This window comes from Duganella sp. GW821-FHT01E12 (assembly GCF_059422325.1).
In genome coordinates this window covers 56761-111127 of record NZ_JBWKWR010000014.1, presented here as the reverse complement: position 1 = coordinate 111127, position 54367 = coordinate 56761, and the positions used below count along the sequence as shown (strand labels likewise).

58 protein-coding genes (2 of these 58 running past the window's edge) are annotated in these 54367 nt (G+C 65.6%); 32 read left to right on the top strand and 26 right to left on the bottom strand.

Annotation, left to right across the window (positions count from 1 at the left end; genetic code table 11):
* On the bottom strand, nucleotides 1-1190 hold the 5' portion of the coding sequence (locus tag AC07WS_RS27530) for a M14 family zinc carboxypeptidase (RefSeq protein WP_494732134.1). Its footprint begins 499 nt before the window's first position; the window shows 1190 of its 1689 coding nt (coding positions 1-1190); its start codon is at nucleotides 1188-1190; its stop codon lies beyond the left edge, outside the window.
* Nucleotides 1191-1396: 206 nt separating this feature from the next.
* Between AC07WS_RS27530 and AC07WS_RS27525 the strand changes: the two genes are divergently transcribed.
* Nucleotides 1397-2152 carry an MBL fold metallo-hydrolase gene (locus AC07WS_RS27525; RefSeq protein WP_494732133.1) on the top strand — a complete coding sequence of 252 codons (756 nt, stop codon included), beginning with the start codon at nucleotides 1397-1399 and terminating at the stop codon, nucleotides 2150-2152.
* Here AC07WS_RS27525 and AC07WS_RS27520 read toward each other — a convergent pair whose 3' ends face one another.
* The 7 genes from AC07WS_RS27520 to AC07WS_RS27490 form a co-directional block, all read right to left on the bottom strand.
* A complete protein-coding gene (locus AC07WS_RS27520; protein WP_494732132.1) occupies nucleotides 2153-2719 on the bottom strand; it encodes an NADPH-dependent FMN reductase in 567 nt (188 codons plus the stop codon).
* 59 nt (nucleotides 2720-2778) lie between these two features.
* On the bottom strand, nucleotides 2779-3102 hold the full coding sequence (locus tag AC07WS_RS27515; RefSeq protein WP_494732131.1) for a HigA family addiction module antitoxin: 324 nt from the start codon (nucleotides 3100-3102) through the stop codon (nucleotides 2779-2781).
* Nucleotides 3102-3380, bottom strand: a complete 279-nt coding sequence (locus AC07WS_RS27510; RefSeq protein WP_494732130.1) for a type II toxin-antitoxin system RelE/ParE family toxin — start codon at nucleotides 3378-3380, stop codon at nucleotides 3102-3104. The genes AC07WS_RS27515 and AC07WS_RS27510 overlap by 1 nt, the downstream gene beginning before the upstream one ends.
* Before the next feature lie 119 nt (nucleotides 3381-3499).
* On the bottom strand, nucleotides 3500-5653 hold the full coding sequence (locus tag AC07WS_RS27505; RefSeq protein WP_494732129.1) for a S46 family peptidase: 2154 nt from the start codon (nucleotides 5651-5653) through the stop codon (nucleotides 3500-3502).
* Between the two features lie 160 nt (nucleotides 5654-5813).
* Nucleotides 5814-6380: a YceI family protein gene (locus AC07WS_RS27500; protein WP_161099409.1), complete on the bottom strand. Its 567-nt coding sequence runs from the start codon at nucleotides 6378-6380 to the stop codon at nucleotides 5814-5816.
* A 16-nt stretch (nucleotides 6381-6396) separates the two neighbouring features.
* Complete coding sequence (locus tag AC07WS_RS27495; RefSeq protein ID WP_494732128.1) at nucleotides 6397-6948, bottom strand: YceI family protein; 552 nt, start codon at nucleotides 6946-6948, stop codon at nucleotides 6397-6399.
* 24 nt (nucleotides 6949-6972) lie between these two features.
* Nucleotides 6973-7497, bottom strand: coding sequence for a cytochrome b (locus tag AC07WS_RS27490; RefSeq protein WP_117014158.1), 525 nt, complete (start codon nucleotides 7495-7497; stop codon nucleotides 6973-6975).
* Nucleotides 7498-7834: 337 nt separating this feature from the next.
* On the opposite strand from AC07WS_RS27490, the gene AC07WS_RS27485 reads away from it, so the two are divergent.
* Together AC07WS_RS27485 and AC07WS_RS27480 are read left to right on the top strand one after the other, a co-directional pair.
* On the top strand, nucleotides 7835-8050 hold the full coding sequence (locus AC07WS_RS27485) for a hypothetical protein (RefSeq protein ID WP_494732127.1): 216 nt from the start codon (nucleotides 7835-7837) through the stop codon (nucleotides 8048-8050).
* A gap of 17 nt (nucleotides 8051-8067) precedes the next feature.
* Nucleotides 8068-8748: a hypothetical protein gene (locus AC07WS_RS27480; RefSeq protein ID WP_494732126.1), complete on the top strand. Its 681-nt coding sequence runs from the start codon at nucleotides 8068-8070 to the stop codon at nucleotides 8746-8748.
* A gap of 175 nt (nucleotides 8749-8923) precedes the next feature.
* On the opposite strand, the gene purB is transcribed toward AC07WS_RS27480, so the two are convergent.
* The gene (purB, locus tag AC07WS_RS27475) at nucleotides 8924-10300 is read right to left on the bottom strand and encodes an adenylosuccinate lyase (RefSeq protein WP_494732125.1); all 1377 of its coding nucleotides are present in this window, start codon (nucleotides 10298-10300) and stop codon (nucleotides 8924-8926) included.
* A 107-nt stretch (nucleotides 10301-10407) separates the two neighbouring features.
* On the opposite strand from purB, the gene AC07WS_RS27470 reads away from it, so the two are divergent.
* The 6 genes from AC07WS_RS27470 (at nucleotide 10408) to AC07WS_RS27445 (ending at nucleotide 18710) form a co-directional block, all read left to right on the top strand.
* Nucleotides 10408-11016 carry a glutathione S-transferase N-terminal domain-containing protein gene (locus AC07WS_RS27470; protein ID WP_494732124.1) on the top strand — a complete coding sequence of 203 codons (609 nt, stop codon included), beginning with the start codon at nucleotides 10408-10410 and terminating at the stop codon, nucleotides 11014-11016.
* A 3-nt stretch (nucleotides 11017-11019) separates the two neighbouring features.
* Nucleotides 11020-12066, top strand: a complete 1047-nt coding sequence (locus AC07WS_RS27465; RefSeq protein WP_494732123.1) for a LacI family DNA-binding transcriptional regulator — start codon at nucleotides 11020-11022, stop codon at nucleotides 12064-12066.
* 153 nt (nucleotides 12067-12219) lie between these two features.
* Nucleotides 12220-14508, top strand: a complete 2289-nt coding sequence (locus AC07WS_RS27460; RefSeq protein ID WP_494732122.1) for a TonB-dependent receptor — start codon at nucleotides 12220-12222, stop codon at nucleotides 14506-14508.
* Between the two features lie 2 nt (nucleotides 14509-14510).
* Nucleotides 14511-16376: an alpha-amylase family protein gene (locus AC07WS_RS27455; protein WP_494732121.1), complete on the top strand. Its 1866-nt coding sequence runs from the start codon at nucleotides 14511-14513 to the stop codon at nucleotides 16374-16376.
* 34 nt (nucleotides 16377-16410) lie between these two features.
* Nucleotides 16411-17376, top strand: a complete 966-nt coding sequence (locus AC07WS_RS27450) for a PfkB family carbohydrate kinase (RefSeq protein ID WP_494732120.1) — start codon at nucleotides 16411-16413, stop codon at nucleotides 17374-17376.
* A complete protein-coding gene (locus AC07WS_RS27445; RefSeq protein ID WP_494732119.1) occupies nucleotides 17373-18710 on the top strand; it encodes an MFS transporter in 1338 nt (445 codons plus the stop codon). Before AC07WS_RS27450 ends, AC07WS_RS27445 begins: the two co-directional genes overlap by 4 nt.
* Here the strand turns inward: AC07WS_RS27445 and bfr are convergent.
* A complete protein-coding gene (gene bfr, locus AC07WS_RS27440) occupies nucleotides 18707-19180 on the bottom strand; it encodes a bacterioferritin (RefSeq protein WP_494732118.1) in 474 nt (157 codons plus the stop codon). The two genes, AC07WS_RS27445 and bfr, sit on opposite strands and share 4 nt — an antisense overlap.
* Before the next feature lie 163 nt (nucleotides 19181-19343).
* Here bfr and AC07WS_RS27435 point away from each other — a divergent pair, with 163 nt between their 5' ends.
* On the top strand, nucleotides 19344-20024 hold the full coding sequence (locus AC07WS_RS27435) for a Fe2+-dependent dioxygenase (protein ID WP_494732117.1): 681 nt from the start codon (nucleotides 19344-19346) through the stop codon (nucleotides 20022-20024).
* A gap of 69 nt (nucleotides 20025-20093) precedes the next feature.
* Nucleotides 20094-20618: a pyridoxamine 5'-phosphate oxidase family protein gene (locus AC07WS_RS27430; protein ID WP_494732116.1), complete on the top strand. Its 525-nt coding sequence runs from the start codon at nucleotides 20094-20096 to the stop codon at nucleotides 20616-20618.
* A 4-nt stretch (nucleotides 20619-20622) separates the two neighbouring features.
* Here AC07WS_RS27430 and AC07WS_RS27425 read toward each other — a convergent pair whose 3' ends face one another.
* Complete coding sequence (locus AC07WS_RS27425) at nucleotides 20623-21339, bottom strand: energy transducer TonB (RefSeq protein ID WP_494732115.1); 717 nt, start codon at nucleotides 21337-21339, stop codon at nucleotides 20623-20625.
* Between the two features lie 23 nt (nucleotides 21340-21362).
* Nucleotides 21363-21578, bottom strand: a complete 216-nt coding sequence (locus AC07WS_RS27420) for a (2Fe-2S)-binding protein (RefSeq protein WP_494732114.1) — start codon at nucleotides 21576-21578, stop codon at nucleotides 21363-21365.
* Between the two features lie 242 nt (nucleotides 21579-21820).
* On the opposite strand from AC07WS_RS27420, the gene AC07WS_RS27415 reads away from it, so the two are divergent.
* Genes AC07WS_RS27415 through AC07WS_RS27405 form a run of 3 tightly spaced genes read left to right on the top strand, consistent with a single transcriptional unit; the run spans nucleotide 21821 to nucleotide 24282 of the window.
* A complete protein-coding gene (locus AC07WS_RS27415) occupies nucleotides 21821-22099 on the top strand; it encodes a FeoA family protein (protein WP_494732113.1) in 279 nt (92 codons plus the stop codon).
* Nucleotides 22100-22102: 3 nt separating this feature from the next.
* Nucleotides 22103-24004, top strand: a complete 1902-nt coding sequence (gene feoB / locus AC07WS_RS27410) for a ferrous iron transporter B (protein ID WP_494732112.1) — start codon at nucleotides 22103-22105, stop codon at nucleotides 24002-24004.
* Nucleotides 24005-24006: 2 nt separating this feature from the next.
* Nucleotides 24007-24282, top strand: a complete 276-nt coding sequence (locus AC07WS_RS27405) for a DUF6587 family protein (protein WP_494732111.1) — start codon at nucleotides 24007-24009, stop codon at nucleotides 24280-24282.
* 11 nt (nucleotides 24283-24293) lie between these two features.
* Here AC07WS_RS27405 and AC07WS_RS27400 read toward each other — a convergent pair whose 3' ends face one another.
* Nucleotides 24294-25904 carry an FMN-binding glutamate synthase family protein gene (locus tag AC07WS_RS27400; RefSeq protein ID WP_494732110.1) on the bottom strand — a complete coding sequence of 537 codons (1611 nt, stop codon included), beginning with the start codon at nucleotides 25902-25904 and terminating at the stop codon, nucleotides 24294-24296.
* 144 nt (nucleotides 25905-26048) lie between these two features.
* Here AC07WS_RS27400 and AC07WS_RS27395 point away from each other — a divergent pair, with 144 nt between their 5' ends.
* The 3 genes from AC07WS_RS27395 to AC07WS_RS27385 all read left to right on the top strand — a co-directional run bounded on the left by AC07WS_RS27395 (nucleotide 26049) and on the right by AC07WS_RS27385 (nucleotide 28029).
* Nucleotides 26049-26720 (top strand): glutathione S-transferase, encoded by a 672-nt coding sequence (locus tag AC07WS_RS27395; protein WP_494732109.1) that lies wholly within the window; start codon nucleotides 26049-26051, stop codon nucleotides 26718-26720.
* 61 nt (nucleotides 26721-26781) lie between these two features.
* Nucleotides 26782-27558: a 5'-3' exonuclease gene (locus AC07WS_RS27390; RefSeq protein WP_494732108.1), complete on the top strand. Its 777-nt coding sequence runs from the start codon at nucleotides 26782-26784 to the stop codon at nucleotides 27556-27558.
* Between the two features lie 30 nt (nucleotides 27559-27588).
* Complete coding sequence (locus AC07WS_RS27385; RefSeq protein WP_494732107.1) at nucleotides 27589-28029, top strand: ANTAR domain-containing response regulator; 441 nt, start codon at nucleotides 27589-27591, stop codon at nucleotides 28027-28029.
* Here the strand turns inward: AC07WS_RS27385 and mnmA are convergent, their stop codons facing one another.
* Both mnmA and AC07WS_RS27375 read right to left on the bottom strand, forming a co-directional pair.
* The gene (gene mnmA / locus AC07WS_RS27380) at nucleotides 28030-29136 is read right to left on the bottom strand and encodes a tRNA 2-thiouridine(34) synthase MnmA (RefSeq protein ID WP_494732106.1); all 1107 of its coding nucleotides are present in this window, start codon (nucleotides 29134-29136) and stop codon (nucleotides 28030-28032) included.
* A gap of 7 nt (nucleotides 29137-29143) precedes the next feature.
* Complete coding sequence (locus tag AC07WS_RS27375) at nucleotides 29144-29641, bottom strand: NUDIX hydrolase (protein WP_117014137.1); 498 nt, start codon at nucleotides 29639-29641, stop codon at nucleotides 29144-29146.
* Between the two features lie 305 nt (nucleotides 29642-29946).
* Here AC07WS_RS27375 and AC07WS_RS27370 point away from each other — a divergent pair, with 305 nt between their 5' ends.
* From AC07WS_RS27370 to AC07WS_RS27355, 4 genes are all read left to right on the top strand, one after another.
* A complete protein-coding gene (locus tag AC07WS_RS27370) occupies nucleotides 29947-31059 on the top strand; it encodes a Re/Si-specific NAD(P)(+) transhydrogenase subunit alpha (protein ID WP_494732105.1) in 1113 nt (370 codons plus the stop codon).
* Between the two features lie 13 nt (nucleotides 31060-31072).
* Nucleotides 31073-31387, top strand: coding sequence for a proton-translocating transhydrogenase family protein (locus AC07WS_RS27365; RefSeq protein WP_117014135.1), 315 nt, complete (start codon nucleotides 31073-31075; stop codon nucleotides 31385-31387).
* A complete protein-coding gene (locus AC07WS_RS27360) occupies nucleotides 31384-32862 on the top strand; it encodes an NAD(P)(+) transhydrogenase (Re/Si-specific) subunit beta (protein WP_117014134.1) in 1479 nt (492 codons plus the stop codon). The genes AC07WS_RS27365 and AC07WS_RS27360 overlap by 4 nt, the downstream gene beginning before the upstream one ends.
* A 104-nt stretch (nucleotides 32863-32966) precedes the next feature.
* Nucleotides 32967-33731, top strand: coding sequence for an SDR family oxidoreductase (locus tag AC07WS_RS27355; protein WP_494732104.1), 765 nt, complete (start codon nucleotides 32967-32969; stop codon nucleotides 33729-33731).
* Between the two features lie 225 nt (nucleotides 33732-33956).
* Here AC07WS_RS27355 and AC07WS_RS27350 read toward each other — a convergent pair whose 3' ends face one another.
* From AC07WS_RS27350 to AC07WS_RS27335, 4 genes are read right to left on the bottom strand one after another with little or no spacing between them, the layout of a single operon-like run.
* Nucleotides 33957-35216: a UbiH/UbiF/VisC/COQ6 family ubiquinone biosynthesis hydroxylase gene (locus AC07WS_RS27350; RefSeq protein WP_494732103.1), complete on the bottom strand. Its 1260-nt coding sequence runs from the start codon at nucleotides 35214-35216 to the stop codon at nucleotides 33957-33959.
* Complete coding sequence (locus AC07WS_RS27345) at nucleotides 35213-36550, bottom strand: aminopeptidase P N-terminal domain-containing protein (protein ID WP_494732102.1); 1338 nt, start codon at nucleotides 36548-36550, stop codon at nucleotides 35213-35215. Before AC07WS_RS27345 ends, AC07WS_RS27350 begins: the two co-directional genes overlap by 4 nt.
* Nucleotides 36550-37284 (bottom strand): N-acetylmuramate alpha-1-phosphate uridylyltransferase MurU, encoded by a 735-nt coding sequence (murU, locus tag AC07WS_RS27340; protein WP_494732101.1) that lies wholly within the window; start codon nucleotides 37282-37284, stop codon nucleotides 36550-36552. Before murU ends, AC07WS_RS27345 begins: the two co-directional genes overlap by 1 nt.
* A 10-nt stretch (nucleotides 37285-37294) precedes the next feature.
* Nucleotides 37295-38350 carry an aminoglycoside phosphotransferase family protein gene (locus tag AC07WS_RS27335; protein WP_494732100.1) on the bottom strand — a complete coding sequence of 352 codons (1056 nt, stop codon included), beginning with the start codon at nucleotides 38348-38350 and terminating at the stop codon, nucleotides 37295-37297.
* Between the two features lie 107 nt (nucleotides 38351-38457).
* Here AC07WS_RS27335 and AC07WS_RS27330 point away from each other — a divergent pair, with 107 nt between their 5' ends.
* The 4 genes from AC07WS_RS27330 (at nucleotide 38458) to rsmA (ending at nucleotide 44174) form a co-directional block, all read left to right on the top strand.
* Complete coding sequence (locus AC07WS_RS27330) at nucleotides 38458-40722, top strand: LPS-assembly protein LptD (RefSeq protein ID WP_494732099.1); 2265 nt, start codon at nucleotides 38458-38460, stop codon at nucleotides 40720-40722.
* Between the two features lie 82 nt (nucleotides 40723-40804).
* Nucleotides 40805-42265 carry a peptidylprolyl isomerase gene (locus tag AC07WS_RS27325; protein WP_494732098.1) on the top strand — a complete coding sequence of 487 codons (1461 nt, stop codon included), beginning with the start codon at nucleotides 40805-40807 and terminating at the stop codon, nucleotides 42263-42265.
* Nucleotides 42266-42318: 53 nt separating this feature from the next.
* On the top strand, nucleotides 42319-43404 hold the full coding sequence (gene pdxA, locus AC07WS_RS27320) for a 4-hydroxythreonine-4-phosphate dehydrogenase PdxA (protein WP_494732170.1): 1086 nt from the start codon (nucleotides 42319-42321) through the stop codon (nucleotides 43402-43404).
* 2 nt (nucleotides 43405-43406) lie between these two features.
* Nucleotides 43407-44174, top strand: coding sequence for a 16S rRNA (adenine(1518)-N(6)/adenine(1519)-N(6))-dimethyltransferase RsmA (rsmA, locus tag AC07WS_RS27315; protein WP_494732097.1), 768 nt, complete (start codon nucleotides 43407-43409; stop codon nucleotides 44172-44174).
* Between the two features lie 280 nt (nucleotides 44175-44454).
* Here the strand turns inward: rsmA and AC07WS_RS27310 are convergent, their stop codons facing one another.
* From AC07WS_RS27310 to AC07WS_RS27300, 3 genes are all read right to left on the bottom strand, one after another.
* Nucleotides 44455-45090 (bottom strand): hypothetical protein, encoded by a 636-nt coding sequence (locus tag AC07WS_RS27310; protein WP_494732096.1) that lies wholly within the window; start codon nucleotides 45088-45090, stop codon nucleotides 44455-44457.
* Between the two features lie 58 nt (nucleotides 45091-45148).
* Nucleotides 45149-45757 (bottom strand): hypothetical protein, encoded by a 609-nt coding sequence (locus tag AC07WS_RS27305; protein WP_494732095.1) that lies wholly within the window; start codon nucleotides 45755-45757, stop codon nucleotides 45149-45151.
* A 143-nt stretch (nucleotides 45758-45900) separates the two neighbouring features.
* On the bottom strand, nucleotides 45901-47343 hold the full coding sequence (locus AC07WS_RS27300; protein ID WP_494732094.1) for a metallophosphoesterase family protein: 1443 nt from the start codon (nucleotides 47341-47343) through the stop codon (nucleotides 45901-45903).
* A gap of 106 nt (nucleotides 47344-47449) precedes the next feature.
* On the opposite strand from AC07WS_RS27300, the gene AC07WS_RS27295 reads away from it, so the two are divergent.
* Entirely contained in the window at nucleotides 47450-48151 is a 702-nt protein-coding gene (locus AC07WS_RS27295) for an HAD family hydrolase (RefSeq protein ID WP_494732093.1), read from the top strand.
* Between the two features lie 68 nt (nucleotides 48152-48219).
* The gene (gene hrcA / locus AC07WS_RS27290) at nucleotides 48220-49236 is read left to right on the top strand and encodes a heat-inducible transcriptional repressor HrcA (protein WP_494732092.1); all 1017 of its coding nucleotides are present in this window, start codon (nucleotides 48220-48222) and stop codon (nucleotides 49234-49236) included.
* A gap of 3 nt (nucleotides 49237-49239) precedes the next feature.
* Here hrcA and fur read toward each other — a convergent pair whose 3' ends face one another.
* A complete protein-coding gene (gene fur, locus AC07WS_RS27285; RefSeq protein ID WP_494732091.1) occupies nucleotides 49240-49668 on the bottom strand; it encodes a ferric iron uptake transcriptional regulator in 429 nt (142 codons plus the stop codon).
* Between the two features lie 267 nt (nucleotides 49669-49935).
* Here fur and AC07WS_RS27280 point away from each other — a divergent pair, with 267 nt between their 5' ends.
* The 5 genes from AC07WS_RS27280 (at nucleotide 49936) to AC07WS_RS27260 (ending at nucleotide 52923) form a co-directional block, all read left to right on the top strand.
* Nucleotides 49936-50586 (top strand): outer membrane protein assembly factor BamE, encoded by a 651-nt coding sequence (locus AC07WS_RS27280; RefSeq protein ID WP_494732090.1) that lies wholly within the window; start codon nucleotides 49936-49938, stop codon nucleotides 50584-50586.
* Nucleotides 50587-50602: 16 nt separating this feature from the next.
* Complete coding sequence (gene dapB, locus AC07WS_RS27275) at nucleotides 50603-51409, top strand: 4-hydroxy-tetrahydrodipicolinate reductase (protein ID WP_494732089.1); 807 nt, start codon at nucleotides 50603-50605, stop codon at nucleotides 51407-51409.
* Complete coding sequence (locus AC07WS_RS27270; RefSeq protein ID WP_494732088.1) at nucleotides 51409-52083, top strand: MotA/TolQ/ExbB proton channel family protein; 675 nt, start codon at nucleotides 51409-51411, stop codon at nucleotides 52081-52083. The genes dapB and AC07WS_RS27270 overlap by 1 nt, the downstream gene beginning before the upstream one ends.
* An 88-nt stretch (nucleotides 52084-52171) precedes the next feature.
* Nucleotides 52172-52597: an ExbD/TolR family protein gene (locus tag AC07WS_RS27265; protein WP_494732087.1), complete on the top strand. Its 426-nt coding sequence runs from the start codon at nucleotides 52172-52174 to the stop codon at nucleotides 52595-52597.
* Complete coding sequence (locus tag AC07WS_RS27260) at nucleotides 52597-52923, top strand: barstar family protein (protein ID WP_494732086.1); 327 nt, start codon at nucleotides 52597-52599, stop codon at nucleotides 52921-52923. The genes AC07WS_RS27265 and AC07WS_RS27260 overlap by 1 nt, the downstream gene beginning before the upstream one ends.
* Here the strand turns inward: AC07WS_RS27260 and map are convergent.
* The 3 genes from map to AC07WS_RS27245 all read right to left on the bottom strand — a co-directional run.
* A complete protein-coding gene (map, locus tag AC07WS_RS27255) occupies nucleotides 52910-53743 on the bottom strand; it encodes a type I methionyl aminopeptidase (RefSeq protein WP_494732085.1) in 834 nt (277 codons plus the stop codon). The genes AC07WS_RS27260 and map overlap by 14 nt on opposite strands.
* 46 nt (nucleotides 53744-53789) lie before the next feature.
* Entirely contained in the window at nucleotides 53790-54155 is a 366-nt protein-coding gene (locus AC07WS_RS27250) for a VOC family protein (protein WP_494732084.1), read from the bottom strand.
* A gap of 72 nt (nucleotides 54156-54227) precedes the next feature.
* Nucleotides 54228-54367, bottom strand: partial view of an AraC family transcriptional regulator gene (locus AC07WS_RS27245; protein ID WP_494732083.1) — the 3' portion only. The gene runs 655 nt beyond the window's last position; only the last 140 of its 795 coding nucleotides appear in the window; its start codon lies beyond the right edge, outside the window — the gene reads right to left on this strand; the stop codon is at nucleotides 54228-54230.

The window sequence follows — 54367 nt, the reverse complement described above, 5'->3', positions numbered from 1 at the left end:
TCGATGACTTCGCGCCAGGCTTGCGGCACCACGTAGCCTTTCGGCGCACGCACGGTGGCCGACGGCACGAAGCTGTTGTAGTAGGCGATGTCCTTTTCCCATGGCTGGCTGCGGTCGTAGGACAGGCGGATGTAGTCGCCCAGCAGGCTAGGGCTGCGCTTGGCCGCGTAACCCTTGAAGCGGAAGGTCGACGGATGCGCTTCGTCCATCTTCCAGCTCACGGTCCATTCCTTGGCGTTGGCGGCCTGCTCGCGGGCGTCGGCGCGCAGCTCCTGGATCTGCTCACCGTGGGTGACGGTGAAGGCCATCGTCACGTCCAGCAGCGCGCGCATCGATTCGTAGCGGTCCTTGAAGGGCTTGAGCATGTGCGTCTCGGGCATGAAGCCGATCACGTGGTGCAGGGCCGCGAAGCCGGTCGAGAAGCGCGGCACTTCCAGGAACTCGGCGATGCCGTCGTCCGGCGTGTCCTGCACCGGATTGACGTAGGGGCAGGTCGGCCAGCCTTTCGCCTCCATCTGCGCGTAGATGTGCGGCAGCATGGTCTCGCGCAGGAAGGGACCGAGGCCGTAGCCCAGCTTGTCCGCCTGCGTGTGGATCAGCGTCATCGTGTACGGATAGTCGGCGCCGTTGGAGGTGTGGGTGTCCACCATCACGTCCGGGTCCCAGCTGGTGACGAGCTGGTTGAACAGCTGCGCGTTGAGCGTGTCGCACTTGATGAAGTCGCGGTTGAGGTCCAGGTGGCGGCTGTTGCCACGGAAGCCGAACTGCTCCGGCCCGTCCTGGTTGACGCGCGAAGTGTTGGCGCGGTTGAGCGCGCCATCGACGTTGTACAGCGGGACGAACAGCAGCACGGTCTTGCCCAGCGCGGCCAGGCGGGCCGGATCGAAGCACAGGTCGCGCACGATGGCCATGCAGGCGTCCACGCCTTCGGGTTCGCCGGGGTGGATGCCGTTGTTGTTGAAGAAGACGGTGCGGCCTTCGGCCTTGATTTGCGCGCGGTCGAACACGCCGTCCGCGCTGACTACGCCCGCATGCACCGGGATGCCGCCGTCGGACGTGCCGATCTGCTCGAAACGCAGTACCTGCGGGAAGCGTTGCGCCAGCTCCTGGTAGAAGGCGATGCACTCGCTCCACAGGGTGGTCTGGTTTTGATTGCCTTGTTCGTAAGGCGTGGGCATGTCTGGGTGCATGGCAGTCTGGATCTCAGAGGGAGTTGGGGGAGGGCACGCCGCGCTTGGTAAGCATTGCAACGCGCTGCCGAGGCCGGAATTGTATCATTCGTGCCCGATTTTTGAGCGGCGCCAGCCCGGTCTGGCGCGCGTATTGAGTTGCTTCAAGAAAACCTTGTGCGGCCGGTGGTCTACTGGAGAACTGGAATATTGGCCGGGAGGGAGCGATGGGCAAACGTTACGGATGGCGCGCGGCGATCGTGATGGCGCTGCTGGCGCTGGGGTGCAAGGTGGGGCTGGCGCAGATCGGGCCGCGCTATGTGATCGAGCTGGAGGGCGCGGCGCAGGCGGCGCCCACCGCGCCGGGACGGGTGCGGCTGGCGGGCAAGGGCCTGGCGCTGATCCACTTCCAGGGGCTGACCATCCTGACGGTGGGCGCCGATGCCGACGCCTACAGCGCCGAGGCGGCGCGCCAGTGGCCGGCGGCCGACCTGCTGCTGGTGACGCCGGCCAGCGCCGGCCACTACGGCGGGGTGGCGCCGCTGGCCTCGCTGGGCAAGCTGCCGGTGATCGTGGTGGAGCCGGTGGCCGCCGGGCTGGCGTCGGCCAAGTCGGTGTTGCAGCCGCCGCGCTTCTATCCGATGCAGACCTGGGACACGCTGCATCTGCGCAAGGGCAAGACGCGGCTGCGCGTGACGGCGCTGCCCGGCCCGCCGGGCTCGGTGAACGTGGCGGGCTTCATGCTGGAGGTGGGCAACAGCTGGGCCTCGTACCGGCTGTACGTCAGTTGCGAGCCGGTGGGGCCGGACGCGGCTGGCGTGCTGGCCCAGCGGCTGCCGGGCGCCGACCTGGCGCTGCTGCCCGACCGCAATGCGCCGCTGCTGCTGGCGCTGCAACGCGCTGCGCCAGCGGCGGCCACGGCCGCTGCCAGGCCGGCCGCGCTGACCGAGGCCGGCCACGTCTTCAAGGCGATCAGGCGCTGATCAGGCCTTGGCGTTGGTGTCCACCCAGGCGGCGAAGGCGTGCATGAATTTTTGCAGGAACTCCCGGGTGCTGTCGTTGTTCAACTTGCCGTCGTCGCCGAGCAGCTTGGCGGCGCCGCCGATGTAGGCTTCCGGCTGCTGCAGCAGCGGCATGTCGAGGAACACCATGGACTGGCGCAGGTGGTGGTTGGAGCCGAAGCCGCCCGTCGCGCCCGGCGACACGCTGACGATGGCGGCCGGCTTGCCGCTCCAGATGCTGCTGCCGTAGGGGCGCGAGCCGACGTCGATGGCGTTCTTCAGCGGCGCCGGCACCGAGCGGTTGTATTCCGGCGTGACGAACAGCACGGCCTGCGCGGCCTGCATGCGCTGGCGGAACTGGGTCCACGTCTGCGGCGCGGTGGCGCCGTTTTCTTCCAGATCCTGGTTGTACAGCGGCAGTTCGCCGATCTCGACGATCTCCAGCTGCAACGACGGCGGCGCCAGCGCGATCAGCTCGTGGGCGAACTTGCGGTTGAGCGAATCCTTGCGCAGGCTGCCGATCACTACGGCGACTTTTTTAGCGGCCATGACTTCTCCTGAAGACGGTTGTGGGGAGTTCCGTATTCAGTGTACTACTCCTTACGGCTTCACGTCGCCAGGTCCAGTCGAGACTTATTCAATGGCCTGATCGCTGCCAGTTTTTTTGAATCTTGCCGCACCAGCCACAGATCGAGAGCCTCCTGCATGCGTAGCCAACTTTCCGGAGAGGTATTGAGCAGCGTCGCTATCCGCACGGCCATTTCGGGCGACATTGCGCGCTTCTCATGAACGAGTTCGGAAATGCTTAAACGGCTGACACCAATTAGTTCGGCTAATTCCGTTTGCGTCATTTTTAGTGACGGCAGTATATCTTCTCGCAGCACAGCGCCGGGATGCGTTGGGCGCCGGTTAGGGTTACGCAGCGACTTCATTAATGATAATCCTCCAAATCCACGTCCACCGCATTTTCACCATCGAACTTGAATGTGATGCGCCAGTTGCCGGAAACTGAGACGGCATAGGTATCCTTGCGTTCACCCTTGAGTTGATGAAATTTTGACCCAGGAATATTCATATCTTCTGGTTTGATACAGCTATCCAAGCGGTCAAGCAAGCGCTCGATTCTGGGGGCGAATCCCGCAGGGATACCTCGATGGTCGCCATCGGAGAAAAATTTCCGCAGCCCTTTATGACGTATTGAAATGATCAATTGGTGCCATCCTTGGAATTGCAGTGTAATCCTCCGCATAGCAAAGTCAAGCGCCGCAATCCATGAAAAAAACCACGCCGCGTTGCCGGGGCGTGGTTTTCTTGACGACGCGGGAAGGCTTATTCCGCGTGCATTTCCTTGAGCAGGTTGTCGGCATGGTCGACGTGCTTCATGTTCCACAGGATGTAGCGCAGGTCGACCTGGATGTCGCGGGTGTTGGCCTTGTTGAAGTCCCAGTCCGAGATGATGGAGTCGAGCGTGCCGTCGAAGGCCAGGCCGATCCACTCGCCTTTTGCGTTCAGCGCGGCCGAGCCGGAGTTGCCGCCGGTGATGTCCAGCGTGGCCAGGTAGGCGACCGGCACCGATTTCAGTTTCGGATCGACGTACTTGCCGAAGTCCTTGGCCTTGATCGCGGCCAGCTGGGCCTTCGGTGCGTTGAACTCGCCCACGCCGGTGGCCTTGGCTGCCACGCCTTCGACCGTGGTGAAGGCCTTCCAGGTGGTGCCGTCGGCGCCGTGGTCGCGGCCGGCGATCTGGCCGAAGGTCACGCGCAGGGTGCTGTTGGCGTCAGGGTAGACCGCCTGGCCCTTGCTCTGCATGAAGGCGATCTTGGCCTTCATGTAGTTGGCGTAGGCTTGCTGCAGCTTGCCGCCCAGTTCTTCCTCGTCGGCTTCGTCTTTCATGTCCATGTCGTACATGGCGACGGCGGTCTTGATGAAGGCGTCGTTGCTGGCCTTGAACTCTGCCGGCGTCTTGCCGATCCAGCTGGTGCGCTCGGCGGCGTCGCCCAGCTTGCTGCCGGCGTACATCGTGTCCAGCACCGCTTGCAGGTCGGCCTTGCCCATGCCGTCCTTGATGCCGAAGATGGCGTCGAAGCTGGCGTTGCGCTGGGCCGCCGGCTGGGCCGCGTATTTCGACAGGCTGTTGATCACCAGCGCCTTATCGACCTTTTCATCGTAGTTGCGCACCAGCGCAGCGACCGACGATTTGATGCGCGGCACGTCGCGGACCTGGAAGCCGGACTTGCGTTCGGCGTCGGGCTTGGTGTTCTCGTTGGCCAGGCGGTACAGCATGCGCGCGGTGTTGAGCAGGCGCGGCTTGGACGAGGACAGGAAGTAGTCGCGCTTGGTTTCGGCGTCGCGCTGGGCGATCAGTTTTTCCACCAGCTCGATGTCGCCGGCGTACTCGGCCTTGCGGGCCGGGTTGGCGTTGATCCAGGTCTTCAGCGCCTCGTGCTCGGCGGTTTTACGCTGCAGCATATCGCTGCCGGCGTAGGAGTCCAGCATGCCCTGGCGGTTCTTGTAGTAGTTGTTGATGCCGGCGACCTGCGACGCGTATTTGAGCGCGGTGTCCTTGTTGTCCTTGGTGGCGTCGGCGATGATGGCCAGGTTTTCCGCCGAGGTCTTGACGAAGGCCGGGTAGCTCCAGTCGAAGGTGTAGGCCACTTCCGACGGCAGGCGGTGGCGGTTGGTGCGGCCGGGGTAGCCCAGCACCATGACGAAGTCGCCTTCCTTCACGCCTTCCTTGGCCAGCTTCAGGTAGTGTTGCGGAAGGTAGGGGACGTTGTCCTTGCTGAAGTCGGCGGCCTTGCCGTCCTTGCTGACGTAGGCGCGGTAGAAGCCGTAGTCGCCGGTGTGGCGCGGCCACATCCAGTTGTCGGTGTCGCCGCCGAACTTGCCGACGCCGGCCGGCGGTGCATGCACCAGGCGCACGTCGCGGATCTCCAGTTGCTTGATCAGGTAGTACTCCAGGCCGCCGTAGTAGGACGACACGGTGCAGCGGTGGCCCTCGTCCTTTTCGCACTCGGCCTGGATGGCCTTCTGGTTCTTCTCGATCGCGTCGCTGCGCTTCTTGCCGCTCAGTTTGGCGACATCGGCGGTGACCACCTGCTTGCTAACGTTGGTGACGGCCTTGGTCACGAAGATGCGGCTGCCCGGGGCGGCCGGCAGTTCCTCGGCGAAGCTGTGGGCCAGGAAGCCATTGGCCAGCAGGTCGCGTTCCGGCGTGGAGTTGTGCGCCACGCTGCCGTAGACGCAGTGGTGGTTGGTGGCGACCAGGCCCTGCGGCGACACGAAGGAGGCCGAGCAGCCGCCCAGGCTGACGATGGCGCCCATTGGGAACTCGGTCAGTTTGGTCAGGTTGGCGGGGTCGAGTTTCAGGCCGGCGGCCTTCAATTGCTTGGCTACTTGTGGCAGCTGCTGCGGCATCCACATGCCTTCGTCGGCGTGGGCTGCGGTGCTCAGGATGGCGAGCGCGATCAGTGATTTATGCATTTTTGTCGTTGTTGAAGTGGTGGTAAAGGGAACAACGACGGGAGTATAGCAACAAAAAATGGGGTCAAGTCTGACATTCGGACACGAGCTCTTCCGTAGCGCGGGCGCTACGGAAGAGCTCGTGTCCGAATGTCAGACTTGACCCCAAAATTTACGAAAGTTAATCGGCCTTGATGGCTTCGATCTGGATCGCCAGCTTGACTTCCGGGGCGAAGGCCGGGGTGCCGTAGTTCAGGCCGAAATCGGTGCGCTTGAACTCGGCCACGGCGTTGGCGCCGCACACCTCGCGCTTGTAGCGCGGGTGCATGATGCAGTTGAACTTGTCCACCTTCAGCGACACCGGCTTGGTCACGCCCAGCAAGGTCAGCTCGCCATCCACGCCGACCAGCTTGTCACCGTCGAACTTGAACGACTTGCTCTTGTAGGTGATGGTCGGGAATTTCTCGACGTTGAACATGTCGGCCGTCTTGGCGTGGCTGTTCATCTTGTCCATGCCGAAGTCGATCGAGTCGGCGGCGATGGCGATGTCCAGCGCGCCCGTCTTGGCGGCGCGGTCCATCGTCACCGTGCCGCTGGTCTTGTCGAACTTGCCGCGCCAGACCGACAGGCCCATGTGGTCGGCCTCGAAGCTCGGGTAGGTGTGCGTCGGGTCGATGTTGTAGGTGGCGGCGATGGCGGACGTGGCCGAGGCGGCCAGCAGGGTGGCGATCAGGATTTGCAGTTTCATTTAACGGTCTCCGAATTTATTGGGCTACGACGTGGAACTTGATGGTCACTTCATCGGCCACCATGCCGGTGTCCTTCCATTCGCCTTCGCCGATGTTGTAGGCCAGGCGCTTGATCGGCAGCGCGCCTTCAAACACTTGCTTGCCGCCGTCGGCCTTGACCGTCAGCGGGAAGCTGATGTCGGCGGTTTTGCCCTTGATGGTCAGCTTGCCGGTGACGTTGAGCTTGCCCGCGCCGACGCTCTTGATCGCGGTCGAGACGAAGGTCGCTTTCGGGAACTGGGCCGAGTTGAACCATTCCTTCTTCGCCACTTCCTTGTTCATGTCGGCGTCGCCCACGTCCAGGCTGGCGGTCTCGACTTCGACGGTGGCCTTGGAGGCGTCCGGCTTGGCCGCGTCGTAGTCGATGGCGACGGTGTATTTCTTGAACTTGGATTCGACCGGCACGTTCATCTGCTTGAACACGGCCGAGACGGTGGACTTGGCTGGATCGGTCTTGAGCGCGGCGGCGCTGGCGGCCAGGGCGATACCCATCAGCGTGACGAGGGCGAGTTTTTTCATGGTTTTCATAGGGGCTCCGGTGATGTGGGGGGATTACGGCAGCATGCGTTTGAGCGTGGCGTCGCGGTCGATGAAGTGATGCTTGAGTGCGGCAAGCGCGTGCGCCACGACGGCGGCGGCCATCGTCATGGTCAGAACGTAATGGACGGTTTTTAAGATCGGCTTAAGCTCGGCGTTCGGCTCGATGACGGCCGGCAGCTGGAACAGGCCCAGGTACACCACCGGCACGCCGGCCGCATACGAGTACAGGTAGCCGGAAATGGGCACGGCGAAGATGAAGAAGTACAGCAGGTAGTGCATGCCGTCGGCGACCTTGTGCTGCCACGCCGGGATGCTGGCCAGCGGCGGCGGCGGGGTATTGGCCTTGCGCCACAGCAGGCGGATGGCGGCCACGCCCAGCACCGTCACGCCCAGCCATTTGTGCCAGGAATAGTACTTGAGCTTGGTGGGCGTGATGCCGTGGATGTCCACCATGGTCAGGCCGAGGAAGAAGGCGGCGATGATCAGCAGGGCGGTCAGCCAGTGCAGCAACATGGCCGTTTTGGTATAGCGTTGCATTCGTTGCTCCCGGATAATTGGTACGTGTTAGGACTAAATATACCAAAGAATTCTAAAGCCTGCTTGAAACATGAAAATTCCATGATCACTTGATCACTCTCCTTTTTGCAAGCGGATATTGACAATTCCACCTGTCTCGTCGGCAGGAGTCCGGAGTGATCAACATGGCTTTACTCGGCATTATTCGACGCTGGCACCTTCGTGATCAGATCCCAATTCGAGAAATCACTAGGCGACTGGATATCTCTCGCGATACCCTCCGACGCATCTGCGATCGGAAACCATTGAGCCCTCCTATGCGGAGCGGCGATCGACGAGCGGATTAGACAAATACTCGGTGCAGTTATCGGGCTGGCTCAAGGCCGAAACGACTAAGCCCCGTAAGCAGCGACGCAATTTGAAGCAGATCCATGAGGACCTGAAGGAGCTGGGCTATGAAGGGTCATACGACCGCGTGGCAGCATTTGCCAGGCAGTGGAAGGCGGGTCAATCAGACTGGGGCAATTCTTCGAGCAAACGAACAGTAGAAGTTCCCAGTGGAGTAACTTACTGAACGCAGCGGAGGATGGCATGAAGAAATTTAGCTATGAAATATTAATTATCGTAGCTTGGTGTTGGGGGAATGGCGCCTACGGCGAAGAGGTATGGTATCCCGGCGGCCAGAAAATAGTCCTGACGACTGCAGAAAAGCTTCACCGCAGCATGAGCAATGCTGTAGTTGTTGCGGAAGGGAGCTTTTTTGATACGCAACCGGATCGCCCTTTGGAAGTTTTGGATGAAACAACGGGGATGTGTGACCTGGAATTTCATATTGCGCGTAGGCTCGACTCAAAGGGCGTTACGGTCGCCCCCAGAGTTCGGATGAAACTCGTTGTATATCGCCCTCTGCCGGGATCGTCTTCAACTGTGGACGATGCAACGCTTGCCCAAAGCCGCAATGCAGAGCGCGCCATTAACGGCAATGTTGTCGTATTTGATGATTATCTGAAGACGCTGGCTAGCATACGTAGCTCACTGCTTAAGAGCGCGAATTACCGAAAAGAATTCTTCCTCGTGCCGATCACTGTCGGCGGGTTGGATAGTTCTTATCGTGTAGCAGACGTTGTCGTGCAACTTCGAAAAAAATACCTTGTTTTCTTCATGCGCAATATTTTGAAAACTGACGGAGCACCATTGTTTTCGACCGACTTGGATATTTACGACGCTGATGAGCCTGAAGTCACCGCAGTGCTGAAATCCCTTAAGAACTGATCATGTTACTAAGACCACCTTGGTAGCGCCATTGCACAGCTGACTGTGACGGGAACCATGATTGATGGTAATCCATCCGGCGTTTCATGGGGCATGAGTTCCGAGTGCCACAATGGGAGCGGTGTGACGATCTCGTTAGCCCCCGGAACTTGCGTCGCGGGGGCTCGGTGTCAGCTTAGATCGCCTTGGCCAGCTGGGTGGCGATGCCGATGTAGTTGGCCGGGGTCATGGCCAGCAGCAGGTCCTTGGCGTCCTGCGGAATCGCCAGGCCGGTGATGAAGTCGCGCAGCGCGTCCTTCGAGATGCCTTTGCCGCGCGTCAGCTCTTTCAGCTGCTCGTACGGATTCTCGATGCCGTAGCGGCGCATCACGGTCTGCACCGGCTCGGCCAGCACTTCCCAGTTGGCGTCCAGGTCGGCGGCCAGGCGGGCGTGGTTCACTTCCAGCTTGTTCAGGCCGCGCAGGCAGCTGTCGTAGGCCAGCAAGGTGTAGCCCAGGCCGACGCCGATGTTGCGCAGCACGGTCGAATCGGTCAGGTCGCGCTGCATGCGCGAGACCGGCAGCTTCTCCGACAGGTGCTTGAGCACGGCGTTGGCCAGGCCCAGGTTGCCTTCGGAGTTTTCGAAGTCGATCGGGTTGACCTTGTGCGGCATCGTCGACGAACCGATTTCGCCGGCCTTGGTCTTCTGCTTGAAGTAGCCCAGCGAGACGTAGCTCCAGATGTCGCGGTTCAGGTCCAGCAGGATGGTGTTGACGCGGGCGAAGGCGTCGAACAGCTCGGCCATGTAGTCGTGCGGCTCGATCTGGATGGTGTACGGATTGAACACCAGGCCCAGGCGCTGCTCGATGACGTTCTTGGAGAACGAAGCCCAGTCGAACGATGGATAAGCCGACAGGTGGGCGTTGTAGTTGCCGACCGCGCCGTTCATCTTGCCCAGGATCTCGACCTGCTCGATGCGCTTGATGGCGCGCTGCAGACGGGCCACGACGTTGGCCATTTCCTTGCCCAGGGTGGTCGGGCTGGCGGTCTGGCCGTGGGTGCGCGAGAGCATCGGCACGTCGGCGTTGTCGATCGCGATTTCCTTCAGGCGCGCGATGACCTTGTTCAGCGACGGTAGCATGACGCTGTCGCGGGCCGCCTTGAGCATCATGCCGTGCGAGGTGTTGTTGATGTCTTCCGAGGTGCAGGCGAAGTGGATGAACTCCGACGCGGCCACCAGTTCCGGCACGTCCTTGACCTGCTCCTTCAGCCAGTACTCCACGGCCTTGACGTCGTGGTTGGTGACGGCTTCGATTTCCTTGATGCGGGCCGCGTCTTTCTCGGTGAACTCGTTGGCGATCTTGTCCAGCAGGGCTGTGCCCGCGGCCGAGAACGGCTTGATTTCAGCGAAACCGGCCAGCGACAGCGCTTGCAGCCAGGAGATTTCTACTTTGACGCGGTGGTGCATGAAGCCCGATTCGGACAGGATGGGACGCAGCAGGTCGGTTTTACCGGCGTAGCGGCCGTCCAGCGGCGACAGCGCCGACAGCGTGGAGTAAGGAGTAGTGGTCATGATGGGAAGGAGGCAGGGTTAAAATTGCGCAAAGGTAGATTTTACCATTGGCCGGCCCTCAGGCCTCCGATGTTATACTGTTGTCTGATCTTCCACTCTAAGCCTCTATGAAACTCATCGGTTCCCTCGCCAGTCCTTATGTCCGCAAAGTTCGTGTCGTCCTGGCGGAAAAGAAGCTGGATTACCAGTTCGAATTGGAAAATGTGTGGGCCCCGGACACCACCATCGACAAGCTGAACCCGCTCGGCAAGGTGCCCAGCCTGATCATGGAAGACGGCACCGTCATGATCGATTCGCGCGTCATGGTCGAGTACCTTGATACGCTGACGCCGGTCTGCAAGCTGCTGCCGCCCAACGGCCGCGACCGCGCTGACATCAAGTGCTGGGAAGCGCTGGCCGACGGCATGCTGGACGCGGCCATCATCGTGCGCCTGGAGCGCACCCAGCGGCCGCCGGAACTGCAGAGCGAGGCATGGATGGCGCGCCAGATGCGCAAGGTGCAGCTGGGCCTGGCGTCGCTGTCGGAAAAGCTGGGCGAGTCGCCTTACTGCGCCGGCATCCATTACTCGCTGGCCGACGTGGCGGTCGGCTGCACGCTGGGCTGGCTGTCGTTCCGCTTCCCGGAAATCACCTGGCGCGACGACCACCCCAACCTGGCCCGCCTGTTCGACAAGCTGTCCGAACGCCAGTCGTTCAAGGACACGGTCCCCCAGTAAGCCATGCCCAAGACCACGCCGCCCGACGCGGACAACTCCGCCCAGCAGCGGCGCCTGCAGATGGCCGACATCGCGCGGCTGGCCGGCGTGTCGACGTCGACGGTGTCGCGCGCGCTGGCCGGCAGCAAGCTGGTGAGCGAGGAGACGCGGGTGCGCATCATGGAGCTGGCGCGCTCGCTCAAGTACACCATCAACATCGGCGCGCAGAACCTGCGCATGAAGCAGAACCGCACCGTCGGTGTGGTGATCCCGTACGACTCGGCCACGCGCCAGCACCTGTCCGACCCGTTCTTCCTGTCGATGCTGGGCAGCCTGGCCGACGCGCTTACCGAACTCGGTTTCGACATGCTGGTCTCGCGCGTGGACGCCGAGGAGCTCGATGCGGCCGCCGCGCCGTTCGACACGGGCCGCGTGATCGGCATCATCCTGATTGGCCAGTGGCGCCACCATGAACAACTGAACCAGCTGGCCGCGCGCCATGTGCCCATCGTGGTGTGGGGCGCGCAGCTGCCGCAGCAGCTGTACTGCACCGTCGGCGGCGACAACGTCACCGGCGGCGAGCTGGCGGCCGCGCACCTGATCGCGCAGGGCCGCAAGCACATCGCCTTCTTCGGCGATATCAACCTGCCCGAGGTGGGCCAGCGCTACGAGGGCCAGTGCCGCGCGCTGCGCAAGGCCGGCATGAAAGTCGATCCGGCGCTGCAGGTGTCGGTGTCCTTCCTGCCGGAGGGCGGCCGGGAGGCGGTGCAGGAACTGCTGCGCCGTGGCGTGCCGTTCGACGCGGTGTTCGCCGGCAGCGACCTGATGGCCATGACCTCGATTAACACGCTGCGCCAGCACGGCTACGAGGTGCCGCGCCAGATCGCCGTGGTCGGCTACGACGATATCGAGCTGGCCGGCTACTTCCATCCGCCGCTGACCACCGTGCAGCAACCGATACGCGAGGCCGGCCGGGCGCTGGTGTCCCAGCTGCTGGAGCTGGTCGACGGCCGTCCGGCGCCTTCTCTGCAAATCCCTACCCAGTTGATCGTTCGCAACAGTTCTGTCTGATTTGTGCAACCGATTGCATAAGCTCCCCAGTGAGAGCGGTAAATATATTTTTGCACCGTTATGCAATCGATTGCATTAAATCGAAAACCGAGGAATAATGGCGTACCTGCTCAATTAAACGGCAGATCAAAACGACAATATCTGGAGACGACAATGGAACAACGCACATTCAAAATGGGCGGCATCGCTGCCGCTGTTGCAACGGCTGTCCTGCACATGGGTAGCGCCTCGGCCCAGCAGGCCGCCCCGGCCGATGGCCTGAACATGGAGCGCGTGGTCGTCACCGGCACCTCCGGCGGTTCCACCAAAATGAAGACCAGCGTGTCGATCAGCACCCTCGAAGGCGACACCATCAAGAACAGCGCGCCGTTGAGCGCGGCCGAGGTGCTGCGCTCGGTGCCGGGCGTGCGCTCGGAATCGTCGGGCGGCGAGGGCAACGCCAACATCACCGTGCGCGGCGTGCCGATTTCGGCCGGCGGCGCGCGCTACGTGCAGATCCAGGAAGACGGCCTGCCGGTGCTGCAATCGGGCGACTTCAACTTCATCACGCCGGACAGCTTCGTCAAGATCGACGGCACGCTGGACCACCTGGAAGTGGTGCGCGGCGGTTCGGCGTCCACGCTGGCGACCAACGCGCCGGGCGGCATCATCAACTTCATCACCAAGACCGGCGAGGAAAAGGGCGGCCATGTCGGCATCAGCCACGGCCTGGGCTACGACGAGACCCGCCTGGACTTCGACTACGGCGCGCCGATCTCGGACAAGACGCGCTTCTTCATCGGCGGGAACTACCGCACCGGCGAGGGCGTGCGCAACACCGGCATGAGCACCGAGGACGGCGGCCAGATTCGCGGCAACCTGACGCATGATCTGGACAACGGCTTTATCCGCGTGTCGTTCAAGCACGTGGACGACAAGTCGCCGACCGCGCTGCCGGTGCCGGTGCAGGTGGTGAACCAGCAGATCCAGGAAATCCCCGGCATCGATCCGCGCAAGGTGACGTTCTACTCGCCGTACTGGGTGCGCGATGTCACGCTGGGCAAGAACAATACGCCGGTATCGACCAACGTCAACGACGGCCTGAAAGTGAAGAGCGACACCATTGGCCTGGAAGGCTCGTTCGACCTGGGCGACGGCTGGAACCTGAGCGACAAGTTCCGCACCGCCAGCAACAGCGGGCGCTTCACCGGCGTCTTCGCGGCCAACAACGGCAAGGTGGGCAGCTATGTGTTCGCCACGGGACCGAACAAGGGCCAGGCCTACAACGGCCGCGCCTTCTCCGCCGTGGTGTTCAACACCTCGATCGACGATGCGGGCAATACGCTCAACGACACCAAGCTGGCCAAGACCTTCAAGCTGGCCGACGGCTCCAAGCTGACCACCACCGCCGGCTTGTACCTGTCGACACAGAAGCTGGCGCTGACCTGGAACTTCAACGAGTACCTGATGCAGGCCAGCGGCGACAAGCCCGCGCTGCTGCAGACGTCCAGCGCCACGCCAGGCCTGGTCGGCCCGGCCTTCGGCGGCTGCTGCTCGCGCGCGGTCGACATGGAATACAAACTGACCTCGCCCTACCTGAACGTGGGCTATGAAACCGGCCCGCTGAACATCGACGCCAGCGTGCGCCAGGACCGCCAGCGCGCCAGCGGCACGGCCAACATCGCGACCATGAGCGGCGGCGCGCTGCGCTACGATCCGGCCACGCAGCAGCTGGTGGACTACAAGATCAACCACAACTCGTACTCGGTCGGCGGCAACTACCGCATCACCAGCAGCCTGGCGGCGTTTGCCCGCGTGAGCGACGGCGTGGCCTTCAATGCGGATCGCATCCTGTTCGGCACTCCGCTGGACGGCAGCGCGCCGATCAACATCAACACCGTCAAGCAGATCGAAGGCGGCGTGAAGTGGCGCAGCGGCGGCGTGAGCACCTTCGTGACGCTGTTCCAGGCCAAGACCGATGAGAGCAACTACGAGGCTACCACGCAGCGCAGCACCTCCAACAGGTACGACGCCAAGGGCGTGGAGCTGGAAGGCGCGTATGCGCTGAACGATTTCCGCGTCACCGGCGGCATGACCTACACCGACGCCAAGATCACCGGCACCGCGCCCGGCGACGTGGCGGTGATCGGCAACACGCCGCGCCGCCAGGCCAAGGTGGTGTACCAGATCGCGCCGACCTACACCTTCGGCCAGGCCACCGTCGGCGCCAGCGTGATCGGCACCGGCAAGTCGTGGGGCGACGATGCGCACACCATCGTGCTGCCGGCGTATCAGGTGGTGAATGCCTTCGTCAATTATCGCGTGACGGAGAAGGCCACCCTGGCGCTGAGCGTGAATAACCTGTTCAACAAGATCGGCTACACCGAAGTCGAAGGCGACGGCCATGCCGCCCGCTCCATCTCCGGCCGCGCCGCCAAAGTCAGCTTGTCTTACGCCTTCTAACTATGCCTTCTAATGTAATGCCGAACCGCCTGCTGGCGGTTCTTCCCGACGATCTGCGGCCGCAGGCTGCGCAGCGGCTGGCGGCGGCGGAGCCGGTGCTGCGCCGGCTGCTGGCCGGCCTGTATGGCGGGCGCGCCGATTTCGATGCGTGGCTGGGAAACCTGATGGAGTCGCTGGGCGCGCTGTACTCGGCGCGCCCGCCGGAACTGCGGGCGCTCGATGCGCAACGCGCCGCGCAGCCGGAGTGGTTCCTCAGCCAGCGCATGCTGGGCTACTGCGCCTACGTGCAGAACTTCGGCGGCGATTTGAGCGGCGTGGCGGCGCGCATCCCGTATCTGCGGGAGCTGGGCGTCAGCTATCTTCACCTGCTGCCGTTCCTGCGTCCGCGCGCGGGCGAGAACGACGGCGGTTTCGCCGTCGCCAGTTTCGACGAAGTCGATCCCGCGCTGGGCAGCAATGCCGACCTGGATGCGCTGACCACGCAGCTGCGCGCGGCCGGCATCAGCCTGTGCTCGGACTTCATCCTGAACCACGTGGCCGACGATCACGCTTGGGCGCAGGCGGCCAAGGCCGGCGACGCCGAGGCGCGCGCGATGTTCCATGTGTTCCCCGACCGCGATATGCCGGATCGCCACGAGCGCACGCTGGGCCAGGTGTTTCCGCAGGTCGCGCCGGGCAATTTCAGTTTTGTCGATGCGCTCGACGGCTGGGTGTGGACCACGTTCTACCCGTATCAGTGGGACCTGAACTACGCCAACCCGGCGGTGTTCGCGGAGATGGCCGCCGCGCTGCTGCGCCTGGCCAATCGCGGCATCGAAGTGTTCCGCCTCGATTCCACCGCCTTCCTGTGGAAGCGCGAGGGCAGCAACAGCATGAACCAGCCGGAGGCGCACCAGCTGCTGCAAGCCTTGCGGGCGATAGTCGATATCGTCGCGCCGGGCGTGCTGCTGAAGGCTGAAGCCATTGTGCCGACGCGCGAGCTGCCGGCCTACCTGGGCAGCGCGGCGGCGCCCGAGTGCCACATCGCCTATCACAGCAGCCTGATGGCGGCCGGCTGGGTGGCGCTGGCGGAGCAGGGCACCGGCGTGCTGCGCGAAGTGATACGCAACACGCCCGCGCTGCCGGCCGCCGCGACGTGGCTCAGCTACGTGCGCTGCCACGACGACATCGGCTGGAACGTGCTGCGTGCGGAGGCATCGGCCGACGGCAGCGATAGCGCGGCCAGGCTGGCTAGCGTGGCGCGCTTCTTCGCCGGCGCGGAGGGCAGCTACGCCATCGGCGCCGCCTTCCAGAGCACCGACCCGAACGCGGCGCACGGCAGCAACGGCATGGCCGCGTCGCTGACCGGCCTGCAGTCGGCCTGCAGCGACGAGGAACGCGCGCTGGCGCTGCGCCGCATGCTGCTGCTGCATGGCCTGGCCCTGAGCTTCGGCGCGCTGCCGGTGCTGTACATGGGCGACGAGCTGGCGATGGAGAACGATTACAGCTATCTGCAGCGTCCGCAGCACGCGATGGACAGCCGCTGGCTGCAACGGCCGGTGTTCGATCAGCAGCGCTGGAAACACCGCTACGATGTATCCACCGTGCCGGGCATGATGCATCAGGCGCTGGCGAGGCTGGTGCGCATACGCGGCCGGCACGACGCGCTGGCGGCCAACGCGCCCCGCACGCTGCTGGCCGATGCGCCGGACGGCATGCTGGCGCTGGCGCGCGGCGAGCGCTTCCTGACGCTGATGAACTTCTCCGGCCAGCCGCAAAGCTATGCGCTGCAAGGCGCGTGGCGCGATTGCGTGGCGGAGCGGGCGGCGGGCCCGGACGGCGCACTGGTGCTGGAACCGTATGCGATGTATTGGCTGGAACGCGAATAATATAGAATCGCCCAAGCAGGGCGTGGAGACGAGCATGACCCAACATACCATCGCCGTATTCGGCGAAGCGCTGGTTGACGATTTCATCACCGAGCAGGTTGTCGGCGGTGCGCCGTTCAACGTGGCGCGCAATCTGGCCGCCTTCGGCGTGGCGACGCTGATGGTCACCCGCATCGGCACGGATAAGAACGGCGCCCTGGTGCGCAACGAGTTCGAACGCTTCGACATGAGCGAGGCGGGCCTGCAGCTCGATGCGCAGGAGGCCACCGGTCGCGTGGTGGTCGAGCGCAGTGCGGAGGGCCACCGCTTCATCATCCTGCCCGACCAGGCCTACGATTACGTGGACGCCGCGCCGGCGCTGGCCGCGCTGGCGCAGGCCGCGCCGCGCACGATCTACTTCGGCACCATGGCGCAGCGGCACGAGCGTTCGCGCGCGGCCTTGCGGGCGATGCTCGACGCCTCCGGCGCGTTCAACGTCCAGCGCTACCTGGACCTGAATGTGCGCGACGGCCAGGTGACGGAGCGCTGCGCCTTCGAGTCGTTGCATCTGGCGGACATCGTCAAGGTCAACGAGGACGAGCTGAAGGACCTGTTCAGCTGGTACACCCACACCCAGCCTGGCACCAAGGCCATCGACAGCGCCGAGATGGTGGAGGCCTGCCAGGCGCTGATGCGCAGCTTCACGCTGAAGGGCTTGATCGTCACGCTGGGCGAGCGCGGCGCGCTGTACTTCGGCGCCGACGGCGCGGTCATCGCCAACCAGGACTGCCACGCGCCGGTGCGCATCGTCGACACGGTGGGCGCGGGCGACGCCTTCTCCGCCGTGTTCCTGTTCGGGCAGTCGCAGGGCTGGCCGGTCAGCCTCACGCTGGCGCGCGCCAACGCCTTCGCCGGCGCCATCTGCGGCATCTCCGGCGCGGTGCCGGCCGATATCGCGTTCTACCAGCCGTGGATCGCGGCCTGGCGCGGCGACGCGGTCATGCCCGGAGCCGTCGCATGAAGCCGCGGCTGTCGTTCTGGCAGATCGTGAACATGAACATCGGCTTCTTCGGCATCCAGTTCAGTTTCGGCCTGCAGCAGAGCAGCATGAGCCCGATCTACAAATACCTGGGCGCGGACGAGGCCAGCCTGCCCTACCTGTGGCTGGCCGGGCCGATGACCGGCCTGCTGGTGCAGCCGCTGATCGGCGCCATGAGCGACCGCACGGTCACGCGCTGGGGGCGGCGCACGCCGTACTTCCTGATCGGCGCCATCCTGTGCAGCCTTGGCCTGCTGGCGATGCCGTTCAGCCCCACGCTGTGGATGGCGGCCAGCCTGCTGTGGATACTGGACGCGGCCAACAACGTGACCATGGAGCCGTACCGCGCCTTCGTCAGCGACAAGCTCGATCCGGCGCAGCATTCGGTCGGCTTCCTGACGCAGAGCGCCTTCACGGGCCTGGGCCAGACGCTGGCCTACCTGACGCCGTCGCTGCTGGTGTGGGTGGGCATGAACAAGGACGCCGTCAACGGCAGCCATATTCCGCACATCGTCATCGTCGCCTTCCTGATCGGCGCGGTGTTCTCGATTTCGTCGGTGCTGTGGACCTTGAAGACCACGCCCGAATATCCGCTCAACGCCGAGGAGCTGGCGCGGATCCGTGCGCGGCCCGCCGGCTGGCGCCACACGCTGGGCGACATCGCCAGCGCGGTGCGCGAGATGCCGGCCACGATGAAGCAGCTGGCCTGGGTCAAGCTGTTCCAGTGGTACGCGATGTTCTGCTATTGGCAGTACATCATGCTGTCGCTGTCGACCACCATCTACGGCACCACCGACCAGGCCTCGCAGGGCTTCCGCGACGCCGGGCTGCTGGCGGGGCAGGTGGGGGCGTTCTACAACTTCGTCGCGTTCGCGGGCGCGCTGGCGCTGGTGCCGTTCACGCGCCGCTATGGCCCCAAGCTGACGCACAGCGCCTGCCTGGCGCTGGCCGGCGTGGGCATGCTGTCGATACCGATGATCCATACGCCGGGGTTGCTGTTCGTGCCGATGGTGGGCATCGGGCTGGCGTGGGCCAGCATCATGGGCAATCCGTATGTGATGCTGGCGGGCTGCATTCCGCCGGAGCGCACCGGGGTCTACATGGGCATCTTCAATATGTTCATCGTGATCCCGATGATCATCCAGATCTTCACGCTGCCGCTGTACTACCGCAGCCTGCTGGGCGGGAACCCGGAGAACGTGATCCGCCTGGCGGGTGGCCTGATGTTGTGCGGCGCGCTGGCGGTGCTGGCCGTGAAAATAAAAAAGCCGCAGGCTTTGAACCCGCGGCTTGAGGAAGAGGCCAGGACGGCTTAGTCTTCGTGCATCTGGCTTTGCAGGTAGTTCTGGATGCCGACCTTGCCGATCAGGTCCAGCTGCGTTTCGAGCCAGTCGATGTGCTCTTCAGTGTCTTCCAAAATCATCAGCAGCAGGTCGCGCGACACGTAGTCGGCGGCCTTCTCGGCTGCGGCGATGCCTTCCTTGACGGTGACCTGCGCGCCCTTTTCCAGCTTCAGGTCGCAGCCGAGCATTTCTTCGGTGTTCTCGCCGATCATGACCTTGTGCATGGCTTGCAGGTTGGGCAGGCCGTCCAGCATCAGGATGCGGTCGATCAGTTTGTCGGCGTGCTTCATTTCGCCGATCGATTCTTCATATTCCTTTTTCGCGATCTTCTCGAAACCCCAGTGGCGGTACATGCGCGAGTGCAGGAAGTACTGGTTGATGGCGGTGAGTTCGTTGGTCAGCTGAGCATTCAGCAGTTTGATGACGTGTGCGTCGCCCTTCATGGGAGGCTTTCTCAAGTGGTGATGGAATACTGACATTTTGCCACGAACCGGGCGGTTTACGCGGCCGCTTGCGCGAAAGTGTAGCAATATGCCCGGAGTGAGATTGTTGGGGCAAATGAAAACAATTAACATTCCCATATCGCCGTGATGAAAGGATGTCTCCATGATGCTGCATATCCCCGCCGTGCTGACCAAGCCGCAGGTGCAGGAGTTCCGCCAGCGCCTGGCGCAGGCCGACTGGGTGGACGGCCGCGCCACGGCCGGCGCGCAGAGCACGCAGGTCAAGCGCAACCGCCAGTTGCCGGAACTGTCGCCGCTGGCGCAGGAACTGGGCGCTTTCATCACGCAAGCGCTGGCCAACCATCCGCTGTTCTTCGCGGCGGTGCTGCCGCTGCGCATACTGCCGCCTTATTTCAACAGCTATGCCGGAGGCGAGCATTACGGCATGCATGTCGACGGCGCCATCCGCATGCGGCCCGGCACGGCCAACGCGATGCGGGCGGACGTGTCGTCGACCTTGTTCCTGAGCGAACCGGAGGAATACGACGGCGGCGAGCTGGTCGTCAGCGACGCCTACGGCACCCACGAGGTCAAGCTGGCGGCGGGCGACCTGATCGTCTATCCGGCCAGCAGCGTGCACCGGGTGGCGCCGGTCACGCGCGGCGAGCGGGTCGGCGCGTTCCTGTGGAGCCAGAGCATGGTGCGCGACGATGCGCAGCGGGCCATGTTGTTCGAGCTGGACCAGAACATCCAGAAGCTGCGCGCCGCCCACGGCGACAACGAGATCGCTGTGGACCTGACCGGCCATTACCACAACCTGCTGCGCATGTGGGCCGAAGTGTGAGGCAACCCACTGAGGCGTGAGGGCGGCAGGGATAGGATGGGCATTCCACCGCTAACGGAGTGTACCGCCATGGAATCGAGCAACGAGAATAACCACCAGGACTTGGTCGGCGAGGACGCCGTCAGGAAGATCCGCGACTTTGTCGACAGTTCGCCGGGCTGCTTCTTTTGCACCAGCGATGTGGACGGCGGCCCCGGCGACGCGCGGCCGATGACGGCGCTGCAGGTCGACGATCTGGGCAATCTGTGGTTCGTCAGCGCCAGCGACAGCCTGAAGAACCTGGAGCTGACGGCCGAGCCGTCGGCCACGCTGTATTTCCAGGGCGGGGGTAACGCCGAGTTCATGCACCTGGAGGGCATCGCCACGGTGCTGCGCGATCCGGTCAAGCTGAGGGAGTTGTGGAGCTTTACGATGAAGACCTGGTTCACCGGCGGCGAGGACGATCCGCGCATCACGCTGATCAAGTTCGCGCCGACCTACGGCTACTACTGGGATACGCGGCACGGCCGGGCGGTGGCCAGCGTCAGGATGCTGATCGGCGCCGTGCTCGGCAAGACCCTGGACGACACGGTCGAGGGCAGGCTGGACGTCTGAAGGATCAGCCCAGCTGGAAGTTGATCGGCACCAGCGCGTACACGGGCACGGACTTGCCGTCCTCCATGTAGGGCTTGTACAGCGCGCGCAGCACGGCCTGGCGGCCGGCCTCGTCGAGGTTGCTGGAGCCGGACGACTTGTGCACCACCACCTGCTCGGCCTGGCCTTTTTCGCCGATCAGCACGCGCAGGATGACGGTGCCGCTCTCGCCCATGCGGCGCGAGATGCCGGGGTAGACCGGCTGCGGCGCGCGCAGGTATTCGACGCCGGACACGGTCTTCGGCGCGGACGGCACGGCCGCCTGGGCCGGCGCGGGCGGGGCCGGCGGCGCGGCCACGGCGGCTGCTTCGCTGGGGCGCGGTTGCGCCGGCGCAACAGTGATGGTCGGCTCGGTCTGGACCACGTTCACCAGCGGGATCGGCGGGATGAAGGCGGGCGCCTGGCGCACCACCGGCACGGTCTTGGGCGGCGGCGGGGCCGGCTTGAGCGGCTCCGGCGACGCGACAAAGCTTACGTTGACCACTTGCGGCAGGATGGCGTGCGACACCTGGCGCAGCATTCCCGACTGGAACATATAGAACCCGAACGCATGCACCATGACGATGGCGGCCAGCGGCGCGAACTTGCGCCCGCGTGCCCGCCATTGTTGTTTGAGGAGGGCGGCCAGGCCGCTGTCGTGCGCCGCCGGCGTCGCCGCGCGGCCATAGCTCAGTGTGTTCATCGGAGTGTTCTTGGTTGCCGAACTTAGTTGCTGAAGACGGGGCGCTTCAGGACGGTTTCCTGGATCTCGGCGGTGGCCGCCAGGTGCTCGCTCAGGATTTCCTCGGCGCAGGCGAAGCACTGGCCGCAGCAGGTGGACACGCCCAGGTCGCGGCGCAATTCGTCCATCGAGGTCAATCCCAATTCCACGGCTTGACGGATTTCACGATCAGATATGTTGTTGCAGACACATACAATCATCGATACACCTTCTGGCTAGGCTTTATAAAAAAAAGGACATGATTGGCATTTGGTTACTTAATGCGAATCATTATCATTAATCGTATACTGCCTCAAGTTTGAGCGGGATGCAAGCGCAAATAGAAGTAATTCGCATTACCGTTTATAATGCTACTATCTTATTTCCGGCCAGAACGCGATCTTGCAGTTCGCCGGCAAGCCGCGGCGGCCCTGGCCGTGCGGCGATTTGAACGGACTTTGCCATGACGCATGCAGCTCCCCTGATCACCCTCGATGCCCTGACGGTCGGCGACAGCGCCACCGTGGTGCACATCGCGCCCGGCGACGCGGCGCACGACGGCGCCCTGCTGGCGCGCCGCCTGATGGAGCTGGGCTTCGTGCCGGGCGAAAAAATCCGCATGCTCAAGCGCGGCATGCCGGGCGGCGAGCCGCTGGCCATCAAGGTCGGCAACTCCACGTTCGCGCTGCGCCGCTTCGAGGCGGCGCTGATCTCGGTTCAACCATCGATGCAGCCGGAATAAACCATGGGTGCAGCTGATATCGCGGCGCCGCTGGCGCCGGTCCTGTCGAAGACGCCGATGGTGGCCCTGCTGGGCAATCCGAATTGCGGCAAGACCGCGCTGTTCAACCGCCTGACCGGCGCGCGCCAGAAGGTGGCCAACTACGCCGGCGTGACCATCGAGCGCAAGGAAGGCTCGTTCACCTCGCCGGAGGGCCGCGCCTTCCGTGTGCTGGACCTGCCGGGCGCCTACAGCCTGTCGGCCCACACGCCGGACGAGGCCATCACGCGCGACGTGGTGGCCGGCCTGCGCGCGGGCGAGCAGTCGCCGGACGTGGTGGTGTGCGTGGTCAACGCCACCAATCTGCGCCTGAACCTGCGGCTGGTGCTGGAGATCAAGCGCCTCGGCCTGCCGATGATACTGGCGCTGAACATGGTCGACGTGGCCAAGAAGCGCGGCATCGAGATCGACGCCGCGCGCCTGGCGCAGGAGCTGGGCATGCCGGTGGTGGAGACGGTGGCGGTGCAGGCCGGCGGCGAGAAGTCGCTGCTGCGCGCGCTCGACGCGATGTGGCCGCTGCGCGAGGTCAAGCCGGAGCCGCTGTCGGCGATCGACGCGGTCGGCGTGGAGGAGACGCAGCGCGAGGTGCGCCGCATCCTGGCGCTGGTCAGCAGCGACGCGCGCGACACCGGCAACCTGACCGAGAAGATCGACAACGTGGTGCTGCATCCGGTGCTGGGCCCGGTGATCCTGGCGGTGCTGATGTTCCTGGTGTTCCAGGCCGTGTTCAGCTGGGCCAACGTGCCGATGGACATGATCAAGGCCGGGGTCGACGGCGTCGGCGCCCTGATCAAGGGCGCGATGGCGGACGGCCTGCTGCGCAGCCTGCTGGTGGAGGGCATCCTGGGCGGGGCCGGCAGCGTGCTGGTGTTCCTGCCGCAGATCCTGATTTTGTTCTTCTTCATCCTGATCCTGGAGGACTGCGGCTACCTGCCGCGCGCGGCCTTCCTGCTGGACCGGCTGATGGGCGGCGTCGGCCTGTCGGGGCGCGCCTTCATTCCGCTGCTGTCGAGCTTTGCGTGCGCGATTCCGGGCATCATGGCGGCGCGCACCATCCAGAATCCGCGCGACCGGCTGGTGACGATCATGATCGCGCCGCTGATGACGTGCTCGGCGCGGCTGCCGGTGTATGCGCTGATCATCGCGGCCTTTATCCCGGAACGCGAGGTGGGCGGCTTCATGAGCCTGCAGGGCCTGGTGCTGTTCGCGCTGTACTTCGCCGGCATCGCGTCGGCGATGGCGGTGGCCTACTTCATGAAGCGCACCATGGGCGCGAACCACAAGCAGCCGCTGATGCTGGAGCTGCCGGCCTATCACTGGCCGCACTTGCAGAACCTGGCGCTGGGCCTGTGGGAACGCTGCAAGATCTTCCTGTCGCGCGTGGGCACGATCATTTTGACCCTGATGGTGCTGCTGTGGTTCCTCAGCTCCTTCCCCGGCGCGCCCGAGGGGGCGACCCATCCGGCCATCTATTACAGCATGGCCGGCATGCTGGGGCGCGGGCTGGAGTATGTGTTCGCGCCGATCGGCTTCAACTGGCAGATCTGCATTGCGCTGGTGCCGGGCCTGGCCGCGCGCGAGGTGGCGGTTGGCGCGCTGGGCACGGTGTACGCGCTGTCGCAGAGCGGCGAGGAACTGGCGCAGTCGCTCACGCCGATCATCGCCAGCTCGTGGACCTTGCCGACCGCCTTGTCGCTGCTGGCGTGGTATGTGTTCGCGCCGCAGTGCATGTCGACGCTGAGCGTGGTGCGGCGCGAGACCAACAGCATCCGCTATCCGCTGATGATGGCCGGCTATATGTTCGCGCTGGCGTACACGGCGTCGTTCCTGACGTATCGCATTTCCTTGTTCTTCATCGGAGGCTGAGCATGTGGCAGCAAGTGATCGTGGTGTTGATCGTGGTGGCGGCCTTGGCGCATTTCTGCACCAAGTATTTGCCGGCGGCCCTGCGCAAGCAGATCGTCTATGGGCTGTCGCGGCGTGGCTTCGACCAGAATAAACTGGCTAAACTGTTTAACACGAAATCGAGCTGCGGCGACGGCTGTGCCAGCTGCGGCTCGTGCGAAACCACGCCGCCGCCATCGTCCGGCGCGCCCACCTCCGCGCCGCTCAAGCGCGTGATCATGCTGCGCGTGCAGCGCTGATCTCCTTCCGCTCAGCAAACCGGATTGAACGACTCCGCCTGCGCCATCGGCCAGTACAGGCCGAACACCGGCGGCAGGCGTGACAGCTGGCTGGGGTCGAGCAGCTCGCCCGGCTCCAAGTAGGGCAGCAGCGCCGAGACCAGCTTGACCTGGTTGGGCGAGATGCGCCGCACCAAATGATGCGCCTTCAGCTGCGACGGGTGCGTCAGGCCGGCCGCGGCGATCAGCTGGGCCAGCGCCTTCAGGGTGTTCTCGTGGAAGTTGGCCACGCGCCGCGTCTTGTCCGGCACCACCAGCGCGCGCTGGCGGTTGTGGTCCTGGGTGGCCACGCCGGTCGGGCAGCGGTCGGTGTGGCAGTTCTGCGACTGGATGCAGCCCAGCGCGAACATGAAGCCGCGCGCCGAGTTGCACCAGTCCGCCCCCAGCGCCAGGATGCGGGCGATGTCGAAGGCGGTGATGATCTTGCCCGAGGCGCCGATCTTGATCTTGTCGCGCAGGTTGGCGCCCACCAGCGTGTTGTGCACCAGCAGCAGCGCCTCCTGCAGCGGCGTGCCGACGTGGTCGGTGAACTCGACCGGCGCGGCGCCGGTGCCGCCCTCGCCGCCGTCGACCACGATGAAGTCGGGCGTGATGCCGGTGGCCAGCATGGCCTTGACGATGCCGAAAAATTCCCACGGGTGGCCGATGGCCAGCTTGAAGCCGGTCGGCTTGCCGCCCGACAGCGTGCGCAGGCGCTCGATGAAGGCCAGCATCTCGAGCGGCGTGTCGAAGGCCGAGTGCTTGGACGGCGAGATGCAGTCCTGGCCCATGGCCACGCCGCGGGTGGTGGCGATCTCGATCGTGACCTTGGCGCCGGGCAGCACGCCGCCGTGGCCGGGCTTGGCGCCCTGCGACATCTTCAGCTCGATCATCTTGACCTGCGGCGTGGTGGCGTTGGCCACGAAGTTCGCCTCCGAGAAGCTGCCGTCGGGGTTGCGGCAGCCGAAGTAGCCGGAGCCGATCTCCCACACCAGGTCGCCGCCGTTCTGGCGGTGGTAAGGGCTGATGCTGCCCTCGCCGGTGTCGTGCATGAAGCCGCCGGCCTTGGCGCCGCCGTTGAGCGCCAGGATGGCGTTGGCCGACAGCGCGCCAAAGCTCATCGCCGAGATGTTGAACACGCTGGCCGAGTAGGGCTGGGCGCGTGGGCAGTCGGGGTGGTTGCCGATCTCGATGCGGAAGTCGTGGTGCTGCTCGGGCGCCGGGCTGATCGAGTGGTTGATCCATTCGTAGCCGGGGGCGTAGACGTCGAGCTGGGTGCCGAAGGGGCGCTTGTCGGTGTCCATCTTGGCGCGCTGGTAGACGATGCTGCGCTGGTTGCGCGAGAACGGCTCGGCCACGGTGTCGTCCTCCAGGAAGTACTGGCGGATCTCGGGGCGGATCGATTCGAAGAAGAAGCGGAAGTGGGCCAGGATGGGGTAGTTGCGGCGCAGCGCGCGTTTGGTCTGCAGCAGGTCGGTGATGCCGACCACGGTCAGCGCGGCGGCCGTCAGCGGTATCCACCAGGGCGCGGCCAGCGCCAGCGAGGCGGCCAGCGTGACGATGGCGGCGGTGAAGACGAGGTAACGCGGGGACAACAGGTTCATGGACACTCCGGTGGGCGGCTGATGGCGCAGTGTACTGCTGTTCCTTTCCGGAATCCATCGCTCTGTGGCCGGGGCGCGGGATGGCCAACGATGCTACAGTAGCGGGGTCGCGGCGCCATGCCGCTTTTTCGCGGGAAGCTCGCCATGATCGTGGTCCATCATCTGAACAATTCGCGCTCGCAGCGCGTGCTCTGGCTGCTCGAGGAGCTGGAGCTGGACTACAAGATCGTGCGCTACGAGCGCGACAAGCACACCATGCTGGCGCCGCCCGAGCTGCGCGCCATCCACCCGCTGGGCAAGGCGCCGGTGATCAGCGACGATGACATCGTGGTGGCGGAGTCGGGCGCGATCATCGAGTATCTGGTCGAGACCTACGGCCATGGCCGGCTGGTGCCGCCGGCCGGCACCGAGGAGCGCCGCCGCTGGACCTACTTCCTGCATTACGCGGAAGGCTCGGCGATGGCGCCGTTGCTGATGAAGCTGATCTTCGACCGGGTGGAGAACAGTCCGGCGCCGTTCTTCGTCAAGCCGATCGCGCGCGGCATCGCGCAGAAGGTCAAGGCCGGCTACATCGAGCCGCAGATCGCCGCGCACCTGAACTACCTGGAGGCCGAGTTGAACAAATGGCCGTGGTTCGCCGGGTCCGAGTTCAGCGCGGCCGATATCCAGATGAGTTTTCCGCTGGAGGCGGCCGCCGCGCGCGCCGGGCTGGACGCGCGCCGGCCCAACCTGATGGCCTTCCTCAAGCGCATCCACAGCCGCCCGGCCTTCCAGCGCGCGCTCGAGCGCGGCGGGCCGTACGAGCTGCTGAAGTAGGCCGCGTGCCTGGCGCCATCGGGTAAAATGATGGATTGAACAAGCCCGGATGAGGTTGAACATGGGTAGACTCCTTGCCATCGACGGCCTCAATATTGTGCGCCGCGTCTACGAAGCCAGCCCCGAAGCCGATAGCGCCGAGAAGGCCGAGATCGCGCTGCGCCACGCGCTGTCCTCGTTCCGCAAACTGGTCCACGACCACGAACCGACCCATGTGCTGCCTGCCTTCGACTTCGGCGGCCCCACCTGGCGCCACGCGCTGTACGCCGGCTACCGCGAGGGCCGCGCGCCGATGCCCGCGCCGCTGCGCGAGGCGCTGCCGGCCTTCTACGACAAGCTGCGCGGCTTGGGTCTGCACGTGGTGTCGCTGCCCGAGGTCGAGGCCGACGACGTGATCGGCACCGTGGTGCTGCGCTGGCTGGCCGACGGCCGCGGCGAGGCCACCGTGGCCACCACCGACAAGGACCTGCACGGCCTGATCGCGCAGGGCGCCCGCGTGTGGGACCACTTCAAGGGCGAGTGGCACGACCACGCCTGGGTCGAGCGCAAGTGGGGCGTGCCACCCGGGCAGCTGCCGGACCTGCTGGCGCTGATGGGCGACCCGACCGACTCGATACCCGGCGTGTCCAAGGTCGGCGTCAAGAAGGCGGCCCGACTGTTGCGTACATACGGCACTCTGGACGGGATCATGGCCGGGGCCGGCATTCTGAAGGATACGCTGGGCGAAACTCTACGAAAAGAACGCGAAATGCTGTATCTTTCGAAACAATTGGTGCAATTAAAAACGGACGTGCGGGTCGGCGTGAGCTGGAATATGCTGGCTTGGGACAGGAACTGAGCGCGCGCCCACTAAGACAAGGTTTGCAAGATGTTAAAAGCGGTCATTATCGACGGCAGCGCCATCGCGCGCGGCCTGCTCAACACGGTCCTGCTCGATGGCGGCTATGACGTGGTGGGCCAGACCCACACCTGCGCCAGCGGCCTGGCGCTGCTGATCAAGCACAATCCCCACCTGGTCTGCATCGCCCGCGAGCAGATCGAGAACGGCGAGGATGTCGTGCGCGAGATCAAGACCGGCTGGCCGAAGGCGCTGATCTTCATGGTCTCCAGCGAATTCGACGCGGCCACCATCCAGGCCGCGCACGCGATGGGGGTGAACGGCTTCATCGTCAAGCCGTTCAAGGCCGACACCGTGCTCAACACGATACGCAACACGGTGATCGCCATGGTCAAGCGCCAGCGCGCGGCGCTGGCCAGGGAGGCCGGCGCGCAAGAGGCGCCGGAAGGCGGCGAGGCCGCCGCCGAATAATCAGACGGCGAAGGTCGAGCTGGCGATGATGCCGCCGCCCAGGCAGACGTCGCCGTCGTACAGCACCGCCGACTGGCCCGGCGTCACCGCCCACTGGGCTTCCATGAACTTCAACGCGAAATCGGAATCGCCTTCCGGGGCGATCTCGCACGCCACGTCGGCCTGGCGGTAGCGGGTCTTGGCCGACAGCGCGCCCGCCGCCGGCGCCTCGCCGGCGACCCAGCTGGCCTGGTCGGCGCGCAGCGTCGACGACAGCAGCCATGGATGGTCGTGGCCCTGCACGATGTACAGCGTGTTCTCGGCCACGTCCTTGCGCGCCACATACCAGGCGTCGCTGCTGCCGTCCGGGTTCTTGTAGGCCTTCATGCCGCCCACGCCGATGCCCTTGCGCTGGCCCAGCGTGTAGAAGCTCAGGCCCACGTGCTCGCCCACCACCTTGCCGTCAGGCGTCTTCATCGGGCCCGGCTTGTACGACAGGTAGCGGTTGAGGAACTCGCGGAACGGCCGCTCGCCGATGAAGCAGATGCCGGTCGAATCCTTCTTGGCGGCGTTGGGCAGGGCCAGCTTCTCGGCGATCTTGCGCACCTCGGTCTTGGGGATCTCGCCCAGCGGGAACAGCGTCCTGGACAACTGCGATTGATTTAAGCGGTGCAGGAAGTAGCTCTGGTCCTTGGTGTGGTCGACCGCCTTGAGCAGCTCGTGGCGCGCGCCGTTCTGGCGCACGCGCGCGTAGTGGCCGGTGGCGATCAGGTCCGCGCCCAGGTGCATCGCGTGGTCGAGGAAGGCCTTGAACTTGATCTCGGCGTTGCACAGCACGTCCGGGTTGGGCGTGCGGCCGGCCTGGTATTCGCGCAGGAAGTCGGCGAACACGCGGTCCTTGTATTCGGAGGCGAAGTTGACCGCCTCGATGTCGACGCCGATGACGTCGGCCACGCTGGCCGCGTCGATCCAGTCCTGGCGCGTGGAGCAGTACTCGGAGTCGTCGTCGTCTTCCCAGTTCTTCATGAACAGGCCGACCACGTCGTAGCCCTGTTCCTTGAGCATCCACGCCGCGACCGAGGAGTCCACCCCGCCCGACATGCCGATCACGACCTTTTTCTTGCTCATCTTACTTTCATCCATTCGCGGCGTTGGCCGCTTCCTTGTACACCGAAGTGTGGGTTTGTATCAGTTCCAGCGGGGCGCGGCGCCCGGCCAGGTATTCGTCCACGCATTGCAGCACCGTGGGGCTGCGGTGACGGTCGGCGCAGGCGGCCAGCTCGTCGCGCGTGAGCCACATGGTGCGCAGGATGCCCTCGTCCAGCGGACGGTCGTGCTTGGCGCCGGGCACGCCGCAGAAGGTGAAGCGCAGATACGTCACTTCCTCGCCGGTGCGGTTGGAGGTGTAGCGCGACATATACATGCCCACCAGCGCGGTCGGCGTGAAGTCGTGCGCGGTCTCCTCCAGCGTTTCGCGGATGACGGCCTGCTCCAGCGATTCGTGCGGGTCGAGGTGACCGGCAGGCTGGTTGATGCGGATGCCATCGCTGGTCTCTTCTTCGATCAGCAAGAATTTGCCATCTTTTTCGACGATGGCGGCAACAGTAACAGAGGGTTTCCAGATACGCGGCATGAGTCATCCTTGAAAGAGCCGACATTTTAGCCTGTTCCGGGCGTTTGGTTTGAACCCGCCTGCACGGAAAGGTGGGTTCGTATTGAAATATCGCAAGGTTTGTTGTGTTAATCCGTGTTTGACTGGCTGCCTTGCGAAAAATTCAGTGTTTTAACAGCAATTCGTGATAAATAGTAATAAATGATGTGATAAATCGGCTATTTATTGATAAATAGATATTAAGTATGATGGGGCCAACGAGGGGCGTTGCTGTCCAGGCATTCCGTGTTAGATTCTAGTCAGTTTATTAATCATTTGGAGGCACCATGAGAGTAGGCATACCGGCCGAGACGCGGCCGGGAGAAACCCGGGTAGCGGCAACGCCCGAGACAGTCAAGAAACTCGCAGCCAAGCATCAAGTGATCGTGCAGGCCGGCGCCGGTTTATCGGCCTCGGTCACCGACGAGGCCTACGCGGCCGCCGGTGCGCAGATCGGCAGCGCGGCGGAAGCCTTTGCTGCGGACGTGGTTTTGAAAGTGCGTGCCCCCAATGCGGAGGAGCGCGGGCTGCTCGCCGCCGGCGCGGTGGTGATCGGCATGTTGAATCCCTTCGACGCCGACAACAACGCGGCGATGGCGGCGGCCGGCCTGCAGGCGTTCGCGCTGGAGGCGGTGCCGCGCATCACGCGCGCGCAGTCGATGGACGTGCTGTCGTCGCAGGCCAACATCGCCGGCTACAAGGCGGTGATGGTGGCGGCCAACACCTACCAGCGCTTCATGCCGATGTTGATGACGGCGGCCGGCACGGTCAAGGCGGCGCGGGTGCTGATCATGGGCGTGGGCGTGGCCGGGCTGCAGGCGATCGCCACCGCCAAGCGGCTGGGCGCGGTGATCGAGGCGTCCGATGTGCGCCCGCCGGTCAAGGAGCAGGTCGAGTCGCTGGGCGCCAAGTTCATCGACGTGCCCTTCCTGACCGACGAGGAGAAGGAAATCGCCAAGGGCGTGGGCGGCTACGCGCGGCCGATGCCGGCGGACTGGATGCGCCGCCAGGCGGAGCTGGTGCATGAGCGCGCCAAGCTGGCCGACATCATCATCACCACCGCGCTGATCCCGGGCCGGCCGGCGCCGGTGCTGATCTCCGAGGAGACCGTCAAGGCGATGAAACCGGGCTCGGTGATTGTCGACCTGGCCGTGGCGCAGGGCGGCAACTGCCCGCTGTCGGAGCTCAACAAGACGGTGGTCAAGCACGGCGTGCACATCGTCGGCGAGCCGGACCTGGCGACCTTGGTGGCGGCCGACGCGTCGGCGCTGTACGCGCGCAACGTGCTGGACTTCCTCAAGCTGATCATCGACAAGGAAGACAAGCTGGTGATCGATCGCGAAGACGAAATCATCAAGGCCACGCTGTTGTGCAGCGGCGGCGAGCTGCTTAGAAAATAATAGGGGAAACTACATGGAAGTCAGCCACACCATCATCAATCTGATCATCTTCGTGCTCGCCATTTATGTCGGCTACCACGTGGTCTGGACCGTGACGCCGGCGCTGCATACGCCGCTGATGGCGGTCACCAACGCCGTCTCGGCGATCATCATCGTCGGCGCCATGCTGGCGGCCTCGCTGACCGAGGGCGTCATCGGCCAGGTCGCCGGCACCGTCGCGGTGGCGCTGGCCGCCGTCAATGTGTTCGGCGGTTTTTTGGTCACGCAGCGCATGCTGGAGATGTTCAAGAAAAAAGAGCCTAAAGCGAAGAAGGGAGATCACGCATGAATTTCATCTCCATGAACCTGGTGACGATGATGTACCTGATCGCATCGGTGTGCTTCATCCAGGCGTTGAAAGGGTTGTCGTCGCCGGCCACGGCGCGCACCGGTAATGCGTTCGGCATGTCGGGCATGGCGATTGCCGCCGTGACCACCATCGCGCTGATCCTCAAGCTGAAGGCGGAAGCCGCTGCGGCGGCGACCGCCGGCGCGTCGGGCGGCATGGGCCTGGGCCTGGTGGCGCTGGGCGTGATCGTCGGCGGCGGCATCGGCGCGGTGCTGGCCAAGAAGGTCGAGATGACCAAGATGCCGGAACTGGTGGCGGCAATGCACTCGCTGATCGGCCTGGCCGCCGTGTGCATCGCGGTGGCTGCCGTATCGGAGCCGCACGCCTTCGGCATCGCCGCCGTGGGCGAGGCGCTGCCGTTCGGTAACCGCATCGAGCTGTTCATCGGCACGTTTGTGGGCGCGATCACGTTCTCCGGTTCAGTGATCGCCTTCGGCAAGCTGTCGGGCAAATACAAGTTCCGCTTGTTCCAGGGCGCGCCGGTCAGCTTCGCCGGCCAGCACATGCTGAACCTGATCCTGGCCATCGTCATGGTGGGCCTGGGCCTGGCGTTCTGCTTCGCCGGCGGTACCGAGCCTGCGTGGATGCCGTTCCTGATCATGACCGCGATCGCCTTCGTGCTGGGCGTGTTGATCATCATCCCGATCGGCGGCGCCGACATGCCGGTGGTGGTGTCGATGCTGAACTCCTACTCCGGCTGGGCGGCGGCGGGCATCGGCTTCTCGCTGAATAACGCGATGCTGATCATCGCCGGTTCGCTGGTCGGATCAAGCGGCGCGATCCTGTCGTACATCATGTGCAAGGCGATGAACCGTTCGTTCTTCAACGTGATCCTGGGCGGCTTCGGCGGCGCTCCGGCGGAGGCGGGTGCGGGCGGCGCGAAGGAGCAGCGTCCGGTCAAATCCGGTTCGGCCGACGACGCGGCCTTCATCATGGCCAATGCGGAAAGCGTGATCATCGTGCCGGGCTACGGCCTGGCGGTGGCGCGCGCGCAGCACTCGCTCAAGGAGCTGGTCGAGAAGCTGACCCACAAAGGCGTGACCGTGAAGTATGCGATCCACCCGGTGGCGGGCCGCATGCCGGGCCACATGAACGTGCTGCTGGCGGAGGCCGAGGTGCCGTACGACCAGGTGTTCGAGATGGAGGACATCAACGGCGAATTCGGCCAGACCGACGTGGTGCTGATCCTGGGCGCCAACGACGTGGTCAACCCGGCCGCCAAGGATCCGAAGTCGCCGATCGCCGGCATGCCGATCCTGGAGGCGTACAAGGCCAAGAGCATCATCGTCAACAAGCGTTCGATGGCTTCCGGTTATGCGGGCCTGGATAATGAGCTGTTCTATCAGGCCAATACGATGATGGTGTTCGGCGATGCGAAGAAGGTCATCGAGGACATGGTCAAGGCTGTGGAGTAAGCTTGATTCATCTTTTGTGAACGGTTCATTGGCATTTGGCCGATTGATGGTGGGGTTGGTGAAGCATACGATGGCTACATCAACCCACCTCAAGGAGATTCACCATGAACCGCTTGCAAAACAAAGTCGCCATCGTTACCGGCGCATCGTCGGGCATCGGCCGCGCTACCGCCAAACTCTTTGCCGCTGAAGGTGCGCGGGTCGTTGTCGCCGCGCGCCGGCTGCCCGAGCTGGAGTCGCTGGTGGCGGAAATCGCCGCCGACGGTGGCACCGCTATCGCGCTGGCTGGCGACGTCACTTCCGAATCGTTCAATGCACAACTGGTCGCCGCCGCTGTCGAGGCGTTCGGACGGCTGGATATCGCCTACAACAACGCCGGTACGCTGGGCGAAATGGGCGAGTCCACCGGCGTTTCGGAGCAGGGCTGGAACGAGACCATCGCCGCCAACCTGACCAGCGCCTTCCTCGGCGCCAAGCATCAAATCCCTGAAATGATCAAGCATGGCCGTGGGTCGGTGATCTTCACTTCGACTTTCGTCGGCTACAGCTTTGCCTTCCCCGGCGTGGCGGCTTATGCGGCCAGCAAATCGGGCCTGATCGGCCTGACGCAGGCGCTGGCCTCGGAGTACGGCGCGCAGGGCGTGCGGGTGAATGCGGTGCTGCCGGGCGCGGTCGATACGGCGATGTATCGCGATATGAACAACACGCCGGAATCGGCTTCGTTTGTCACCAACCTGCATGCGTTGAAGCGCGTGGCGCAGCCGGAGGAGTTGGCGCGCTCGGTGCTGTATCTGGCTTCGGACGATGCGTCCTTTGTCACCGGCACCGCGTCGCTGGTCGATGGCGGCGCTTCGATCACGCGCACCTGAGCCTGGAACGGCGCAGGGTATATGTATGGGGGGTATCTGCACGGCCCTTCTGGGAACGATACTATTCCGGCTCTCTATTCCCTTCTATTTTTCTTGATTCTCATCTGCGTTCGGCTGTTTGCGAATTTCAGAAGAAAATAGAGAAAACGAATGGGAACGAGAGGGCGGAAATAGAAGGCTTCGTCGAAGGAAGCGCGCAAGGTACCCCCTATGTGTATTCTCAGGTCAACGTCGGCCGTACATCATGAGCTCGGCCAGCACGCCGCGTGCGGGGCCGACCATGTCGATGGCGGCCAGCGACAGGCCCAGCAGCGCCTGCGCCGGCGAGTCGTTGGCGAAGATGCGGGCCATGGTGTCGGTCAGGCGCACGGTGGTGTTGCGGTCCTGGCGGCGCAGTTCGGTGAATTGCGCCAGCATGGTTGGATTCGCGCCTTGCGCCAGCAGGCGCGCCAGCACGGCGACGTCGCGCAGGCCGAGGTTCAGGCCTTGTCCCGCCACCGGATGCAGCGTTTGCGCCGCGTTGCCGATGGCGACCGTGCGCGCGGTGCTGCGCGGATCGGCGTTCAAGCCCAAGGGGAAAGCCAGGCGTGGCGACGAGCGCGTGAACGTGCCGAGGCGCTCGCCGAACGCGGCGCCCAGTTCGGCGAGGAAGGCCGCGTCGTCCAGCGCCTGCAGGCGCGCGGCGCTGTCGGGCCGCACGCACCAGACCAGCGAATACTCTTCGCCTTGCGGCAGCAGGGCCAGCGGGCCTTGTTCGGTGAAGCGTTCGTAGGCGCGGTGCGCGATCGGGCGGCTGCTGCGCACTTGCGCGATGATCGCGGTCTGCTGGTAATCGCGGTGCTGGGCCTTGCTTTCCTGATCGCTGAACAAGCCGCCTTCGGCCTGCACGACGATGGCTGCCGTGAAGGTGGTGGCCACGGCAGCGGGGGCGGCGCCTGCTGCTGCAGCTGCTGCCGCTGCGGTGGCTGGCGTGGCCGGCGTGGCGCCAGTGCTGGCGGCCGCGCCGGCGATCGTCAGCGCGACCGCGTCGGCGCCTTCGGTTATGGCTTCAACGCGGGCCGGGCGCAGCGTGGCGATGCCGGCGCGCTGGCAGACCGCGCCCAGCGCCGTCACCAGATCGCCGTAGCGCAGCACGTAGCCCAGCGCCGGCAGTTTGTGCTCGTCGCGGTCGATCAGGCTGCGGCCGAACTGGCCCCGGCGCGACACGTGGATCTGGTGGATCGCCGTGGCGGCGGCCGGCCACGCGCCGATTTCCTCCAGTATCTGGCGGCTGCCCCACGACAGCGCGATCGAGCGCGGATCGTTGCTGGCTTGCTCCAGCGTCTTGGCGTCGATCAGGGCGATGCGCTGTGCCGGTGTGCCGCGCCGGGCCAGCAGCGCGGCCAGCGCCATGCCGGCCGGGCCGGCGCCGCAGATGGCGATGTCATAGGATGGAGCGTCGTCGTTGCCTTCGTGAGCGGATGCTGCTTGATTGAGTGTGTTCATGGAGACTGCATCAGTTGTTCTATCTCGGCGACCGTCTTCGGCGCGGCGGCGCTCAGTATCGTGTGGCCGCCTTGCGTGACCAGCACATCGTCCTCGATGCGGATGCCGATGTTCCAGTATTCCTCCGGCACGCCCTCGGCCGGACGCACGTAGATGCCCGGCTCCACCGTCAGCACCATGCCCGCCTGCAGCGCGCGCGATGGCTTGCCTTCGGCTGCCGTGTCGCGGTACTGGCCGACGTCGTGCACGTCCATGCCCAGCCAGTGGCCAGTGCCGTGCATGTAGAACTGCAGGTAGCGCTTGTTGGCGACGATGTCGGCCACGCCGCCGTGGACATCCTGCTTGAGCAAGCCCAGGTCCAGCATGCCCTGCGCCAGCACCTGCACCGCCGCCTCGTGCACGCCGGCATACGGCCGGCCGGGGACGATGGCCTGCAGCGCCGCCGATTGCGCGGCCAGCACCAGTTCATACAGCCTGCGCTGCGGCGCGCTGAAGCGGCCGTTGACCGGATAGCTGCGGGTGATGTCGGAGGCGTAGCCATCGAGCTCGCAGCCGGCGTCGATCAGTATCAGGTCGCCGTCGCGGCTTTGCGCGTTGTTGGCGCTGTAGTGCAGCACGCAGGCGTTGGCGCCGGCGGCGACGATGGAGTTGTAGGCCGGCGCCTGGGCACCGTTGCGGCGGAATTCGTACAGCAGCTCCGCCTCGATTTCGTATTCGTACATGCCGGGCCGCGAGGCGCGCATGGCCCGCGCGTGCGCCTGCGACGAGATGGTGGCGGCGCGCAGCATGGTGGCTTGTTCGGCGTCGTCCTTGAACAGGCGCATCTCGTCGAGCAGCGGCAGCAGGTCGACCGCGCTGGCCGGCGCGCCGACGCCGGTGCGCGCCATGCCCTTGACGCTGGCCAGCCACTGGCGCACCCGCGCGTCCAGCGCGCTGCCCAGCGCGTAGTACAGGGCCGGCGCGTCGGCCAGCAGCTTGACGATTTCGCCGTCGAGGTCTTCGATGGGGTGGGCCTCGTCGAAACCGAAGGCCACGCGCGCGCCTTCCGGGCCGTGGCGGAAGCCGTCCCAGATTTCGCGTTCGACGTTCTTCTGCCGGCAGAACAGGATGGATCGTGCCGGCGCATCGCCGCGCGCGGCCACCAGCACCACCACGCTTTCCGGCTCGGCGAAGCCGGTCAGGTAGTAGAAGTAGCTGTCGTGGCGGTACAGGTATTCGCTGTCGCTGTTGCGCGCGACCTCGGGCGCGGTCGGCAGCACCGCCACCGCACCCGGCGGCATGTGCGCCAGCAGGCGCGCACGGCGGGCGGCGTGGTTGTGCAGGCCGGCGGGCATCACTGCACGCCCTTGGCGGCGGCCAGGCGCGTGGCCGGCGGCGCGTTGAGCAGGTCGAGCTGCTCGACGGTGCCGACGTTGTGCCATTCGCCCTGGTACACCTCGCCGCCGACCTGCTTCTTGTCGGCGTAGGCGCGGATCAGCGGGCCCAGCTTGGCGTACTCGCCCGGCGCGATGCCGTCGAACATTTCGGGCCGGTAGACGCCGACGTTACCGAAGGTCCATTTCGGCGAGCCCTCGTTGCTCAGCGTGTACATGGTCAGGCCGAAGTCGCCCTCGGGGTGGAAGTCCGGGTTGGGCACCAGGTAGAGCCAGCAGATGTCGCGCTGGTCGGCCGGGTAGGGGTTGCCCCACATGTCCTTGTCGTGCAACACGTCCTTGACCTGGGCGAAGTCGAAGTAGGGCATGTAGATGTCGCCCGACACGGCCACGAACGGCTCCTCGCCCAGCAGGTGGCGCGCGCTGGCGATGCCGCCGGCGGTCTCCAGCGCGGTGGCCTCGGGCGAGTACATCAGCTGGGCGCCGAACTGGCTGCCGTCGCCCAGCGCGGCCTCGATCTGCCCGCCCAGGTGGGCGTGGTTGATGACGATCTCGGTGATGCCGGCCCGCACCAGGTTGACGATGTGCCAGACGATCAGCGGCCGGCCGCGCACCTTGAGCAGCGGCTTGGGCGTGGTGTCGGTCAGCGGGCGCATCCGCTCGCCGCGTCCGGCGGCGAAGATCATGGCTTTCATGCGCGCCGCCTCAGAAGGTGTAGCCGACTTGCGGCTGCTTGTCTTCCAGCTGGTCGAGCAGGCGCACCAGCGGGCGCAGCTCCTTGTAGCGGCCGGCGGTCTTGCGCACGTAGTCCATCACGGTCGGCAGGTCGTGCAGGTACTGGGCCTTGCCGTCGCGGTAGTTCAGGCGGCAGAACAGGCCGAGGATCTTCAGGTGGCGCTGCAGGCCGGCGTACTCGAAGTCCTGGTAGAAGCCGTCGATGTCCGGGTTGACCGGCAGGCCCACCGCCTTGGCGTGCTGCCAGTAGCGGATCGCCCAGTCCAGCACCAGCTCCTCGTCCCACTGCACGTAGGCGTCGCGCAGCAGCGAGGCCAGGTCGTAGGTCACCGGGCCGTACAGCGCGTCCTGGAAGTCCAGCACGCCGGGGTTGCCGGCGTCCATCCACATCAGGTTGCGCGAGTGGAAGTCGCGGTGCACATACACCTGCTGCTGGGCCGTGACGTTGGCCAGGATGGCGTCGAACACGCCCTGCAGCTCGGCGGCCTGCTTGTCCGTCAGCGTGGCGTTCAGGTGCTTGGCGATGTACCACTCGGGGAACAAATTCATCTCGCGCAGCATGAAGGCGCGGTCGTACTCGGGCAGCACGCCGGGCGCGCTGGTGAGCTGGAACTTGACCAGCGCCTCCAGCGCCTCGGCGTACATGGTCGAGGCGTTGTCGTGGTCCAGCACCTGCAGGTAGGTGGTCACGCCCAGGTCGGACATCAGCAGGAAGCCGCGCTCGTAGTCGGTGGCGACGATGCGCGGCACGCTGACGCCGGCGTGCGTGAGCATTTCGTCCAGCTTGACATAGGCCAGCACGTTCTCGCGCTCGGGCGGCGCGTCCATGACGACCAGCGTGGCGCCCAGCGCGGCTTGCTGTTCAGGCAACACATCGACGCGGAAATAGCGGCGGAAGCTGGCGTCGGCCGAGGCCGGGCGGGCGCTGGCGACGTCCACCACGTTCAGGGTGGCCAGCCAGGCGCTCAGCTGTTCCAAACGCGGGTCGGAAGATGTATCGGAAGTTAAATTCTGTAATAAAGACATTAAGCGGGGCCGGGAATCCGGTGTTGGGTGAAGATTCCCATATAATAAGGGATTCAAATCAAAAAATCGCCTGTCATGGTGTTTCCTCCCTTCTTTTCATGAGTCGCATGCGCTGGCTTCCGGCCCCCCCCACTACCCCGCATCGCTGGGCGTTTGCCCTGACTGCCATCGCCGCCGCCATCGCGGCCCTGCCGGCCTACGCCCAGAGCCTGCCGCCGAAGGCGCGCGCGCCGCGGGTGGAGGACAAGAACGCGGTCACCACCATCCAGGCCGAGGACATCAGCGGCCGCCCCGAGCGCGAGATCACGCTCGAGCGCGACGCCGAGCTGGTCAAGGACAAGACCCGGGTCAAGGCCGACACCGCGTGCTACCGCCAGGTCGAGGACGAGGTCGAGGCGCAGGGCCATGTGCGGATCTGGCGCTTCGGCGACTACTTCACCGGCGACGAGCTCAAGCTGAACATGGACAGCGGCAAGGGCTATATGCTCAACCCCACCTACCAGCTGGAGGCCAACCACGCCCAGGGCAAGGCCGAGCGCATCAACTTCCTCAACGAGGACGAGGCGGTGGTGGTCAACGGCACCTACAGCACTTGCCAGGGGCCGAACCCGGACTGGTATCTGCGCTCGAACACGCTCAACCTGGACTCCGGGCGCGACGTCGGCACCGCCGGCAAGACCATCATTTACTTCAAGGACGTGCCCATCCTGGGCACGCCGGCGATGTCGTTCTCGCTGTCGGGCGCGCGCCGCTCGGGCTGGCTGTCGCCGATGCCGGGCTTCGGCTCCAAGGGCGCGGCCGAGCTGACGGTGCCGTACTACTTCAACATCGCGCCCAACCGCGACCTGACGGTCTACCCCAAGATCATCCCGCGGCGCGGCTTCCAGCTGGGCGCCAACGGCCGCTACCTGGGCCAGACCGATTACGGCCTGTACCAGGGCGAGACCTATGTCGAGTACCTGCCGCACGACAAGCAGTACGTGCCGCCCACGGCCGGCGGCTCGACCGACCGCTGGATGATCAAGTCCACGCACGCGCAGGAGTTGTCGAAGGACTGGGCCTATAGCTGGAGCTTGCGGGCCGCGTCGGACAACAACTACCCTAACGATTTCTCCAAGACCGTGTCGAGCTCGACCGAGCGCCAGCTGCTGCGCGAGCTGCGCACCGACTACCACGGCGAGTTCTGGACCCTGACCGCGCGGGTGCAGAAGTACCAGGTGCTGCAGGACTCGGAGGCGGCGGTCGACTCCTCGCTGTTCGTACCGCGCCCGTACGACCGGCTGCCGGCGATCAACCTGCACGCGGCCCAGTACGACGTGGCCGGCGGCTTCGACTGGGCGCTCGACAGCGAACTGACCCGCTTCTACCACCCGACCCTGATCAACGGCACGCGGCTGGTGGCGATCCCGCAGGTGAGCTACCCGATCGTGGGCCCCAGCTACTTCGTTACGCCCAAGCTGATGGTCAACCTGGCCAGCTACCAGCTCGACGCCTACAACGGGCAAAAGGCCGACAACCTGTCGCGCGTGGTGCCGACGTTCTCGCTGGACTCGGGCCTGGTGTTCGAGCGCGACATCAAGTTCGGCAAGCGCGACATGACGCAGACGCTGGAGCCGCGTCTGTTCTACGTGAACACGCCGTACCGCGACCAGAGCCAGTTTCCCACCTTCGACACCGACGCGGCCACCTTCAACTTCAGTCAGATATTCAGCGAGAACCGCTTCGTCGGCTCGGACCGCATCGGCGACGCCAACCAGCTGACGGCGGCGCTGGTGTCGCGCTTCCTGGACGCGGCCGGTGCCGAGACGCTGCGGCTGGCGTTCGGCCAGCGCTTTTATTTCCGTGACCAGCGCGTGCAGCTGGCCTCGACCACGCCGGTGGTGGACTCGCGCTCGGACATGCTGCTGGCTGCGACCGGCCGCATCTCCGAGACCTGGGGCTTCGACAGCGCCGTGCAGTACAGCCCCAGCTCGCGCCGGGTGGTGTCGGAGAGCTACACCGCGCAATGGTCGCCGGGGCAGAAGAAGGTGCTCAACGCCGGCTACCGCTACCTGCGCGGCAGCTTCAAGCACATCGAGCTGTCGAGCCAGTGGCCGATCTTCCAGCGCTGGTACGGCGTGGGCCGGGTCAGCTACTCGGTGCAGGACAAGAAGATCCTCGAGAGCCTGGTCGGGCTGGAGTACAACGGCGACTGCTGGGTGTTCCGCATGGGCGCGCAGCGCTTCGTGACCACCCCGACCAAGGCGTCCACGCCGATCTTCTTCCAGCTGGAGCTGAACGGCCTGTCGCACCTGGGCGTGGGCAGCCCGCTGGAGGCGATGAAGAACAGCATCCCCGGCTACCAGCGTTTGAACGAAGGCTACGGCCGCTAGCAAGACCCCCGGCGTCCGCCGCTGCTGACCGGGCAGTGGGCGCTATTTGATTGTTGTCACCTGACTCATGAGCGTTCTTAAGATGAAGTTCGAAACGAAAATTCTCGCAGTCCTGTTGTGCACCACCGCCCTGGGCGGTTGCAGCCTGTTCTCGAAGAAGCCGGCCGCCGCGCCGGCCGCGCCGGCCGCCAACGCCGCCGCCGCGCCGGCCGCCAAGGCCGCGCTCACCACCGCGCCGGCCGCCGCCGCCAAGTCCGACGCCAAGGGCTTCCTGCCGCCCGGCGAATCGGGCAATGTGGCGATCGACGCCATCGTGGTGGTGGTCAACGACGACGTCATCACCCAGCGCGAGCTGAGCAACCGGATCAAGGACGTCACCGCGCGCATGAAGGCGCAGAACGTGCAGATGCCGGACCCGGCCGACCTGCGCCGCCAGCTGCTCGAACGCATGATCGTCGAGCGCGCCCAGCTGCAGATGGCCAAGGAGATGGGCGTGCGGGTCGACGACCAGCAGCTCGACCGCGCCATCGGCCGCATCGCCGAGGCGCAAAAGCTCAGCGTGCAGGACTTGCGCAACCAGATGGAGAAGGACGGCACCCCGTACGCCGCCTTCCGCGAGCAGATCCGCGAGGAAATCATCATGCAGCGCCTGCGCGAGCACGAGGTGGACGCCAAGATCCAGATCTCCGAGGCGGAGGTGGACAGCTTCATCGCGGCCGAGAAGGCGGCCGCCGCCGAGCAGTTCGAGATCAACATCTCGCAGATCATGGTGCGCATCCCGGACAACGCCACCGCCGAGGTGATCGCCCAGCGCCGCGCGCGCGCCGAGGAGGTGATGCGCCAGCTGCGCACCGGCGCCGACTTCGCCAAGATGGCCGCCACCTATTCGGACGCCAGCGACGCGCTGCAGGGCGGCGTGGTGGGCTGGCGCCAGCCCGAGCGGCTGCCGCCCGTGTTCGCCGAGGCGCTGTCCAAGCTCAAGCCCGGCCAGGTCACGCCCATCATCAAGAGCGTGGGCGCGTTCCACATCCTCAAGGCGGTCGACCGCCGCAGCCTGGCCGAGGCGCAGGCCGTGGCCGCCGTGCAGCAGACCCACGTGCGCCACATCCTGATCAAGGTCACGCCGACCATGAGCGTGGCCGACGCCAAGCGCAAGCTGACCGAGCTCAAGGAGCGTCTCGACAACCACGCGGCCAAGTTCGAGGACCTGGCGCGGCTGGTGTCGAACGACGGCTCGGCCGCCAAGGGCGGCGACCTGGGCTGGCTGTATCCGGGCGACGTCACGCCGGAGTTCGAGGCGGCCATCAACAACCTCAAGATCGGCGAGGTCAGCCAGCCGGTCGAGACCAGCTTCGGCGTGCACCTGATCGAGGTGTTGGAGCGCAAGAGCGACGACGTCTCCAAGGAGCGCGAGCGCAACAACGCGCGCCAGGCCATCCGCGAACGCAAGGTCGAGGAGGCCGCCGAGAGCTGGCAGCGCGAGGTGCGCGACCGCGCCTACGTGGAATTCCGCACCGACGACGGCGCCGCCGCCGCCAAGTAAGCCAACCAGGGGAGAACCGCGTGAGCGCCACTGAACACACCGGGCGCAGCGCGCTGCGCCCCGCCACCGCCCGCCGCGCGCGCGGCGCCCGTCCGGCCATCGCCGTCACCGTCGGCGAGCCGGCCGGCATCGGCCCCGAGCTGGCCATCCGCGCCGCCTGGGCGCGCCGCGGCGAGGTCAACTGCGTGCTGCTGGGCGACGCCGCCTTCCTGGCCATGACGGCCAGCTACATCGATCCCGAGATCAAGCTGTCGGCGCTGTCCTTGCAGGCGGTGCGCCACGGCGGCCTGCCGCACTTCGGGCCGGAGCGGGTGACGGTGATCGACGTGCCGCTGGCGGCCCACGTGGTGCCGGGCCAGCTGGACAAGGAAAACGGCCGCAGCGTGCTGGCCACCTTGGACGCCGCCATCGAAGGCGTGGCGGCCGGCTGGTTCGAGGCGGTGGTCACCGCGCCGCTGCAAAAGAGCACCATCAACGACGCAGGCGTGCCGTTCTCCGGCCACACCGAATACTTCGCCGAGCGCAGCGGCACGCCGCAGGTGGTGATGATGCTGGCCGGCCAGCCGCAGGCGCCGGCCGGCGAGCCGCCGCCGCCGCCGTTGCGGGTGGCGCTGGCCACCACCCACCTGCCGCTCAAGGACGTGGCGGCCGCGCTGAGCCTGGACGGCCTGGGGCGCGTGCTCGACATCATCGACCACGACCTGCGGACCAAGTTCGGCATCGCCGCGCCGGCCATCCTGGTGTGCGGCCTGAACCCGCACGCGGGCGAGGGCGGCTACCTGGGGCGCGAGGAGATCGACATCATCGCGCCGGCCATCGCGGCGGCGCAGGCGCGCGGCATCGACGCGCGCGGCCCGTACCCGGCCGACACGCTGTTCCAGCCCAAATACCTGCAAGACGCCGACTGCGTGCTGGCCATGTACCACGACCAGGGCCTGCCGGTGCTCAAGTACGCCACCTTCGGGCGCGGCGTCAACATCACGCTGGGCCTGCCGCTGATCCGCACCTCGGTCGACCACGGCACGGCGCTGGACCTGGCCGCGCAGGGCCTGGGCCTGGCCGACTGCGGCAGCATGGACGCCGCGCTCGACGCCGCCGTGGCGATGGCCAACGCCTCCCTTCACCTCAACCAAGAATAATTATGAAACACGTCGCCCGCAAACGCTTCGGCCAAAACTTTTTACACGACAAATACGTCCTCTCCAGCATCACCGAGGCGATCGCCCCGGCGGCGGACGACACGATGGTCGAGATCGGGCCCGGCCTGGGCGCGATGACCGAGCAGCTGATGCGCACGCTGGACAAGATGCACGTGGTCGAGCTCGACCGCGACCTGGTGGCGCGGCTGGAGAAGACCTACAACCCGGCCAAGCTGACCATCCACGCCGGCGACGCGCTCAAGTTCGACTTCGGCAGCATTCCGGTGCCGGCCGGGCGCAAGCTGCGGGTGGTGGGCAACCTGCCGTACAACATCTCCAGCCCCTTGCTATTCCACCTGGCGACGTTCGCGCCGCAGGTGCAGGACCAGCATTTCATGCTGCAGAAGGAAGTGGTGGAGCGCATGGTGGCCGAGCCGGGCAGCAAGACCTACGGGCGGCTGTCGGTGATGCTGCAATGGCGCTACGACATGTCGCTGCTGTTCGTGGTGCCGCCGGAGGCGTTCGATCCGCCGCCGAAGGTGGAGTCGGCGATCGTGCGCATGATCCCGGTGGCGCAGCCGCTGGCGTGCGACGGCGCCAAGCTGGAGGCGGTGGTGCTGAAGGCGTTCTCGCAGCGGCGCAAGGTGATCCGCAACTGCCTGGCCGGCATGTTCACCGAGGCGCAGATCGTCGAGGCCGGCATCGACCCGACCATGCGGCCCGAGACGGTGGGCCTGGCGCAATACGTGGCGCTGGCCAACCTGCTGTAAATCAATTTGGGGTCAAGTCTGACATTCGGACACGAGCTCTGCCGTAGTGCGCGCACTACGGCAGAGCTCGTGTCCGAATGTCAGACTTGACCCCAAATTGGCAAAAAAAAAGCCCGCTGGTGAAAGCGGGCTAAATCCAATTCCTTTGCAAGAAGTGGAGGAGACAGCTGCAGTATGCTGCGGCGCGGCATATAACGCAAGTTTATTTTTCGAATATCGCACATCACGATAACGCATAACTCGCCGCCGCGCCGCGCATCGCGCGCGGCGCCTTCCCCGCTTACTTGCAGCTCAGCAGCAGGTTGCTGACGTTGCTGCCGTTGATGACGCCGGTGTTGTTGGTCAGCGTGCAGCTGATGTCGTCCGGCTTCGACAGGATGGTCACGCCGTAGGCCGCGCCGTCCGCCACGGCGGTGGGGAGCAGGAACTCGCCCTTGCCCAGCGTGGTGTCGGTGGCGCTGGCGCTCGACACCGAGACCTGGCCGCCGGTCGAACCGTTCACCAGCACCACCACGCGCGGCGCGGCGGCCGTGGTGGCGGTGGCGGCGGTCGGGAGCAGGCCGGTGAACTGGCCGCCCACCGTGTAGCTGTTCTGCACGCAGCGGATCGCCACGGCGATCGACACCGTGTGGCCGGCCGAGCCGGAGGCGCCCGAGACTGGCGCGCAGGTCTGGTGCGCCGGGTTGGTCAGCACGGTGACGTTGTACTCGGTGCCGTAGGAAATCTGCTTGGGCATCACGAAGCTGGTGGCGCCGGACGGCACCGGCAGCGTGTCGCTGCCGTTGGCCAGCACCAGGCCGCTGTTGTTCAAGCCGTCGATGGTGCCCTGCACGGCGAATTGGGCCTTGCCGCCGCAGGCGGACAGGGCGGCGGCCAGCGTCAGCGCCGCAACGGCGCTCAAAGTCGGATATTTCATGGTGTACTCCAAAAAGAGGCGGGCGCGCCGGCCGTCGCGACGACGGCCGGCGCCGGAATTAATTGCAGGTGACGACCAGGCCGAGGAAACCGCCGGCCGGCATCGTGCTGGTGGGGTTGCTGACCGTGCAGACCTGGGCGACCGGGTCCGTGGGCTGGGTCAGCACGGTCACACCGTACGGCGAGCCGTCGCCGACCTTGCTCGGGAATTCGAAGCTGACCTTGTCGCCGGCGGTGGCCGGCGGCGGCACGGTGACCAGGTCGGCGCCGTTGGCCAGCACCAGGCTCTTGCTGCGCAGGCCGCTCACGGTGCCGCCCAGCGTCCACGGATTGGTCGCGCAGCTAAAGCCGATCTGGTACGAGGTGTAGGCGTTGGCCTTGCCGACGTTGGAGGTGCCGACCGGCGTGCACTTGGCGCCGGTGGGCGGGGTGTCGATCTCGATGTCGAACTCTTCGTCGACCGCGGCCAGGCGGGTGAACACGAAGCTGGTGCTGTTGGCCGGAATGGCCAGCCGTTCATTGGTCTTCTTGTTGATCAGGACCAGGTCGGGCTTGGTCAGGCCGGTGATGGTGCCCGACAGGGCCAGGTTGCCGTTGCCGCCGCCGCAGGCGTTCAGCAGGGCGGCGCACACCAGGGCGAGGCCTGAACGCAGATACACACTTTTCATAAAAATCTCTCTCCAAATCGAATAGGGCCGGCAACACTCGGGTGCAGCATCTTACACGGAATGGGCCGTATTTTAGTGCATTTGCTAAGCCCGGGGCCGCCGAGCGATGTAACAGCTTGTGACACCCGGGGCCGCGCCAGCGCTCAGCGCACCTGCGCCACCGCGCAGCGCGAGCGCTTGCCGTCGAGCCGGCAGCTGTTGCGCACCCGGCCCGCAAGGTCGTGCACCTGCACCAGCCAGCGGTCCGCGTCTTCGCGCTCCATGGTCATGTAGCCGTAGCCGTCGACCCAGGAGCTGAACTGTTCGACCCGCGCGCCCGGCGCCGGCGTCACGCCGTCCGGCAGGCGCTCGGGCAGCGGCACGGTGTCCTCGGCGGTGCCGGAAAAGCCGGAGATGAACTGGCTCGGATGGCCGCTGTCAAAGCTCAGTTGTTCCCACAGGTGCACATGGCCCGACAGCATGGCCTGGACCGGCTCGGGCAGCAGCTGCGGGTTGAGCGAGCCGAACGCTTGCTGCAGGCCGGCGTCGCCCGGCAGCAGCCGCACCGAGCCGTCGGCGCGGCGGTCGGCGCCCATGCCCAGCAGCGGATGGTGGGCGATGCCGATGTTGCGCGGCGCCTGGCGCGCCAGCGCGTCGAACCGGCGGTACAGCGCGCGGTAGCTGTCGTAGCCCGGCTCGCCCGGCTTGAAGCCCTTCCACGTGGTGTTGGCGGTGTCGAGCACCAGCAGCTGGGTGTCCTGGCCGATCGGCACGGCGTAGGGCTCGCTGTAGTTGCCGAGCGCGTCGTCGGCGGCGGCGTTGCAGTCGCGTCCGGGCAGCAGCGGGCGCGGATCGAGCAGGCGCCAGTAGCCCTGGCCGCCGCGCAGGCAGTTCTCGTGGTTGCCGCGCGCCATGATCCACGGCGCCGCCCGCAGCAGCGCCGCGCCGGGCGCGAAGAAGTCGGCGTCCCAGGCGTCCCAGCCGTAGCCCCAGGGACTGCCGGCGCAGCCGGCGTCGCCGTCCGGGCAGGCGTTTTCGCGGTAGTGGTAGTCGCCCACGTGGATCACCAGCTCCGGGCCCCACGCGGCGGCCGCGGCCGCGATGGCGGCGAACGGATAGTCGGCCGCGCGGTTGCAGGCCTGGTAGCTGTGGCTGCTCTTTTGCAGGCGGCAGCCGGTGTCGCCGATGACCACGATGCGGCGCGGCGCGGCCGGCGGCAGCGGCAATGTCCGGCCCAGCACGCTGGCCTGGGCGTAGCTGCCGGCGGCCGGCAGCGCGGCCTCGCAGGTCAGCAGCGGGAAGGCGGCCGGCTTGGAATCGGCCGGCGCCGACGCCGTGGCGCGCAGCGGCAGCGTGGCGGCCGGCGCGCGCAAGGCCATCGGCTGGACGCGGCCGTCGATGGCGATGGCGGGGCAGGCGGGGGCGTCGATCAGCACGCGCGCGACGGCGGCGCCGCCTTCGCCCAGCACCACGAAGGAGGTGAAGGCCGGCGGCTGGCCGACGGTGGCGCAGCCGGCCAGCAGGGCGGCAGGCAGGGCGATGGACAGGGCGGCTGACAGGGCGGCTGCCGGCGGCGCACGGCGGCGCACGGTTGCGAGGATGGTCAAGGGCACGGGGTCTCCAGCGGGGCAATCCGATAATTTACCACGCCGTCGCCGGGCGGCAATCGGTGCGACAATACGCAGATTCCACAACCACCGACCGTAAGCCACCATGACCCCACGCCGCCCGCACGCCCTGCTGTTCGACCTTGACGACACCCTGTGGCCGATCGCCCCGGTGATCGCGGCGGCGGAAACCAGCTGGCACGCCTGGCTGGCCGAGCACGCGCCCGAGGTGACGCGGCGCTACTCGGTCGAGGCGCTGCGCGCGCGCCGCGCGGCCCTGCTGGAACAGCAGCCCGAGCTGGTGGTGGACCTGTACCGGCTGCGCCGCCTGACGCTGGAGCAGGCCTTCGCCGAGGCCGGAGCCGACGCCGCCCACATCGACGGCGCCATGCGCCACTTCCACGTGCAGCGCAACGCCGTCACGCCGTTCGGCGAGGTGCCGGCCGCGCTGGCGCAGCTGCAGGCCATGCTGCGCCTGGGCGTGGTCACCAACGGCAACGCCGACCTTGAAGTCATCGGCCTGCACCACCATTTCGACACCGTGCTGGCCTCGGCGCGCTTCGGCCGCGCCAAGCCCGACCCGTCCATTTTCCTGGCCGCCTGCGAGGCCATGGGCGTGGCGCCGCGCGACGCGGTCTACGTCGGCGACGACCTGCGGCTGGACGTGCAGGGCGCGCAGGGCGCCGGCCTGCGGGCGGTGTGGATGAACCGCCGGGGCGCGCAGCACGAGGCCGGCATCGCGCCGGACGCCACCTGCGCCAGTTTCGATGAACTTCTGGCATGGGTTCGTGCGCAAATGCAGCATTGATGCCACGCGGCGGCCCCCGTCCGGCGCGGAGCGTGCATAATATGCAGAAATACCATCAGTGAATGACCATGCAACTCGATACACGCGCACAAACCTTGCTCAAGGCCCTAGTCGAACGCTACATCGCGGACGGCCAGCCGGTGGGCTCGCGCGCCTTGTCCAAGATCTCCGGGCTGGACCTGTCGCCGGCCACCATCCGCAACATCATGGCCGACCTGGAGGAACTGGGCTATGTCGCCAGTCCCCACACCTCGGCCGGCCGGGTGCCGACGCCGCGCGGCTACCGCATCTTCGTCGACACCCTGCTCACCGTGCAGCACCTCGACGAGCAGTCGGTGGAGGGGCGCATGCGGCTGCAGGCGCCGCAGCCGCACAAGATGATCGCCAACGCGGCGCAGATGCTGTCGTCGCTGTCGCAGTTCGCCGGCGTGGTGCTCAGCCCGCGGCGCGAATCGGTGTTCCAGCAGATCGAGTTCCTGCGGCTGGGGGAGAAGCGCATCCTGCTGGTGATCGTCGGCCCGACCGGCGACGTGCAGAACCGGCTGCTGCTGACCGACGTCGACTACAGCCCGGCGCAGCTGGTGCAGTCGGCCAACTACATCAACCAGAACTACGGCGGCCTGGCGTTCGACGAGGTGCACACGCGGCTGCACAGCGAGGTGCGCCAGCTGCGCGACGACATGGGCCGGCTGATGCAGGCGGCGGTGGAGGCGGGCAGCGAGGCGATGGCCGACAGCTCGGACGACATGGTCATCTCGGGCGAGCGCAACCTGCTGTCGGTGAGCGACCTGTCGTCCAACATGACGTCGCTGCGGCAGATGTTCGACATGTTCGAGCAGAAGACCGGGCTGATGCAGCTGCTCGACGTGTCGAGCAAGGCCAGCGGGGTGCAGATCTACATCGGCGGCGAATCGAGCCTGGTGCCGATGGACGAGATGAGCGTGGTGACCGCGCCGTACACGGCCAACGGCAAGATCGTCGGCACGCTGGGCGTGATCGGGCCGACGCGCATGGCCTACGAGCGGGTGATACCGATCGTCGACATCACGGCCAAGCTGCTATCGAACGCGCTCAGCCATAATTGACCGTCAAGGGCGGTGCGGGCAGGCGGTCTTGGTGCAGTTGCCGTAGATGGCCAGCGCGTGCTCGGCGATCTTGAAGCCGCGCTCCTTGGCCACCAGCTGCTGGCGCGTCTCGATTTCCTCGTCGAAGAATTCCTCCACCCGGCCGCAGTCCAGGCACACCAGATGGTCGTGGTGCGAGCCCTCGTTCAATTCGAAGATGGCCTTGCCGGTCTCGAAGTGATTGCGGTTGAGCAGGCCGGCCTGCTCGAACTGGGTCAGCACCCGGTACACGGTCGCCAGGCCCACGTCCATATTGTCGGACAACAGGATCTTGTACACATCCTCGGCGGTCAGGTGGCGCACTTCGCTATTCTGGAAGATGTCCAGGATTTTGAGGCGGGGCAGCGTGGCTTTGAGGCCGCTGGCCTTCAGATCGGTGGGATTGTTGCTCATGGTGGCGACTCTTAATGGTGGTTGGCGATTGCTAGGCGACAGTTTAACGCACTCCGGCTGCCACCGCACCCTCCGCGCCGCGCGGGCCGGCCGGCGTGAAATTTACATTTGCAATGTTTTACAATTATTCTTTATAAAACAAGGACATAGTCGCCGATTTGCTGGATAATGCCATCTCTCCGAGTGCCCGCGCAGCCCCATGTCGCACCTTGTGCTTTATGATATAGCGTTTTTCGGCACTTCCGCTCGATCAGATTGAGGACAACCATGCGCGTCACCCAGGCTTTATCGCAGTCTTTGTTGCACCGTTTCACCCGCCGCGCGCCGCTGCTGGCCGGCGCCGTATGCATCGCGCTGGCCGCGGGCGGCTGCGCGTCCAACACCACGCTGGGCGAGAAATCGACCGACGTGAAGGAAACCGGCATCACGCTCGACGCCAACAAGGGTGCGCAGACGACCACCATCACCAAGCTGCAGAAGTTCATGTGGTTCTTCTCGCCCTACCGTCCCGACATCCAGCAGGGCAACTTCGTCTCCGAGGAAATGCTGTCCCAGCTCAAGACCGGCATGACGCGCGAACAGGTGCGCTTCATCTTCGGCACCGCGCTGCTGGCCGACCCGTTCCACGCCGACCGCTGGGACTACGCGTTCCGCATGGCCAAGGGCAACGGCGAACTCACCACCAGCCGCGTGATCGTGTTCTTCGACAAGGACGGCAAGGTGGCGCGCTGGGAGGGCGGCAACCTGCCGACCGAAAAAGATTACATCGCCCGCATCGCCGGCCCGGCGCCCAAGGTCAAGAAGGACCTGAACACGCCGGACGCGCGCCCGGTCGGCAACACCTCGCCGATTCCGGCCGGCGCCGACAATTCCGCCGCCGCGCCGGTCGGCGTGACGGTGAACAACGACAAGAAATAAGCACGAGGACAGCAGCATGACCAACCTGAACATCGCCATCGCCGGCGCCGGCGGCCGCATGGGCCGCATCCTGATCGAAGCGGTGCTCGACGCGCCCGACGCCCGCCTGTCCGGCGCGCTGGACCGCGCGGGCTCGGCCAACATCGGCAGCGACGCCGCCGCCTTCCTCGGCAAGCCGGCCGGCGTGGCGGTGGAGTCCGACCTGGCCAAGGGCCTGGCCGGCGCGCAGTTCCTGATCGACTTCACCCGCCCCGAGGGCACGCTGGAGCACCTGGCCTATTGCGCCGAGCACGGCATCAAGATGATCATCGGCACCACCGGCTTCGACGAGGCGGGCAAGGCGGCGATCGCGGCGGCGGCCAAGAAGACCGCCATCGTGTTCTCGCCCAACTTCAGCGTCGGCGTCAACGTCACGCTCAAGCTGCTGCAGCAGGCGGCCAAGGCGCTGGCGGTCGGCTACGACATCGAGGTGATCGAAGCCCACCACCGCCACAAGGTCGACGCCCCGTCCGGCACCGCGCTGAAGATGGGCGAAGTGCTGGCCGACGCGCTGGGCCGCGACCTCAAGGATTGCGCGGTCTACGCGCGCGAAGGCGTGACCGGCGAGCGCGACCCGTCGTCGATCGGCTTCGCCACCATCCGCGGCGGCGACATCGTCGGCGACCACACCGTGCTGTTCGCCGGCACCGGCGAGCGCATCGAGATCAGCCACAAGTCCAGCAGCCGCGTGACCTACGCGCACGGCTCGCTGCGCGCCTGCCGCTTCCTGGCCGACAAGGCCACCGGTCTGTACGACATGAACGACGTGCTGGCGCTGAACTGATGACGGCCAACCACTTCACCCTGGCCAGCTACTGGGAGCAGGGCGACGCCATCAGCCACATCGTGGCGCTGGTGTTGCTGGCGATGTCGCTGGTGAGCTGGTTCTTCATCCTGTCCAAGGCGTATGCCGCGTGGCGCATCCGCCGCAGCGCGCCGGCCGTGCAGGCGTTCTGGGAGGCGCCGTCGATGCAGGACGGCGTGGCCGCGCTGAGCCTGGCCGATCCCGAGCAGGTCTTCCTGCCGCTGGTCCAGCAGGGCGCGGCGCAGCTCAAGGCCGGCGGCCGCGTGTCGCTGGGCGGCGAGATGGGCCACGCCGCGCAGGTGACGCGCGTGCTGCGGGTGGCGATCCAGCATTCCACCAACCGCCTCGAGGGCGGGCTGACCCTGCTGGCCTCGATCGGCGCCACCGCGCCGTTTGTCGGGCTGCTGGGCACGGTGTGGGGCATCTACCACGCGCTGGCCAATGTGTCGGCCAGCGGCACGGTGCAGATCGACAAGGTGGCCGGCCCGGTGGGCGAGGCGCTGATCATGACCGCCATCGGCCTGACGGTGGCCATCCCGGCCGTGCTGGCGTATAACGGATTCAACCGCGTCAACCGGCTGACCCTGGCCGAGCTGGACGCCTTCGCGCACGATCTGCACGCCTACCTGACTAAGGGCGGGGGTCAAGTCTGACATTCGGACACGACCTCAACAGTAGGCGCGCGCCTACTGTTGAGGCCGTGTCCGAATGTCAGACTTGACCCCATTATTGGGAGCTAGCATGAGTTTTGGTGCATTCAACCACCACCGCAATCCGGGCCCGATGGCCGATATCAACGTCACGCCGATGGTCGATGTGATGCTGGTGCTGCTGGTGATCTTCATCCTCAGCGCGCCGATGTTCACCAACGCCGTCAAGCTGGACCTGCCGAAGGCGCAGGCGCAGGCCAATCCGCAGCAGGCGGCCACGGTCACGCTGGCTATCGACGGCGCCGGCAAGATATTCTGGAACAACGATCCGGTCGAGCTCAGCGTGCTGGAGGCGCGCCTGGTGGAGGCGGCCAAGCTGGAGCCGCAACCGGAGCTGCAGCTGCGCGCCGACAAGGACACCCGCTACGAAGTGGTGGCGCAGGTGATGGCCGCCGCGCAATCGAATGGCTTAACGAAATTGGGGTTCGTGACGGACCCGAGGAAAGAGAAAAAATAATGGCAACCGCAGAACTGAACGGCGCGGCGATCACCGATTTCGCCAGCTTCCACGCCGCCTGCAAGGCCGCGCTGGGCTTCCCCGACGGCTACGGCAACACCATGGACGCCTGGGTCGATTGCCTGAGCTACCTGCGCGACGAGGAAGGCATGAGCAAGTTCCGCCTGAAGCCGAACGAGGTGCTGGACATCGTCATCACCAACGCCGAGGCCATGCAGGCCGCCGTGCCCGACATCCTGGAAGAGGTGACCTACTGCGTGGCCGGCATCAACGAGCGCTACGAGGACTACGGCGAGAAGCCGGCCCTGAAGCTTACGCTGCGCTGACCACGCCGGCCGGCACCGCGTTCGGGATCTGCGACTTGGCGCCGGTCTCGCCGGGGGCCAGCGTCAGCACCTCGAAGCCGGTGTCGGTCACCAGCACCATGTGCTCCCATTGCGCCGACAGCGATTTGTCGCGCGTCTCGACGGTCCAGCCGTCGTTCAATTCCTTGGTGGCCGCCTTGCCGGCATTGATCATCGGCTCGATCGTAAACAGCATGCCCGCCTTGAGCACCACGCCCTGGCCCGGACGGCCATAGTGCGCCACCTGCGGCTCGTCGTGGTAGACCAGGCCGATGCCGTGGCCGCAGTAATCCAGCACCACGCTGTAGCCGGCCTTCTCTGCCACGGTCTGGATCGCGAAGCCGACGTCGCCCAGGGTGGCGCGCGGCTTGACGGCGCGGATGCCGGCCCACATCGCCGCATAGGTGGTCTCGACCAGCTTGCGGGTGGCCTTGGACGGCTCGCCGACGTAGTACATGCGGCTGGTGTCGCCGTGCCAGCCATCCTTGATGACGGCGACGTCGAGGTTGATGATGTCGCCATCCTTGAGGATGTGGTCGTCCTTCGGAATGCCGTGGCACACCACATGGTTGACCGAGCTGCACACGGTGGCCGGGAAGCCGCCGTAGCCCACGTTGGCCGGAATCGCCTGCTGCACGTTGACGATGTAGTCGTTGCACAGCTTGTCGAGGTAGGCGGTGCTGACGCCGGCCTTGACGTGCGGCGTGATCATGGTCAGCACGTCGGCCGCCAGCTGGGCGGCGACGCGCGCCTGGACGATTTGCTCGGGCGACTTGATCAGATTGGCGTTTCGGCGGGACATGGTGCGACCTCTTTCATTTTCGGAGGCGCGTATACTGCCACATCTGCTAGCGCACCGCTGCCAAATCGAAATGAGGGTTGTCGATCAGGCAAAGCAGATTGCCGAGCGGATCGGCCAGTTCCACCGTCTTGATGTGCTCGCCGACGTCCTGGATCGCGCCGTGCACGGTGGCGCCCAGCGCGACGATGCGGTCCACTTCGGCGGCGATGTCGTCCACGCCCCAGTAGACCATGCTGCCGGTCTGGCCGGGCTTGCCGTCCGGGATCAGGCCCAGCTCGAAGCCGCCGATGTTGAAGCCGACGTAGAACGGCTGGTCGAAGTAGGGCGCCGCGTCGAACACCTTGCTGTACCAGGCCTTGGCGGCCGCCAGGTCGGCCACCGGATAGGCCACGGTGCGTAATCCCTTGATCATGCTTGTCTCCACTGAGATGTTGAAAACATTATCTTGGCACACCGGCAGCGGATGCGATTGTAAAAATGGAAGCTAGGCCGCCAGCAGGAAGCGCTCCGGCGCGCTGCCGGCGAATTCCTGGAAATCGTGGATCAGGTGCGACTGGTCGAAATAGCCGCAGTCCAGCGCCAGTCGCGCCCAGTCCGGCGACGGCGAGGCCTTGAGCGCGGCGG

Coding starts and splice junctions, on each gene's coding strand:
- AC07WS_RS27490 (WP_117014158.1), bottom strand. CDS start 7,497: ATGCAACGCTATACCAAAACGGCCATGTTGCTGCACTGGCTGACCGCC.
- AC07WS_RS27355 (WP_494732104.1), top strand. CDS start 32,967: ATGAACCGCTTGCAAAACAAAGTCGCCATCGTTACCGGCGCATCGTCG.
- AC07WS_RS27470 (WP_494732124.1), top strand. CDS start 10,408: ATGAAACTCATCGGTTCCCTCGCCAGTCCTTATGTCCGCAAAGTTCGT.
- AC07WS_RS27480 (WP_494732126.1), top strand. CDS start 8,068: ATGAAGAAATTTAGCTATGAAATATTAATTATCGTAGCTTGGTGTTGG.
- AC07WS_RS27330 (WP_494732099.1), top strand. CDS start 38,458: ATGCGCTGGCTTCCGGCCCCCCCCACTACCCCGCATCGCTGGGCGTTT.
- AC07WS_RS27430 (WP_494732116.1), top strand. CDS start 20,094: ATGGAATCGAGCAACGAGAATAACCACCAGGACTTGGTCGGCGAGGAC.
- AC07WS_RS27500 (WP_161099409.1), bottom strand. CDS start 6,380: ATGAAACTGCAAATCCTGATCGCCACCCTGCTGGCCGCCTCGGCCACG.
- AC07WS_RS27445 (WP_494732119.1), top strand. CDS start 17,373: ATGAAGCCGCGGCTGTCGTTCTGGCAGATCGTGAACATGAACATCGGC.
- AC07WS_RS27450 (WP_494732120.1), top strand. CDS start 16,411: ATGACCCAACATACCATCGCCGTATTCGGCGAAGCGCTGGTTGACGAT.
- AC07WS_RS27525 (WP_494732133.1), top strand. CDS start 1,397: ATGGGCAAACGTTACGGATGGCGCGCGGCGATCGTGATGGCGCTGCTG.
- hrcA (WP_494732092.1), top strand. CDS start 48,220: ATGCAACTCGATACACGCGCACAAACCTTGCTCAAGGCCCTAGTCGAA.
- fur (WP_494732091.1), bottom strand. CDS start 49,668: ATGAGCAACAATCCCACCGATCTGAAGGCCAGCGGCCTCAAAGCCACG.
- mnmA (WP_494732106.1), bottom strand. CDS start 29,136: ATGAGCAAGAAAAAGGTCGTGATCGGCATGTCGGGCGGGGTGGACTCC.
- AC07WS_RS27425 (WP_494732115.1), bottom strand. CDS start 21,339: ATGAACACACTGAGCTATGGCCGCGCGGCGACGCCGGCGGCGCACGAC.
- AC07WS_RS27465 (WP_494732123.1), top strand. CDS start 11,020: ATGCCCAAGACCACGCCGCCCGACGCGGACAACTCCGCCCAGCAGCGG.
- AC07WS_RS27280 (WP_494732090.1), top strand. CDS start 49,936: ATGCGCGTCACCCAGGCTTTATCGCAGTCTTTGTTGCACCGTTTCACC.
- AC07WS_RS27265 (WP_494732087.1), top strand. CDS start 52,172: ATGAGTTTTGGTGCATTCAACCACCACCGCAATCCGGGCCCGATGGCC.
- AC07WS_RS27335 (WP_494732100.1), bottom strand. CDS start 38,350: ATGTCTTTATTACAGAATTTAACTTCCGATACATCTTCCGACCCGCGT.
- AC07WS_RS27395 (WP_494732109.1), top strand. CDS start 26,049: ATGATCGTGGTCCATCATCTGAACAATTCGCGCTCGCAGCGCGTGCTC.
- AC07WS_RS27325 (WP_494732098.1), top strand. CDS start 40,805: ATGAAGTTCGAAACGAAAATTCTCGCAGTCCTGTTGTGCACCACCGCC.
- AC07WS_RS27385 (WP_494732107.1), top strand. CDS start 27,589: ATGTTAAAAGCGGTCATTATCGACGGCAGCGCCATCGCGCGCGGCCTG.
- AC07WS_RS27400 (WP_494732110.1), bottom strand. CDS start 25,904: ATGAACCTGTTGTCCCCGCGTTACCTCGTCTTCACCGCCGCCATCGTC.
- AC07WS_RS27520 (WP_494732132.1), bottom strand. CDS start 2,719: ATGGCCGCTAAAAAAGTCGCCGTAGTGATCGGCAGCCTGCGCAAGGAT.
- AC07WS_RS27305 (WP_494732095.1), bottom strand. CDS start 45,757: ATGAAAAGTGTGTATCTGCGTTCAGGCCTCGCCCTGGTGTGCGCCGCC.
- AC07WS_RS27460 (WP_494732122.1), top strand. CDS start 12,220: ATGGAACAACGCACATTCAAAATGGGCGGCATCGCTGCCGCTGTTGCA.
- murU (WP_494732101.1), bottom strand. CDS start 37,284: ATGAAAGCCATGATCTTCGCCGCCGGACGCGGCGAGCGGATGCGCCCG.
- map (WP_494732085.1), bottom strand. CDS start 53,743: ATGTCCCGCCGAAACGCCAATCTGATCAAGTCGCCCGAGCAAATCGTC.
- AC07WS_RS27495 (WP_494732128.1), bottom strand. CDS start 6,948: ATGAAAACCATGAAAAAACTCGCCCTCGTCACGCTGATGGGTATCGCC.
- AC07WS_RS27345 (WP_494732102.1), bottom strand. CDS start 36,550: ATGCCCGCCGGCCTGCACAACCACGCCGCCCGCCGTGCGCGCCTGCTG.
- AC07WS_RS27390 (WP_494732108.1), top strand. CDS start 26,782: ATGGGTAGACTCCTTGCCATCGACGGCCTCAATATTGTGCGCCGCGTC.
- AC07WS_RS27370 (WP_494732105.1), top strand. CDS start 29,947: ATGAGAGTAGGCATACCGGCCGAGACGCGGCCGGGAGAAACCCGGGTA.
- AC07WS_RS27435 (WP_494732117.1), top strand. CDS start 19,344: ATGATGCTGCATATCCCCGCCGTGCTGACCAAGCCGCAGGTGCAGGAG.
- AC07WS_RS27405 (WP_494732111.1), top strand. CDS start 24,007: ATGTGGCAGCAAGTGATCGTGGTGTTGATCGTGGTGGCGGCCTTGGCG.
- AC07WS_RS27415 (WP_494732113.1), top strand. CDS start 21,821: ATGACGCATGCAGCTCCCCTGATCACCCTCGATGCCCTGACGGTCGGC.
- AC07WS_RS27295 (WP_494732093.1), top strand. CDS start 47,450: ATGACCCCACGCCGCCCGCACGCCCTGCTGTTCGACCTTGACGACACC.
- AC07WS_RS27420 (WP_494732114.1), bottom strand. CDS start 21,578: ATGATTGTATGTGTCTGCAACAACATATCTGATCGTGAAATCCGTCAA.
- AC07WS_RS27270 (WP_494732088.1), top strand. CDS start 51,409: ATGACGGCCAACCACTTCACCCTGGCCAGCTACTGGGAGCAGGGCGAC.
- AC07WS_RS27455 (WP_494732121.1), top strand. CDS start 14,511: ATGCCTTCTAATGTAATGCCGAACCGCCTGCTGGCGGTTCTTCCCGAC.
- bfr (WP_494732118.1), bottom strand. CDS start 19,180: ATGAAGGGCGACGCACACGTCATCAAACTGCTGAATGCTCAGCTGACC.
- purB (WP_494732125.1), bottom strand. CDS start 10,300: ATGACCACTACTCCTTACTCCACGCTGTCGGCGCTGTCGCCGCTGGAC.
- rsmA (WP_494732097.1), top strand. CDS start 43,407: ATGAAACACGTCGCCCGCAAACGCTTCGGCCAAAACTTTTTACACGAC.
- AC07WS_RS27350 (WP_494732103.1), bottom strand. CDS start 35,216: ATGAACACACTCAATCAAGCAGCATCCGCTCACGAAGGCAACGACGAC.
- dapB (WP_494732089.1), top strand. CDS start 50,603: ATGACCAACCTGAACATCGCCATCGCCGGCGCCGGCGGCCGCATGGGC.
- AC07WS_RS27515 (WP_494732131.1), bottom strand. CDS start 3,102: ATGAAGTCGCTGCGTAACCCTAACCGGCGCCCAACGCATCCCGGCGCT.
- AC07WS_RS27250 (WP_494732084.1), bottom strand. CDS start 54,155: ATGATCAAGGGATTACGCACCGTGGCCTATCCGGTGGCCGACCTGGCG.
- AC07WS_RS27365 (WP_117014135.1), top strand. CDS start 31,073: ATGGAAGTCAGCCACACCATCATCAATCTGATCATCTTCGTGCTCGCC.
- AC07WS_RS27310 (WP_494732096.1), bottom strand. CDS start 45,090: ATGAAATATCCGACTTTGAGCGCCGTTGCGGCGCTGACGCTGGCCGCC.
- AC07WS_RS27260 (WP_494732086.1), top strand. CDS start 52,597: ATGGCAACCGCAGAACTGAACGGCGCGGCGATCACCGATTTCGCCAGC.
- AC07WS_RS27360 (WP_117014134.1), top strand. CDS start 31,384: ATGAATTTCATCTCCATGAACCTGGTGACGATGATGTACCTGATCGCA.
- feoB (WP_494732112.1), top strand. CDS start 22,103: ATGGGTGCAGCTGATATCGCGGCGCCGCTGGCGCCGGTCCTGTCGAAG.
- AC07WS_RS27505 (WP_494732129.1), bottom strand. CDS start 5,653: ATGCATAAATCACTGATCGCGCTCGCCATCCTGAGCACCGCAGCCCAC.
- AC07WS_RS27375 (WP_117014137.1), bottom strand. CDS start 29,641: ATGCCGCGTATCTGGAAACCCTCTGTTACTGTTGCCGCCATCGTCGAA.